A 55,630-nucleotide genomic window follows, 5' to 3' on the forward strand; every position below is an offset into this window, starting at 1 on the left:
GTCGAAACCCCGCAGGGCCGCGAGTCGCGCCTCAATGGCGTGCTGATTGACCGCTACGCGCCCGGCGAAAACGCCGGTTACCCGACGCTGTGCAAGGGCCGCTTTGACGTCGGCGACGAAAAAAATTACTACGCCATCGAAGAGCCCACCAGCCTGAACACGCTCTCGCTGCTGCCCGACCTGATGAAGATCGGCGTGCGCGCCATCAAGGTCGAAGGCCGTCAGCGCAGCCCGGCCTACGTGGCGCAAGTGACCAAGGTCTTGCGTGCCGCCATCGACAGCTGCCAGGCCAACCCGCTCCACTACAAGGCCAGGACCGACTGGTTCAGCGAGCTCGACAAGGTCGCCGAGGGCCAGCAGCATACGTTAGGCGCCTACCACCGGCCATGGAAATAAGCATGAAACTTTCTCTGGGACCCATCCAATATTACTGGCCGCGCGACGAGGTGCTGGCTTTTTATGCCGCCGTGGCGCAGTCGCCGGTGGACATTGTTTATCTGGGCGAAGCCGTGTGTTCACGCCGCCACGAGGTGCGCCTGAACGACTGGCTCGACATCGCGACGGTGCTGCGCGAAGCCGGCAAGGAAGTGCTGCTGTCGACCCAGGTGCTGATCGAATCGGGCGCCGATGTCACGGTGTTGCACAAGATCTGCGCCAATGGTCAGTTCATGGTCGAAGCCAATGATATGGGCGCCGTGCATTGCCTGGAGGGCAAAGTGCCCTTTGTGGCCGGGCCGCAGCTCAACATCTACAACCTGCCAACGCTGCAATGGATGGCGGCGTTGGGCCTGCACCGCTGGGTCATGCCGCTGGAAATGGGGCGTGACGACCTGGCCTTGCTGCTGGCCGACAGCCCGCCCGGTCTGGAAACCGAAGTCTTCGCCTATGGCCGCATGCCGCTGGCGTTTTCGGCGCGCTGCTTCACCGCGCGGCACTGCAATCTGCCCAAGGACGACTGCCAGTTCAAATGCATCGAGCACCCCGACGGCCTGCTGATGCGCACCCGTGAGAGCGAGGAGTTTCTGGTGCTCAACGGCATCCAGACCCAGTCGGCCCGGGTGCACAATCTGCTGCCCGAATTGGCCGGCCTGCGCGCCATGGGTGTCGATGTGGTGCGCATCAGCCCACAGTCGCAGCACACGCCACGCATCATCGAACTGTTCCAGGATGTGATGCAGGGACGCAGCGACGCGGCCACGGCCAACGCCGAGCTGCTGGGCCTGATGCCCGAGAAGCCGTGCAACGGATACTGGTACGGCAAACCCGGGCTTGAGCTGGTTCATGTGACGCCGATGGCGGCCTGAAGGAGTTTCCCTATGAGCGAAAACACATGGCTGATCCCCAAACCCGTCGGACAAGTGCTGGGGCGCCTGCCCGGTTTTCCGGGGTCGATGTTGTTTGTCACGGCCCTGAATGTGGCGCTGGCCAAGCAACTCAGCCCCGACGTGACCGAGATGCTGGTCGGCAAAAAACTGCGCCTGCGCGTGCTTGACGCGCAATGGACGTTTGATTTTGCATGGCGCAACCGCCGTTTTGTGGCCAGCCAGAACGCCGGGACGGCCGACCTCACCATCAGCGCCAGCGCCCACGATTTCGTCAGACTGGCCCGCCGTCAGGAAGATCCCGACACGCTGTTTTTCAACCGCCGGCTGACTATGGAAGGCGACACCGAACTGGGCCTGCTGGTGAAAAACACCATCGATGCCATCGAGCTGCCGGTCATGAACCTGGAGTCGTTCAAGCCGCAGCACGTCCTGCCGCAGGCGCGAGAACACTTCAAGTCGCTGTTCGCCAAGCTCAAGCCCCGCTAGTTCACCATGACCACGGCAAGCACACCCATTAAGCGCATCGTCATCGCCATCTCGGGCGCCAGCGGTGCGGTCTATGGCGTGCGGCTGTTGCAGGGCTTGCGCGCGCTCGGCCATGTGCAAACGCATCTGGTGGTGTCGGACGCCGGCTGGCTCAATGTACAGCAAGAGCTGGACATGACGCGTGCCGAGGTGGAAGCTCTGGCCGACGTGGTGTACCCAGTGCGCAACATTGGCAGCGCCATTGCCAGCGGCTCTTTCCGCTGCGACGGCATGGTGATTGCGCCCTGCTCCATGCGCACGCTGGCGGCCGTGGCGCTGGGGCTGTCCGACAACCTGATCACCCGCGCCGCCGACGTGATGCTCAAGGAGCGCCGCAAGCTGATTTTGATGGTGCGCGAAACACCGCTGAACCTGGCGCACCTGCGCAACATGACCAGCGTCACCGAAATGGGCGGCATCGTCTTCCCGCCGGTGCCGGGCTTCTACCAGCGGCCGCAAACCATCGAAGAGATGGTTGGACACAGCGTGAGCCGGGTGCTGGACTTGCTGGACTTGCCGCAGGCCGATGCGCAGCGCTGGGGCGGGCTCTGATTTTTGATGCCCTGTTCAAGCAAAATACCTGTGTTTTTATGAAACCCGCAAGGCAGGCAGTCTGGGCGGCTTCTTCATACTGGGGTACCAGAAATCATCAGCCGCCCAGACTGCCTGCCTTGCTGGATATCGTGCAAGATCACACATCTGACTCTTTCGGTATTCAAGACCTCAAAATAAATCTGTCATATCAGCGCGGCAGCCGGATGGGGTGGCCCCCGATTTCTGGTACCCCAGTATGAGGGGGACGCCCCATCCGGCTGCCGCGCAGCGCACGCCCGTAGCGCCACGCCCAATTTAATTGGAATCTGACCCCCATTAATTCATCACCATGGCCTACCGCGACCTTAGAGACTTCATCAGCCAACTCGAACAAATGGGCGAGCTCAAGCGCGTCAGCGCCGAGGTGTCACCGCACCTGGAAATGACCGCCCTGTGTGACCGCACCTTACGCGCCGGTGGCCCGGCACTGTTGTTCGAACGCCCCAGCGGTCACAGCATCCCGGTGCTGGGCAACCTGTTTGGCACCACGCGCCGCGTTGCCTTGGGCATGGGTGTCAACGACGTGTCGGAGCTGCGCCAGTTTGGTCACGTGCTGGCCACGCTCAAGGAGCCCGAAGCGCCCAAGGGCTTCAAGGAACTCATGGGCATGGGCAGCCTGGTCAAGACGCTCTGGAGCATGGCACCCAAAGAGCTGCGCAGCGCGCCGTGCCAGGAGGTCGTGTGGGAAGACGCCGACGTCGACCTGGCCAAATTACCCATCCAGCACTGCTGGCCCGGCGACGTGGCGCCGCTCATCACCTGGGGCCTGGTCATCACCAAAGGGCCGCACAAGGCAAGGCAAAACCTGGGTATCTACCGGCAACAGGTGCTGGCGCACAACAAAGTCATCATGCGCTGGTTGCCGCACCGCGGCGGTGCGCTCGATTTCCGCGACCACACCCGGCAAAACCCGGGCCAGCCCTACCCGGTGTGCGTTGCCTTGGGCGCCGACCCAGCCACCATTCTGGGCGCCGTGACCCCAGTGCCCGACAGCCTGAGCGAATACCAGTTTGCCGGGCTGTTGCGGGGCAGCCGCACCGAACTGGTCAAGGCGCTGGGCAGCGAACTGCGCGTGCCGGCCTTTGCCGAGATCGTGCTGGAAGGTCACATCAACCCGGATGCCACGCACCCAAGTGGCTTCGAGCATGCATTGGAGGGTCCGTTTGGCGACCACACCGGCTACTACAACGAGCAGGCCGAGTTTCCGGTCTTCACGGTGGACCGCATCACCCGGCGCGCGGACCCCATCTACCACTCGACCTACACCGGCAAGCCACCCGACGAGCCGGCCATGCTGGCGCTGGCGCTGAACGAGCTGTTTGTGCCGCTGCTGCAACGCCAGTACGCCGAGATCACCGACTTTTACCTGCCGCCCGAAGGCTGCAGTTACCGCATGGCGGTGGTCAGCATCAAGAAGGCCTACCCCGGCCACGCGCGCCGCGTGATGTTCGGCATCTGGAGCTTTTTGCGCCAGTTCATGTACACCAAGTTCATCGTGGTGGTTGACGACGACGTCAACCCGCGCGACTGGAAAGACGTGATTTGGGCCATCACCACGCGCGTTGACCCCACGCGCGACACGCTGCTGGCCGACAACACGCCGATTGACTACCTCGACTTTGCCTCACCGGTGAGTGGGCTGGGCAGCAAGATGGGCATCGACGCCACCAGCAAATGGCCCGGCGAGACCAGCCGCGAATGGGGTCGCCCCTTGAGCATGAGCGCCGATGTCACCGCCAGGGTGGACGCGCTCTGGCAGACGCTGGGCTTGTAGACCCGCGCCAGGCGGGCTCAAGGGGGCAAAGACCTCGACCCGGTTACGGCCGTTCTGCTTGGCTAGGTACAGGGCCTGGTCTGCGGCGCTGATCATGTCATCGCATTGCGGGTCTTTGAGCTGACTTTGTCCGGCCACCCCCAGACTGATGGTGATGGCAATCGCCTGTCCGGAGGCTGACTGAAATGGGTTGCCCTCGATACCTTGCCTGAGGATTTCGGCCAGTTGCATCGCGCCTTGCAGATGGGTGTTGGGCAAAATAACCAGGAATTCTTCGCCCCCCAAACGCCCGGGCAGGTCTTGCGCCCGGGTTCGACCGGCAATCGCCTGGGCCATGTGCTTGAGCACCTCGTCACCCGTCAGGTGCCCGTAGGTGTCGTTGACCTGCTTGAAATAGTCAATGTCAATCATCAACAGCGCCAGCGGTTGGCCCTGACGTTTGGCCATGGCCAGCTGTTGTTCCAGCGATTCCAGCAAGGACCGCCTGTTGATCAGGCCGGTCAACTCGTCACGCATGGCGAGCTTGCGGTTGCGTTCGTCGGCACGCTCCTTGGCCATCAGGATCAGCCCCAGGCTGACCACCATCGTGCACATGGCCGAGGCCAAAAAAACAACACTTGGCACCCAATGCGAGGTCAGTATCGACTTGATTTCATTCCGGTACAGCACCACACCCACGCCCTGAAGCAGCATAAGGGCAATCAGCACCAAAAATCCGGTTGCCAGAAAATACTGGCCGACACCCGCGGTCTCCTTGCGTCTTTGCAGCACGATCAGCACCAAAATCAGACTCTGGACGACATAAATGAAAACGCCTGCGGCCACGCGCGCCAGGTACCAGGGCAACAAGACCGGAAACAGGATCGCTACCAGGACCACCGGTGACCAAAGCAGCCAGCGTGGTGGCCGCCGACGCTGAAACTGGCACACACCTTCGGTAAAGAGTGCAAAGACACACGAGAGCAGCACATTGCCCAGCACGACGGAGAGCCAGTCGCTGACCTGCCCGCGCATCGTGAAGAGCAGATAGGTGACGGTGTGCGCAAGCAGGCCCAGCGCCCAGTAACCCATGCCCTCGCGCAACTGCCTGCGGGCGGCAATGCCCAACACCATGGCCAGCGTGGCGCTCAAGGCCATGATGACCATGAAGAGAGTAGGAACGTGGGCGACCACCATGACGCCTCATGTTAGCCTATCGACAGCCTACAGCCAGCGCACAGAACCCCGATAAGCGTGCCAGGTGGCGTGCCCGAGCAATGGCCCCACCAGCACCAGACCCAGCGCCCATGGCAGCAGCAAGGCGCCAGTCACCAGGACCACAATCAGCACGCCCCACAGCAGCATGACGCCGGGCTGCGTCACCACCACTTCGATGCTGCCGATGGCCGCCGTGATGGCATCGGTGTCGCGGTCCAGGATCATCGGGATCGACACCACGGTGATGGCAAACACCAGTGCGGCAAAGGCGCCACCCACCAATGTGTAGGCCAGCACAAAATCCCAGTTGTCAGGATTGAACACGGCCTGCACCACTCCCACCGACGACGACATACCGGTGTTGAAAAACACCGCAATTACCACCAGCGAGGCCCGGCCCCACAACAACTCCAGCACAATCAACACCCCCACCAGCAGTCCCATGCTGCGCAGGTGGGCTTTCCAGCACGTCATGGAACTGGCAAAACCGGGCACCAGACCCAATTCACGGCGACGGCTCACTTCATAGAGTCCCATGGCCAGGAACGGGCCGACCAGCAGGCAACCCGAGGCAATCGTCATGGTGTACTCGGGACTGGCGCGGAACACAGCGCCCAGAATGAGCGCCATGCACCAGAACGACAGGCCGTAAAACAGGCTGATACCCGGATGTGCGGCCAGATCACGCCAGCCCTGCAGCAGCCAGCCAGGCGGTGCAGACCATGACAGTGCAATGACCTCCCTGGGCGGCGTCTCGGGCGGCGGCGGCACGTAAAGCGGAGGCGGAACTTCTGGCGGAAAATTACTCATGAAGGAAGCATAACGGGCCAGTATCCTTCCAGCTATTCAGGAAAACACCAGTGCTGCCGTGTTATTCCCGGCCACCCCTGCAATGGCAGGGAATAGCGAGAACCTCTCTCAATTCTCAATATTAGCTAAAATTAATCAAAATTCAATAATTAATGTAGAACATTAAGCTCAACAGGGAGTCTTCCTTATGCCATCCGTCACCATTGAAAAATCGTTTTGCACCACCCGGGAAGCCGCCAAGTTGCTGGGCGTGTCGGTGGGCACCGTGCAACTTTGGGTTGAAAGCGGCCTGCTGCGGGCCTGGAAGACTGCGGGTGGCCACCGCCGTGTGATGCGCGACTCGGTGGACCAATTGCTGCGCAAGGAACCGGCTCCCCCCCTGACGCCAGCGCTTGCCGAGCCCTTGCCCAACCAGCAACGTCCGCTCAAGATCATGGTGGTGGAAGACGATGCCGACCTGTTGCGCCTGTACCAGGCCAAACTGGCGCGCTGGCCCGTGGCGACCAAGGTCATCGGCATGTACAGCGCCATTGCCGCGCTGCTGGCCATCGGCCGGGGCGGCCCCGATTTGCTGATCACCGACCTGAACACCCCGGAAATAGATGGTTTCAGCATGCTGCGCATCCTGCACCACGCACCCGAACTCGCCCACACCACCATCGTTGCAGTGACCGGGCTGGATGAGGCAACCATCGCCGCGCGCGGCGGCCTGCCGCCCGACATTCAGGTCCTGGCAAAACCCATTCCCTTCGAGCGACTGCAAGACATTGCCACCGGTATCGCCAAACAAGGGCGCTTTTTACTCAATGCCCATGCCCCCGCATAGTTTGCGTTGACGACCAAGAAAAACTTGGCGCATAAGCACTCGGTAGGCGAACACACAGACAGGAATAAATTCTAAGTCGGGGCAGCGCGGCTTTTCGGCTTGCAGGACAATCCGGCTTTTACCGCCATGGCCCAGCCCAAACATGACCACTACGCTCAACATCGATTTTGTCTCCGACATCTCCTGCCCCTGGTGCGCCATCGGTCTGGCCGCATTGGAGCAGGCCCTCACCCACCTGCAGGGCGAAGTGGACGTGCAGATGCACCTGCAGCCTTTTGAGCTCAACCCGCAGTTGCCCGCCGGCGGCCAGGACATCAGCGAGCACCTGACGCAAAAATACGGCTCGACCGCGCAGCAGCAGGCGCAGATCCGCGACACCATCCGCCAGCGCGGCGCCGAGGTGGGTTTTGCCTTCAACCCGTCCGGACGCGGCCGCATCTACAACACCTTTGCGGCGCACCGCTTGCTGCACTGGGCCGGGCTTGAAGCACCCGATCGGCAGCTGGCCCTGAAAAAAGCCTTGCTGGTGGCCTGCCACAGCAACAGCCAGGCCATGGACTCGCCCGAGGTGCTGCTGGCCGCCGTGACCCAAGCCGGACTGGACGTGACACGCGCAAAGAACATTCTGGCCAGTGATGAATTCACGCAGGAGGTGCGTGCAGCCCAGGCGTTCTACGCCCGGCAAGGCATTCACTCGGTGCCGGCCGTCATCATCAACGACCGTCATCTGATCTCGGGTGGCCAGCCGGTTGCCGTGTTCAAACAGGCGCTGCGCCAGATTGCGGCAACGCAGGTTTAGGCCTATGACCGGGTGACGTTCACCCGCGCCTTTTTTCTTATCTGCCCGCCACGGTCAGGGTCGGCTTTTCCGCGTTGCCGGCGCGCGGGCCGGGCGTGGCGCCAAACTGAATATCGCCAGACAGTTGGCCACCCTCTTCAATGACCACTTTGCCATAACGGATCTTGCCCGTCACCTTGCCAGTCGCATAGATCACCAGCTTCTGGCGGACCGTCAAATTGCCGTCAAACTGGCCGTGAATCTCGGCAATGTCGATCTCGGCTGAGCCCTTGAAAGAACCTTGCTCCGCAATTTCCATCAAGCGCGAATCCATGGTGGCCTCGACCAGCCCCTCGACCACCAACGTGTCGCAGTCCGTGATCTCCACGCCTTTGAGCTTGATGTTGGGCCCGACGATGAGCTTGCTGCCGCCAACCGGTGCCGTCGCAGACGCAGCTGCAACTGTGCTGGCAGCCACGTTGGCAGGACTCGTCCCCTGCTGGGTCGCCGTGCCGCTGGATGCGCCATAACCGGCGCCTTGCGCCGGCAGGGGAACCACATGCCTGGCCGCAGCAAGCTCGGTTTCGCGTTTATTGAAGAAGTTCGGTGACATTGCCATTGGTTTCCTTTAAAAAAACATCATGCTATGCGCCATGACGCTCAAAGTCGCCACTGAAAATGCAAGTTCTGTAACAGGATGCGCGCCCTTTTCGCCTGGCAACCGGCTTCTTCGCGCTGCTGGAATTTGCACCTGTCGTTCTTGTAATCGCGTGGTCATGTGAGTGACGCCTTATGGTTTCTACATTAACACCAGTGACGCAGCAGTTGTGTCACCAGACTCCCAGGGAAATACCCGTCGGAGCTGTTATCTACACCAAGGAGTTTTATCATGTCCATTCGCCAATCCCTGATCGCTTTGAGTCTCGTTGCCACCGCGCTGTCCGCAGTCGCCGCCGGAGACGCCGACAAAGTGCAATCCATCCAGTTGAAAGACGGCACCACCGTGCACCAATACAAAGACGGCAAGATGGCCATGGAAGGCAAATACGGCAATGCCGTCTATATGCAAGAAGGCGTGAAAATGGAAACCACTGACGGCAAAACCATCACCATGTCGGGCAACGAGGTTGCGCGCTTGTTCCTGGAAAAGTACCAAGCCAACAGGCCCTGACCCTCTCGATGGGTGGCCTACGTCAGCATGTAATCACAAGTCACTTGGCTGACAGCGTCAATCGCCCAAACTGACGCTGTCCATGTGATTCTGACTTTGCAGATTCCCTCAAAACCCAGAAGCCAAGATCATGAAAATCTCTTCACTTATCGCTGCCGTACTATTTGCTGGTGCCGCACTGAGCGGTGCCACTTATGCTGACGACAAGATGGCAGCCCCGAAGGCTGCCGAAGCGCAGGCTGACAAGGCCAAGTCGCACTTCCATGTGCAGGAGAAAACCGGTGTGCCGCAAAGCATGCCGGCGGAGGCGAAGACGGACAAGCCGAATGCAGCCAAGGATAAGAGCAAGCATTTCCATCCGAGAGATGGGAAATAAACTTTGGGAAATGGGGCCCTGGTAACGGGGCCTTGTCACTTCCACATGGATATCCGAAAACCGGCAGAGCATGGCGATCGCTGCGTTTGTCAAACGCTGGCGCTAGCAGTTGGCTGCGACCCGAAGCGGTTGAGCTATAGCTTTTGCCTGAATGTGCTCCAGAAGCGCTGGGTTGTCGAATGCAACCATGGTTGCCAAGCAGAGTTGTCTGTGACGGACAGCGAATTGAAATGGCATGAGATCGGCCAGATTGACCCTGTGAAGGCTATTCTGATCATGAACGAATAGTTGGAAGCCGTGGCCGGCGCCTCGTCAGTCCCGCCCGCAGTGAACAGTTCTCCGCCTCCGGTACAAGGGGGGCACGAAGGGCATGGCACGCCATCTGGCAATGCCAATAATGCGTCATTTTCGGATGCACTGAATCAGGCGATCGCACAGCAAGTCGGGAATGCCGGGGCCGGACATGGTGCTCACGGAGGTCCGGGTGCAAGAACTGCGGGGCAAGGCGGCGGATGGCAATACGTTGGAAATGGATGCCGAGCGCCAGAAATTTTCCGAGAATTCGTTGATGTACCAGTTTTCACTGGATCGCGTCAGCGGACACTTCAAGCACTTCTTGGAACTCCTGCAGAACCTCAAATGAATCACTTTGCACTGCCTGATACTCCTTGCCGGTTACGTCTTGCTTTGGCCCTTCGGCTCGGTGTTGGTGCCGTGGTAATCGGGATATTGGCCGGTGGTATTGCCTACTGGGCGGCATCCTACGAAGCCGAGATACGCGTCAAGGAACTGGCGATTGCCGGCGTGCGTCACTTCGAGTCGCCAGCGATGCGATTGGCGGGGGAGCAGGACCTGGCCGATCATCAGGAACTTGTCCGGATCCTGCGTGACGAACTGGCAGGTATGCGGGTTTTTGGGGCTGACAGGCGCCTGCTTTTCGAGACCTGGAGCGCGCTCCCCGAGGCTGCACTCGCCTCGCTCCGGAGCGTCGTGCCTCTCTGGCCCAAACAAGGGGAAAGCCACACGCAGAGTTTTCTAATCGGATCAGACGAGTTGATTCAGGTCTTGCTACCCATGACCATCGAAAATGGCCGCCTGATTGGTTATATTGAAGGAATTAGCCGAATATCGGAAAAGGAGATCGAGGCGAGACGACGATCAATACGGCATGTGGCACTGGCAGCAAGTTTGTCGGTGCCGGTAGCGGCATTATTGTTGTACCCGCTTATGCTGGCCATGCTGCGGCGTTCCAATTTCCTGTCGCGGCAGCTGCTTGATGCCAACTTGTCGCTGATTCGTTCGCTGGGGAATGCAATTGCCAAGCGTGATGCCGACACCGACGCGCACAATTATCGGGTCACCCTGTTTTCGGTGGCTGTTGCTGAGGCCTTGAACGTTCCGACGGAGACGATTTCCAACTTGGTGTTGGGCGCTTTTTTACATGATGTCGGCAAGATTGGGATTCCCGATCGAATCCTGCGCAAACCGGGTAAATTGGATCAGGATGAGTTCAAGGTCATGCAGACCCACGCTGTGCTTGGTGTGGAGATCGTTGCCGGCAATCCTTGGCTGATCGGTGCCGAACAAACGATCCGCCACCACCATGAGCATTTTGATGGCAGCGGCTACCCGGATGGACTATCCGGGACAAATATTCCGTTGACAGCCAGAATTTTTGCACTGGCCGACGTATTCGATGCGCTGACTTCGGTACGCCCTTACAAAAAAGCAATCTCACTGGAAGAAACACTGCTCATCATGGAGCGTGAAAGCGGTACTCATTTCGACCCAGCAATATTTGCAACATTCTTTGAGCTTGCGCCTGGCCTATATGCAATGAGCCGTACTTGGGAAAGCGATCAGTGGGCGGCCGAATTGAACTCAGTCGTCAAACGGTACTTCAAAACGGAAACGGCTCCCGAAGGAGCCGCCTGAACATTGGGTGCAATGATATCAACCGCGATGGCCTTGATGCAGAAGGTTATCGAGGCGCATCACTTCATCACCATGCATGATGATCTTCTGACCGTCCTTGGTTTCCATCACAGTGTCTTTTTCCATCCTTGAAGATGTAAACCGTCGAGTCATCCTTCAATTCGATGACCTGCTGACGGCGGTTGTCAAGGTAGTTGTCGCGTAAAGGTGATGGAGCAAATTTTTTGAGGTGTTCAAGGTCCTTGGTCCTTGGTTTGTCGGGATTGAGTTCCACGCGCTCGACATGGCGCCAATCGCGGGTCAGTCTGGACCAGCGGCGCGCCGTTTCCGCCTGGTAAATGGCTTCTTCGCGCTGCTGGAATTTGCACCTGTCATTCTTGTAATCGCGTGGTCATGTGAGTGACGCCTTGTGGTTTTTACATTAACACCAGTGACGCAGCATTTGTGTCACCGGCCCCCAGGGGAAATGCCCGTCGGAGCTGTTATCCACACATAGGAGTTTTATCATGTCTATTCGCAAATCGCTGATCGCCTTGGGTCTTGTTGCCACCGCGCTGTCCGCAGTCGCCGCTGGAGCCGGAGACGCCGACAGAGTGCAATCCATCCAGTTGAAGGACGGCACCACCATGCACCACTACAAAGACGGCAAGATGGCCATGGAAGACAAAAACGGCAAGATTGTCTACATGAAAGAGGGTGTGAAAATGGAAACCACTGACGGCAAAACCATCACCATGACGGGCAACGAGGTCGCGCGCTTGTACATGGAAAAGTACCAAGCCAACAGGCCCTGACCCTCTCGATGGGTGAACTACGTCAGCATGGGGGTAGCGGGCAGTTTGATGGTGAATGTTGTGACCGCACCAGCAGAAGTTGCCGCGATGGTGCCCCCATGCCCCAGGATGATGGACTTGGCAATGGCCAGGCCCAAGCCCGTGCCGTCACCGTGTTGGCGTGCCGGGTCAACCCGGAAGAAGCGGTCAAAAATGCGCTCCAGAAATTCGGGCGCAATGGTGTCGCCCACATTTTCCACCATCACCGTTAGCGCGTCGGAGGCCTGGCCCAACGTCACCCGGACACAGCTGTCCGGGTTGGCGTGGCGTATGGCATTGGACAGCAGGTTGCCCAGCGCCCGGCGCAGCATCAGACGATCGGCCAGCACCGACACAGCGCCCGTGGCGCTCAGACTGAGCTGCAAATTTTTCTCGTCGGCCACGGCTTCGTAATAATCAAACAAGGCACGCACTTCCTTGGCCAGGTCAACGGTCTCCCGGCTCGGCACCACCAGACCATTCTCGGCCTTGGCCAGCAGCAACATGTCAGAAATCATGCGCGCCATGCGATCCAGTTCTTCCGCATTTGATTCGAGCACACTGCAGTATTCGGCGACATCACGCGGGCGCGACAAGACCACCTGGGTTTGCGTCATCAGATTGCTCACCGGGGTGCGCAGCTCGTGCGCGATGTCGCTTGAAAAATCAGACAGGCGCGTGAAGGCTTCATCGAGTCGCGCCAGCATGTCATTGAGCGACTGCGCCAACTCAGCCAACTCCACCGGCATATGCTGCACTGGCAGACGATGACTGAGTTGCTGCGCCGTCACCACCTGGGCCTGCTCGCGCATCGTGCGCAAGGGCATCAGCCCCCGGCGCACCGCAGCCCAGCCCAGCACACCAGTCACCGCGACGGCCGCTGCCACAAACAACCACAGTGTTTTAAGGAACGCGCTCAAGTAAGCCGTGTGCTGCGCAATGTCAGTTGCCACCGCAACGTACACATTGACCGCAAGGCCGTTGCGGTCCAGCATGGCCGTCGGAATTTGCGCCGCCAACCCACGGTACGTCTGGCTGCCCTGCTCCCATAAGTCGGGCCGACCATGTGCCAGCCTGGCCAGGGAGACCACCACTTCGGGACTGAAGTTGGCGTTGCCAGTCGCAAAAACAACCGAATGATCCGCATCAATCACCATCACTTCCAGCCCTGGATGACCCACCAATGACTGTGCCAATTGGTGCGTGAACTGCGTTAAGCCCTCGTGTGAAGTCACGGTATGGAGGGCCTGCCGGGTCAACTCCATCTTGCCGGAGAGCACCTCCATGTCAAGGTCTTCAAAGTGTTGCTCAACCGAGGCGGCGATGACAAAACCAAGCACCAGCAGCACCGACGATGCCGCTGAGACAAACATCAGCGTCAAGCGCTGCGTCAAGGAGATCCGGTTCATGTTGCGCAAGTGGGATCCTCCAGCACGTAGCCCATGCCGCGCACAGTCCGAATCAGTTTGGGCTCGAACATGTCGTCTACCTTGGCGCGCAGCCGGCGCATGGCGACTTCAATAACGTTGGTGTCGGAATCAAAGTTCATGTCCCACACCTGCGAGGCAATCAGTGAACGCGGCAGCACCTCGCCCTGGCGCCGCAGCAGCAGCTCCAGCAGGGCAAATTCCTTGGCGGTCAGGTCGATGCGCTGGCCGGCGCGGCTGACACGCCGGCGCAGCAAGTCCAGCTCCAGATTGGCCGCGCGCAAAAAGGGGTCGGTCGGCGCTTTGCCACCCCGGCGCAACAGCGTGCGCACGCGTGCCAGCAGCTCGGAAAAGGCAAAGGGTTTGAGCAAATAGTCATCGGCACCCAGTTCCAGTCCCTTGACGCGGTCGTCCACCGCATCGCGGGCGGTCAAAAACATGACGGGTAGGTCTTTGCCGGAGCGGCGAATGCCGGCCAGCACCCCCCAGCCATCGATGCCGGGCAGCATCACATCCAGAATGGCCAGATCGTAGTTTTCAGTCAAGGCAAAATGGAGTCCGTCGACACCATCACGGGCCAGATCGACCATGAACCCGGCCTCGGTCAGACCTTGTTTCAGGTAGTCACCGGTTTTGAGTTCGTCCTCGACGATGAGGATTTTCATGACAGTTTTTCTTTCTGGATCAAGCTTTGCTTATTCTGCCCGGATGCAGGCCAAATAAGCAAAGAGGGAAAAAATAAGCGGCGGCAGGATCAGCATTTTCAGCACGGCCATTCAGCGCAGCCGCAGCGCGTTGCCAATCACCGAAGCTGAGCTGAAACTCATAGCCAGCGCCGCAATCAACGGGGACAGCAGCCAGCCCGTGAGCGGGTACAACACGCCGGCGGCAATCGGAATCCCCAGAGCGTTGTACAAAAAGGCAAAGACCAGGTTTTGCTTCATGTTCCTGACCGTCGCGTGCGACAGCAGGATCGCCGCGCTGATGCCACGCAAATCACCCTTGATCAGCGTCACCTGGGCGCTGTTCATGGCCACATCGGTGCCGGTACCCATGGCAATACCGACATTGGCTTTGGCCAGCGCCGGGGCATCGTTGATGCCATCGCCTGCCATGGCGACAACGCGACCCTCATTTTGCAGCCGCGTGACCAGCGCCAGTTTGTCGGCGGGTTTGACTTCACCGCGCACTTCGTTAATGCCCAATTGCTTCGCCACCGCTTTGGCGGTGGTCAGGCCATCGCCGGTTGCCATGATGATGCGCATGCCGGCTTTTTTGAGTGCCGCCAACGCCTCCGGCGTGCTCGCTTTGACCGGATCAGAAACGGTCACCAGTCCCAGCAGTTGCCCTGCGCTTGCCAGATACATCACGCTGGCACCTTCGGCGCGCAAGGCTTCTGCCCTGGCGACCAACGGGGCCAACACGACGCCTTCTTGTTGCATCAACGTGGTGTTGCCCAGTGCCAGCGGCATACCGCCAATGTGACCGCGCACGCCGATGCCTGAACCCGACTCGAAAGCTTCGGCTTTTTCCAGGGTCAGCCCGCGTTCCCGGGCGGCACGCACCAGAGCCTCGGCCAGCGGGTGTTCGCTGCCCTGGTCCAGGCTGGCAGCCAGGCGCAGCACCTCGTCGGCATCGCCGCCGGGCGCAGGAACGGCGCAGTTAAAGGCTGGTTTGCCTTCCGTCAGCGTGCCGGTCTTGTCCACAATCAGCGTGTCCACCTTGCGCAGATTCTCAATCGCGGCGGCATCGCGAAACAGCACCCCTTGCGCGGCGCCCTTGCCGGTGGCCACCATGATCGACATGGGTGTCGCCAGCCCAAGGGCGCAGGGGCAGGCAATGATCAGCACCGCCACGGCATTGATCAGGCCAAAAACCCAGGAGGGCTCCGGACCCCACCAACCCCAGGCGAAAAAGGTCAGCACCGCGATGGCCACCACGGTGACGACAAAGTAGCCTGCCACCACGTCGGCCATGCGCTGCATGGGCGCGCGGGAGCGCTGCGCCTGCGCCACCATTTGCACGATTTGCGACAACATGGTGGCCGCGCCCACGCGCTCCGAGCGCATCACCAGGGCGCCGCTGGTGTTCATGGTGGCCCCAATCACCTTGTCGCCGACGCGCTTGGTCACAGGCATCGGCTCACCCGTGAGCATGGACTCGTCCACGGCACTGCTGCCTTCGATGACCTCGCCGTCCACCGGCACCTTTTCACCCGGGCGCACGCGCAAACTGTCGCCCACATGCACACTGGACAAGGGCACATCCTCTTCGCCGCCGTCGGCGCGGATGCGCCGGGCGGTCTTGGGTGCTAGACCCAGCAAGGATTTGATCGCAGCCGAGGTTTGCGAGCGCGCCTTGAGTTCAAGCATCTGGCCCATCAGGGTCAGTGAAATGATCACGGCCGCCGCCTCGAAGTACACCGCGACGCGCCCCATCGAGATAAAAGAGTCCGGAAAGACCTGGGGTGCCAGCGCCGCCACCACGCTGTAGCCATAGGCGGCACCCGTGCCCAGCCCAATCAGGGTCCACATGTTGGGGCTGCGGTTCAGCACCGACTGCCAGCCACGCACAAAAAACGGCCACCCCGCCCATAACACGATGGGGCTTGCCAACACCAGTTCCAGCCAACTCTGTTGCGTCACGCTCAGCCATGACTGGCGGTGGCCAGCCATGGCCAGGACAAAAACCACCACGGTCAACGGAAGTGAGTACCAAAAACGGCGCTGGAAATCGCGCAATTCCGTGTTGTCGTCCTCATCCAGCGTCGGCAACACCGACTCCAGCGCCATGCCACATTTCGGACAATTCCCCGGGTGATTCTGCCGCACTTCGGGGTGCATCGGGCAGGTGTACACGGTGCCGGACGTACTGGCCAGCTGCGCTTCGGGCGCTACCGCAGGGGCTGCAGGAACCGCAGGCGCTGCAAGGGCCAGGTATTGCCCCGGATTGGCAGCAAATTTGTGCTGGCAGTTGGCACTGCAAAAATAATACGTTCGACCCTCATGCTGCAGCGTGTGTCCGGACGATTCGGTAACAGTCATGCCGCACACCGGATCAGTCAATGGCAGGGGCGTGGTGTGGTTCATGGCATGCCCTGGATCAATTCGGTGCCGCATCCGGACGCGACAAGCTGGGTATAAAACGGGGTGTCACGCTGGCATAACGCGCATACGTCTGGCCAAACAGGGCGCGCATGTCGGCTTCTTCAGTCCGTGCCAATCGGCCGTACATGACCAGCAGGACAGGGAACATGAGCAGCGTCAGCAGCGTAGGCCATTGCAGCAAGAAACCCAGCAGGATCATCACGAAAGCCACGTACTGCGGGTGGCGTATGCGCGCATACGGCCCGGTTGTGGCCAGCGTTTTGCTGCGTTGGGCGTGGTACAAAACCCGCCACGCGTTGGACAACAAAATGAACCCGAAGGCCAGAAAGATGTAGCTGGCGATGTGCAAAATACCAAAGTGCGGGTCACCTTTTTCACCGAGCAGGGTGGACCACAAGTGTCCCGAGTCATGGCTCAGGATATCGAGTCCGGGATAGTTGGTTTGCAGCCATCCCGACAGCAGGTAAATGGTGAGGGGGAAACCGTACATCTCCACAAAAAGCGCCACGATGAAGGCGGAAAACGCCCCGAACGTTCGCCAGTCCCGCGCGGTGGCCGGTTTGAAAAAACTGTAGGCGAACATGATGAAAATGGCCGAGTTCAACACCACCAGCACCCACAAGCCATAAGCAGACGGGTCCTGGTTCATGGCGGCTCTCCTGGCTTGGCTGGCGGTGTTGGCGCTGCGCCATCACCCGGCGGGTGCTTATGTCCATCATGACCGTGGTGCATGAACAAATGCATCAGGGGGCAAGCGGCCAGCAGCAGATAAGGCAACGCACCCAAGGTGTGCACCAGGTGCTCGGTCAACAAAAAGTAGCTGGCAACGGCACCCATGACGACCACGCCTATGGCGTAGCGCGAACGCCAAAAACCAGGCTCCCTGGTGGGCTCCACAGGGGTCGTATTGGTGGAAGGAAATCTCATTTTTCAATCGGGCCTGGCAGCCGGTCCATCATCATTTGCATTAAAGTGACGTGTTTGCATGATTAAATTCCTTTAAGAAATTTTGTAGGTCTGTCAGGCATATTTTTGATAGACGGAGGTGCTGCCATCGCGCCGGACCAGAAGCACTTGATAAGGATCTTTGCGGCCTTTGTAGATCGGCCCATCCATGCCCGGCGAGCCCACTTTCATGCCCGGCACGGTCAAGCCAATGGCATCCGGTTTCTCCCGCAGCAAACGGTGTATCTCGCGGGCCGGTACATGGCCTTCAACCACGTAACCGGCAACGCGGGCGGTGTGGCATGACCCGAGCTGGGTCGAGAGCCCCATTTGTGCCCGCATACCGTTATTGCCAGTTTCAAAAACCTGCACCGAAAACCCGGCCTTTTTCATCACGGCGATCCAGTCTTTGCAGCAGCCGCAACTGGGGTCTTTCCAGACCTCCATTTTTATGCCTTGCGGCGCGGCTGCCATGGCTGCGAGTGGCAGCATGAGGGCGCCCATGAGCCAAAAGCGGCGGGTTGTGGTGGTGACCGTATCCATTTTTGAATCCTAGCTAATTGCTGTGAAGGTGTATGAAGTGTCGAGCCAGGTCGTCGTCCATGACATGACGGCCACATTACTTTCTTGTCATTTGGTGCGAGAACGTGGACGCGGCCAGGCTTTGCGGTTCGCCACATGGGGCATTCCCAAGGGGCGCCAGGTGCCATATGTCGCGTTGACATGGTGGGGTGCATGTCGGGATGCAGTTCATTGCACATCACATCTTGCTTTCCGACCGGATAGGTGCCAGATCGGATGGCCTCGGCCAGTTCTGACGCAACCTGCGCGCGCGTCTTGGCGGCGCGGACTCCTGTTGCAGGGAATTGCGCAGGATAGAGATCGCGCATGTTGCGTCCCTGATCGCCCACAACAGGCGTCGTGCCTGTACGAGTGTCCAAAAAAAACCCTGCACCGGCGGACAGCCTGGCAGGGTCTAAAACGCTTAACCTTGGAGCCAGCGGAAAATCAGAACAGGTGAACAACACCCGCAATAAGCCTGTTTGCCACATCGGTGCTGATCGCGCCAACGACACCCTTTTCGATCGATGTCCGGTCATAGGATGTGTACAGGTAAGTACGTTTGGACAGGTCGTAAGTGGCGAGCAAGTTGTACCCACTGCCATTCAAATCGAAGCCTGCAGCGCTGGTGTTGGAATCAGCGTAGCCAAAATAGACTTTGACGGCAGAACCCACCGGCACAGTGACACCCAGGTTGTATTCCTTGTCATCGCGACCGGTATCGTTGGACACTTTTTGGTAACCGGCATTGACCCTGGCCATACCAAAGTCATAGGTGCCGCCAATCATGTTGTATTTGTTTTTGTCTTGAGGTGCGCCAACCGTATTTTGAGCCAGTTTTTCCTCATGGTAGCCATAGCCCAGCAAAACTGGACCCGCTTTGTAGATCACATTCAAGCTGTAGGTGTTGGTTGCACTGCCGCCAAGGTTACCGGGTGCTTGATCATTTTCACCCAGCCCAGCTAAAGCCGAAACGGAGACCCCGCTGAACTCGGGCGAGGTATACCGAATTGAATTGCTGATATAGGTAATGCCTTGTTTGATACCAAGCCCATATACTTTTTCAGAGGGCGAAGTGTTGCCGTTGTTGATGCTTTCAACTACCCCAAACAAATCGTAATAAGGCGTGTATTGACGACCCAAAATCACGTTTCCGAAGCCGCCCGACAGGCCAACGGATGCCGTGCGTGCAAATAGGCCGGCTGTGGCACCTGCACCGCTGTCAAGGTCAAAGGCGGACATGAGGTTGAAATTGGCCTTCAACCCGCCGCCCAGGTCTTCCGTGCCCTTCAAGCCCCAGTAAGTGGTTCTGAAAGTCGAAGAGTTCACCACGGTTTTTGATTGGGATGCCACAGGTGCGGCGCCAGTCGTCTCAGTGGTGGTGCGACCAAAGCCAGCGTCAAGACGACCATACAAGGTCACCGACGATTGAGCCATGGCAGTGCCAGACGCGGCCAGGACGGCCAAAGTAAGGAGAGATTTTTTCATTTCAATGTTTCTGTAGGTTATAGAGAAGGGGTTCATTCACCGAATTGACTTCTAATCAGCTTGGAGATCGGTGACGCAACTGGCAACAGCGACATCACTGAGGACAATGTAGAAATCAAAGCTTGACAAACGCATGACCGGAAAATTACAAGAAAGTCTGCATTTCGACAGCTTTAACAGGCTGCTGAAATACCTTCCAGAATGGGCTGACAGACGCCTGCTTTTCGAGACCTGGAGCGCGCTCCCCGAGGCTGCACTCGCCTCGCTCCGGAGCGTCGTGCCTCTCTGGCCCAAACAAGGGGAAAGCCACACGCAGAGTTTTCGGATCGGATCAGACGAGTTGATTCAGGTCTTGCTACCCATGACCATCGAAAATGGCCGCCTGATTGGTTATGTTGAAGGGATTAGCCGAATATCGGAAAAGGAGATCGAGGCGAGACGACGATCAATACGGCATGTGGCACTGGCAGCAAGTGAAGTGTGCGACCGGGGTGTCGACTGCGACATGATCGCTACATTACTTTTTGTCACTTGATTTCGACCGAACCAATGGACTCGATCTTTTCATAGCGCCGTCGCGGTGAGGACAGGTGTGGCTCGCGCTACTTTGAAACGTTCGACGGCTACGTTTACAGATCAATTTCGGCGTTTGCCGCACTTTTAAAAGATGACAGTTTTGTAATTTACGAGACATCCGGCTGATACCGATACACCGGCACAATAAAACTTGTTTGATCTAAATCAAAAGGAAGTTAAATAGTGCCTCTCAAACTTAAACCAAAACCCGTGTGGCCGGTCATTTTATTTGGCCTCGTGTCGATCCCATTGGCATGGTCTGCCCAAACCATCCCGCCCGGCGCAGAGGAAGACTGGCGAAAGGCAAACGAGGCAGTTGGACAGCTCAAACGAGGTCATGCGGACGCGCTCAAATGGGAGCAGGCAAACGTGTCGCCCCCAGTAATCCAAAGCCAGGTGCCAGTCGGACTGAAACTGCTGACGATTGAAGATGTGACTCGTCAGGCTTGGCGGGCTCACCGCGATATGGTTCATCCGTTGTCCCGCCTCGGCACGGCCAATGTGACATTGATGGCAACAGGTCGCTGGACGGAAATTGATCCCCGTCTGCAGCGCCGGGTGGATGGCATGGACGAGATGCTGGAAGTGGCCGCGCAAGCGCGCAAAGCATGGTTGCAAGCGGTTGCCTCACGCCAGGCGCTGACGCAGTACCGCGCAGCTTTGGACGCGGCCGAAGCTGCGAGCGAGTTGGGTCGGCGTATGGTGAACGTGGGCAATTGGAGCAAACTGAAGCAAACCCAGGTGCAACTGGTGCAATCAGCTGCCCAAATGAACTTGTTGCGCGCGCAGTACGCGGCAGACCAGGCGCAGGCCAGCTTAATCAAGACTCTTGGTTTAAGAGGTCAATATACCCACGTGACGCTACCCGATGCGCTGCCCGATGTACCCCGACAGCTTGTCCCCATCGGGGAATGGCAGCAACAAGCATTGGCCATACAGGCCCAACTGCCAGATGTTGAAAGTATGCGCTATCAAGCCAATTTCGACCTGGCGCTGGCGGCTTATCAAACCAGCCACGCGCTGGTCAAGGGCACGCGGGATGAGGTGCTCAAGGTGCGCGAATTCATCAGCGAAGAAACGGTCCTGCACTACAACGGGATGCTCAGCAGTGTTTGGGATCTGCTGGATGAGTCTCGCAATCAGTCACAGGCCGTGATTGATGCCATAGCTTCCCAGCGTGACTTCTGGATCGCCGAGACCGACTTGCAATGGGTGCTGCAAGGTGGCGAACCCGACAGTTTTGTATCTCTGGGCGGTGGCAGTGAAGCTGCCGCGGCGGCTGCGCACTAACAGGAACGCATGAACATGAATCTCAACTCACGCAGACAATTTTTTGCCGGAGCTGCCGCCTCAGTGGCTGGCCTGGTCGTGGCGCGCTCGGCGCTGGCCGGCCTGCCCGAGGCGGTCATCCAGACCTCGGTGGCAACGGCACCGCCGCTGGTCCCGACCACGGGCCGACTCTATAACCCGGTCGTCACGCTCAACGGCTGGACCTTGCCCTGGCGCATGAACAACGGCGTCAAGGAATTCCACCTGGTGGCCGAACCGGTGGTGCGCGAAGTGTCACCGGGCTTCAAGGTCAACATGTGGGGCTACAACGGGCAAAGCCCGGGACCCACGATCGAGGTCGTTGAAGGCGATCGCGTTCGCATCTTCGTCACCAACAAGCTGCCCGAGCACACCACCATTCATTGGCATGGCCAGCGCCTGCCCAACGGCATGGACGGTGTTGGCGGCCTGAACCAACCCGCCATTCCTGTGGGCAAGACCTTTGTCTATGAGTTCGAGGCGCGCCGCCCAGGCACCTTCATGTACCACCCGCATGCCGACGAAATGGTGCAAATGGCCATGGGCATGATGGGCATGTGGGTGACCCACCCCAAGGCCAGGCACCCCCACATCAGCGAGGTGGACCGGGATTTCTGCTTTTTGCTCAACGCGTTTGACGTGGAACCTGGCAGCAAAACGCCCAAGATCAACACCATGACCGACTTCAACATCTGGTGCTGGAACAGCCGCGTTTTCCCGGCCATCGACACCCTGAATGTGCGGCTGAACGACCGTGTGCGCATCCGGGTCGGCAACCTCACCATGACCAACCACCCGATCCACCTGCACGGGCACGAGTTTCTGGTCACCGGCACCGACGGTGGCCCGACACCGCCCAACACCCGCTGGTATGAGGTCACGACCGACGTGGCGGTGGGGCAGATGCGGCAAATTGAACTGGTTGCCGACGAAGAGGGTGACTGGGCCATGCATTGCCACAAGAGCCACCACACCATGAACGCCATGGGCCATGATGTACCGACCATGATCGGCGTGGATCACCGCGGCCTGGTCGGGAAAATCCAGAAGGTCGCGCCCGACTACATGCTGATGGGCGAACGCGGCATGGCCGACATGGGCGACATGCAGATGCCCATCCCTGACAACACGGCGCCCATGATGACCGGCACTGGCCAATTTGGCCCACTGGAAATGGGCGGCATGTTCACCGTGTTCAAGGTGCGCAAAGACCAGAAACCGGGGGATTACAGCGACCCCGGACCCTACAAGTTTCCAGCCGGCACCGTGGCTTATGAATGGCATGGCGCCCTACCCCAGACCACGCGTCCAACGGGCAGCACCGGGACTGCGCCTGTCGCAGCAAGCGCCATCAAGCCCAGTGGCAAAGGAGGCATGTCACACTGACTGAAAAACACTGTTGTAGCCTTCTTGAACCCCATCCCGTTAGCGTGATCCACGCTTCAATCGAAAAGTAAACATGAAATTTTCAAAACTCATTCCGTCCAATTCTCCAGCACTGATTTTTATCGCATTGCTTACCGCAGCTTCTGCCGCATCGGCCGCAGGCGTTCATGGTGGAGGACATGGTGGCTCGCCCATTGGCAAGCCCGGCGTTGCTGCCAAGGTCAGTCGCACGATCAACGTGGAGATGGCCAACGGCATGCGCTTCAAGCCCTCTGACATTCAGGTCAAAAAGGGGGAAACGATCCGCTTTGTCCTGAAAAACACCGATGGCGTCAAACATGAATTCAGCCTGGGGACACAACAGGAATTGCTGGAACACTATGAAGCCATGAAGAAGTTCCCCGACATGGAGCACGACGAGCCCAACAAGATCAGTCTGGCGCCGGGCAAGCGGGGAGAAGTGATCTGGCAATTCACAAAAGCAACCGCTGTCGACTTTGCCTGCCTGCACCCAGGTCACTTCGAGGCCGGTATGAAGGGCCGGGTCATCGTGGCCGCCAAGTAGGTTCGGCCCGCTACAGATTCCGTGGCTATCACTTTTTTCAAGGCATACATCATGAAACAACAAGCCAAACGCTTGCTGGCGGCAACAGCCATCACCCTGTCGTCTCTCTTTTCAGGGTCAGTGCTCGCGCAAACGCCCCCAAATCAAAACACCATGGAGATGCCTGCCAAGCCCAGCTTGACGGACGGCGAAGTTCGGAAAATCGACAAGGAAACGGGCAAACTCACCATCCGGCATGGCGAGATCAAGCACCTGGAAATGCCGCCAATGACCATGGTTTTTGTGGCCAGGGACAAAGCCATGCTCGACCAGGTCAAGGTTGGCGACAAGGTACGCTTCATGGTCGTTCACGAGAATGGCCAGATGGTCGTCACAGACATCCAACCCATCAAGTAATCGCTCGCCGGTTTTGACATGCGCCCGTGCTGCTTGCACTGGGCGCAAGAGCGTACACACTACCTCAACACGCCTCTTTGCAAGCCAACCGCAAATACAAACGCGGTGGCTGTGCTTGCACCACAGCCACCGCGTCAGCGGATTAATTAAACAATCAAACCTATACCGATGCGCTCCTTATGGGCGGTTGTCTAAATAGATGTATCCAGACAGCCTGGCAACCTCGTTTCCCTTCATTGTGATCGATTCACCACTTGCTGTTTCCATGACTGTACCTTCTTGCATGACCACGGCTATACCAAACTTGCTTTCCATCGCCATCTTGCCATCCTTGAACTGATAGACGGTGGAGCCGTCCTTGAGTTGGGTGGATTTCACGATATCTGTGTTGTCCAATGCAAATGCAGACAGGGCAGGAAAAACAAGACTCAGAACCAAAATGGATTTACGAATTGACATGATAAAACTCCTTAGGATGACTGCAGTTTTCCCCGAATAAGCTCGGGGTCTGGTGACGCAACTGCTGCATCACTGGTGTTAATGTAGTAACTCAATCCCCGCAAGGAAATGACAGTTCAATTACAAAAGTGACAGCATTAGACGGCTTTTGAACCAGCACATGTTTCGCTCAAAAGCTGCCAGAAAAAACTCAAACCGGGCAATTTCGAGGTGGTTTAAACGCCAAATCGTTTAGATAACAAAAAAGTAATCTGAACGTCAGCTGGCAGTGATGCCCCTTCGGCATACTGGCGCCATTCGTTTTTATCTACTTTTCGCTAAAGGAACTCCCGTGAAAATTTTGCTTGCCCCCACCTTCATGGCGCTTGGTTTGGCTTTTTCAGCCTCTGCCATGGCACAAATGGATCACAACATGCACACGGCCCAGGCCACCAAACCTGTCGCTGCATCCGTGGATGCCAACGCCCTGGGTGATGCCCTGGTGAAAAAAGTGGATAAAACCAAGAGCACGGTCACCCTGCAACACGGCGCTTTACCCAATGGCATGCCGCCCATGACCATGGCCTACAAGGTAAAAGACACCGCCTGGCTGGACCAATTGAAAACCGGCCAGAAGATTCGCTTCGCCACCGATCCCGCCGACGGCGGCATGACGGTGCTGCGTTATGAGCTGGTGGAGTAAAGCGCCTGGATTGCTGCGTTGCTGACGCTCCTCGCAATGACAAATAAAAACAACACCCCCTGGACGCTGGTTTTTGGCGCCTGGCTGATCGCCGCCATGGCCACACTGGGCGCCTTGTTCATGAGCGAGATCATGGGCTTTGCACCTTGTGTGCTGTGCTGGTACCAGCGCATCTTCATGTTCCCGCTGGTGTTCGTGCTGGCGGCCGGGCTGTTTCCGCTCGACCCAAAAGTGCTGCGCTACGCCTTGCCGCTGGCCGTCGTTGGCCTGCTGGTTGCCGGCTTTCATGTCTTGCTCACGATGGGCATCATTCCTGAAACCATGGCGCCCTGTCGCCAGGGCATTCCCTGCAAAACCATCCAGGTTGAATGGTTTGGTTTTGTGACGATTCCCCTGCTCTCATTTTTGGCTTTTCTAACCATCACCGGCTTGCTGCTGGCAAGCACTATCAGGTCTTCCAAATGAAACAAAAAAGTATTTTCATCGCCGTTGCCGCGTTGTTGATCCTGGCCTTTGCCGCTGGCACGTACTTCTACCAAAAGCAGCAAGCCGAGCAGGCAGCGCAGCTTGCTGCGCAAAACATGGCGTCGCTGGCACGCGCCGATGCACCGAGTTTTGGCGACGCCAATGCGCCGGTGCACATCGTCGAGTTTTTTGACCCGGCCTGTGGCACCTGCCGCGAGTTTTACCCCCTGGTCAAGGCCTTGATGGATACACACCCGGGCAAAATCCGGTTGACCCTGCGCTACGCACCGTTCCACCCCGGCTCTGACGCGGTGGTCAAGGTGCTGGAAGCTTCGCGCAAGCAAGGCAAGTTCGAGGCCACGCTCGAAGCCCTGTTCACCCGCCAGGACACTTGGGTGCAAAACCATACCGCCAACGTCCAGTTGATCGGCCCGTTGCTGGCGCCGCTGGGAATGGACCTGGTGCAACTGCAAAACGATGCCAATGCGCCTCAGGTCGCCACCATGATTGCACGTGATCTGGCGGACGCCAAAACCCTCAACGTGACCATGACACCTGAGTACTTTGTCAATGGCAAGCCGCTGCCCCAGTTCGGCTTTGCCGAGCTGAAGCAACTGGTGGACGACGCGCTCGTCAACGCCAAGTAGGCACACCATGAAATACGCTTTGCAAACCACAGCGCTGGCCACGCTGTTGATTTTGGCTGCGCCTGTGCGCGCTTTGGCTGATGACGCCTTGCCCGGCGCCAGTGTCGAGAGTCTGCTGTCACTGGCCAAGGAACACAACCCCGACTACGCCAGCATGCGCTTCGAAGCGCAGGCGGCCACCGAGCGGATCGCGCCGGCGGGAGCGCTGATGGACCCCAAATTCCGCATTGAGTGGATGGACATCACCAAGGCTGGCTCGCAAAGCGCCACCCTGTGGCCCAGCGAGGTGGGCAGCACCCAATACACGCTGATGCAAGACCTGCCCTGGTTTGGCAAACGTGACCTGAAGAAAAACATCGCTGCCCAGGAAGCACAGGCCAGCCAGGGCAAGGCGCAGGGGACCTGGGCTGAACTGGCAGCCAAAGTCAAAATCACGCATGCGCAACGCTACTACCTTTACCACACGCAAAAGCTCACGCTGGAATTGCTCGACCTGAGCACACAGCTGGCCAAGGTGGCGCAAGTACGTTATGCCGGCGGCCTGGCGATGCAGCAGGACGCCATTCGCGCGCAGCTGGAGCAGACCACCATGCAGACCGAGCTGGTGGCGTTGCAAGGCGAGTCGCGCCAGGCCGATGCCAGACTCAACGCCATACTGGCAAGGCCAGGCAACGCAGCGCTGGCGGTGCCCGAGCGCCTGCGCCCCGTGCCAGTGGCCGCCAGGCTTGACGCGGACGCACTGATGGCGCGTGTACAACAAGGCAACCCCCAGTTATTTGCCGAAGATTCCCGCATCAAGTCAGCCGAACTGGGGCGTGAGCTGAGCCTGAAGAACCGCTACCCGGACTTCACGCTGTCGATCACGCCGACCCAAATGCAGAGCCGCATCAGCGAATGGAGCCTGATGCTGGAGGTCAATATCCCGCTACAACAGGCGTCACGCCGCGCTGAAGAACGCGAGGCACAGGCCATGCTGTCGGCAGCCCAATCGCGCCGCGCCGCCACCGCCAATCAGGTGGCATCCGACCTGGCTGAAAACCTGGCCGGGCTCGACGCGGCGCAACGCACCGAACAACTCGCCACCAGCAGCCAGCTGCCGCAAGCCGAGCTGACGTTCCAGGCGGCGCTCGCGGGTTATGAAAACGGCAAGCTCGACTTTGCCACCTTGCTCGACGCCCAGCGCCAGGTGCGCCAGGCCAGGCAAGCCCAGCTCAAGGCGCAACTGGAAGCACAAATGAGACTGGCTGAAATTGAGAAATTAATTGGGGAAGAGTTATGAAATCAGGTACCGGATGGATGATTGGCGCGCTGCTTGCCGCGCTGGCTGGCGCAGGCGGATATTACGCGGGCACACGTGGCCATGCCGGCAGTAGCGCGGACGCGGCGGGTGCGCCAACGGCGGCACCCGCCAGCGCAGGCGATACAACGGCCAAGCCCGAGAAAAAGCTCCTTTACTACCGCAACCCGATGGGCTTGCCCGATACCTCGCCCACCCCCAAGAAAGATCCGATGGGCATGGACTACATCGCGGTTTATGCCGGTGGCGCGGATGAAGAAGAAGCCCCTGCCAACCAAGTGAAGATCAGTACCGAAAAGGTGCAGAAACTCGGGGTTCGTACCGAGGCGGCGCAACTGCGCACGCTCGACAAGCTGGTGCGCGCCTCGGGCCGCATTGAGCCCGACGAGCGCCGCCTGTACACCATCGCACCCAAGTTTGAAGGTTATGTGGAGCGCCTGCATGTCAACGTCACGGGCCAGGCCGTGGGCAGGGGCCAGGCGCTGTTTGAAGTCTACAGCCCGGAACTGGTCTCGGCCCAGCGTGAATACGCCATTGCGGCGCAGGGCGTGAACAGCCTCAAGGACGCCGGCAGCCAGGCGCAGTTGGGTATGCAGCAACTCGCCGGCGCCAGTTTGGCGCGGCTGCGCAACTGGGACATTTCCGAGGCGCAAATCAAGGCGCTGACCGATTCGGGCGCCACCACCCGCACACTCACCTTCCGTTCACCCGTGAGCGGCATCGTGATGGACAAGAAAGCGCTGCAAGGCATGCGCTTCATGCCCGGCGAGATGCTGTACCAGATCGCCGATTTATCCAGTGTGTGGGTCATTGCCGATGTCTTTGAGCAAGACATCGGGCTGGTCAAAAACGGCACTAAAGCCACGGTCCGCATCAACGCCTATCCGGACAAAACTTTCAGCGGTCGGGTGACTTATGTTTACCCCACCCTCAGCGCCGAAACCCGTACCGTGCCGGTGCGCGTCGAGCTAGCCAACCCCGGCGGACTGCTCAAACCCGGCATGTTTGCCCAGGTGGAGCTGCCGGTAGCGGCCAAGGGTCAGGTGGTCACCGTCCCGGTGTCTGCGGTGATTGACAGTGGCACCCGCCAGATTGTCCTGGTCGAACAAGGCGCTGGCCGATATGCGTCGCGTGAAGTCAAGTTGGGCGCACGCAGCGACACCCATGTGGAAGTGCTCGACGGCGTGGCCGAAGGCGAACCGGTGGTGGTGGCCGCCAACTTTTTGATCGACGCCGAAAGCAATCTGAAAGCGGCACTGGGCGGCCTGGGCAGCGCAGCACCGGCCATGACTCCGGCGGCATCGGCAGCCAAGATTGTGGGCCACCAGGCCAGCGGCACGGTGGAGGGCGTTGATCTGAAAGACGGCACCGTCAGCTTGAATCACGGCCCGGTGGCCAGCCTCAAATGGCCGGCCATGACGATGGAATTCAAAGCCGCCAACGCAACGTTGTTGCAATCGCTTAAACCCGGTTCAAAAGTCACCGTCGAGTTCATCGAGCGCCAGCCCGGTGAATGGGTCATCACCAACGTCAAGCCCTGATCATGCTTTCAAAAATCATCGACTGGTCAGGCCGCAACCGTTTTCTGGTGCTGCTGGCCACCCTGTTCATCGTGCTGGGCGGCATTTTTGCCGTGTTGCGCACGCCCATCGACGCGCTGCCCGACCTGTCGGACGTGCAGGTCATCGTTTACACCGAGGTCCCCGGCCAGGCACCGCAGGTGGTGGAAGACCAGGTCACCTACCCGCTCACTACCGCCATGCTGTCGGTACCCAAATCAAAAGTGGTACGCGGTTTCTCGTTCTTTGGCGCGTCCTTCGTTTACATCATTTTTGAAGACGGCACCGACATCTACTGGGCCCGCTCGCGCGTGCTGGAGTACCTGAACTTTGCCTCCGGGCGCATGCCCAAAGGCATCTCACCGCAGATCGGCCCCGATGCCACGGGCGTCGGCTGGGTCTACCAGTACGCACTGCTGGCCAAAGACAAAACGCTGGCCGAGCTGCGCAGCATCCAGGACTGGTATGTGCGCTACCAGTTGACCAAGGCCCACGGTGTGGCCGAAGTGGCTTCGGTGGGCGGTTTTGTGCAAACCTACCAAGTCACGGTGGACCCGGTGAAGCTGCGCGCCTACAACATCCCGCTGATGAAAGTGGCCCAGGTGATCCGCGACTCGAACCGTGACGTCGGCGGTCGCGCGGTGGAAATGGCCGAGACCGAGTACATGGTGCGCGGCAAGGGCTACCTGCGTGGCAAAAGCGACATCGAAATGCTGGTGGTCAAGGCCGACAAGGGCACGCCGGTGCTGATCCGCGACATCGCCCGGGTCGAACTGACCCCCGATGAACGCCGCGGCGTCACCGAACTCAACGGCGAAGGCGAAGTGGTCTCAGGCATCGCCATGGCCCGCTATGGGGAAAACGCGCTGGAAGTGATCTCCAACCTGAAAGAAAAAATCGCAGAAATCGGCCCCGGCCTGCCTGAAGGCGTGACCGTACAAACGGTGTACGACCGCTCCGAGCTCATCAAGCGCGCCATCGACACGCTCAAGCGCACGCTGATCGAAGAGTCGCTCATCGTCGCACTGGTCTGCGTTGTTTTCCTGATGCATGTGCGCAGCGCGCTGGTCGCCATCCTGATGCTGCCGGTCGGCATTTTGATGGCCTTCATTGCCATGCGTCTGCTCGGCATGAGCTCCAACATCATGAGCCTGGGCGGTATTGCCATTGCCATCGGCGCCATGATCGACGCGGCGATCGTGATGATCGAGAACGCCCATAAACACCTGGAGCGCCTGCCCGAAAAACACAGCACCAGCCAGCGTTTTGAGGCAATGCTGGAAGCCTGCAAAGAGGTCGGCCCGGCGCTGTTTTTCTCACTGCTGATCATCACGGTGTCGTTCCTGCCGGTGTTCGCGCTGGAAGGCCAGGAGGGCCGGCTGTTCTCGCCACTGGCCTACACCAAGACCTTTTCGATGGCCGGTGCGGCGCTGTTGTCGATCACGCTGGTGCCGGTGCTGATGCTGCTGTTCATCCGCGGCAAGATCATGCCGGAGGCCAAAAACCCGGTCAACCGGTTCCTGATCTGGGTCTACCGGCCCATCATCGCCGGGGTGATGCGCTGGAAAAAAGTGACGGTCTTGCTGGCGCTGCTGGCCTTGGGCGCATCCTACTACCCGGCCTCCAAACTGGGCTCCGAATTCATGCCCACGCTCAACGAAGGCTCGCTGCTCTACATGCCCGCCTCGCTGCCTGGCATGTCGATCACCAAGGCGGCCGAGCTGTTGCAGACGCAGGACAAGATCATCAAGAGCTTCCCCGAAGTGGCCTCGGTCTACGGCAAGGCGGGAAGAGCCAACACCGCCACCGACCCGGCACCGACCGAGATGTTCGAGACCGTCATCAACCTCAAGCCCGAATCCGAATGGCGCGCCGGCCTCACCACCGACAAGCTGATTGCCGAAATGGACAAGGCGCTGCAATTCCCCGGCGTGGCCAACTCCTGGACCATGCCGATCAAGGCCCGCATCGACATGCTGTCCACCGGCATCCGCACGCCGATCGGCATCAAGGTCTTTGGCAAGAATCTTGATGAAATGGAAAAGCTGGCCCGGCAAATCGAGTCGGTGGTGAAAACGGTGCCCGGCACCAGCAGCGCCTTTGCCGAGCGCCTCACCGGCGGTTTTTACCTCAACATCGAACCCGACCGCGCGCAACTGGCGCGCTACGGCCTGGCGGTGGGTGACCTACTCGACGTGGTGGGCACCGCCCTGGGCGGCGAAATGGTCACCACCACGGTGGAGGGCCGCGAGCGTTATGGCGTGACGGTGCGCTACCCGCGTGAACTGCGCAGCGACCCGCAGCAGATCGCCACCCAGGTGCTGGTGCCGACCATGGAAGGCGCCATGGTCCCGCTGGGCCAGTTGGCCAAGGTGGTGGTGGCCAAGGGTGCGCCCGGCATCCGCACCGAGAACGCGCTGCTGTCAGCCTACATTTATGTGGACATTCGCGACCGCGACATCGGCAGCTATGTGCGGGACGCGAAGAAAGCCGTGGCAGAGCAAGTCACTTTCCCGAGTGGTTATTACGTCACCTGGAGCGGCCAGTTTGAAAACATGGAGCGCGCCATCGAGAAAATGAAGGTGGTGATTCCGGTCACGCTGCTGTCGATCTTTTTGCTGCTGTACCTGAACTTCCGCCGCATCACCGAAACCCTGATCGTGATGCTGTCGGTTCCGTTTGCCCTGGTGGGCGGGGTCTGGCTGATGTGGTGGCTGGGCTACAACCTGTCGGTGGCCGTGGCGGTCGGTTTCATTGCCCTGGCCGGTGTGGCGGCGGAAACCGGCGTCATCATGCTGATCTACCTCGACCATGCCTGGCAGGAGATCAAGGACGAATGCCGGCTGGCCGGGCGTGCCCCCACCGTGGCCGACCTGTATGCGGCCGTGATGGAAGGCGCGGTGGAGCGTGTGCGGCCCAAGATGATGACCGTGGTGGCCATCATGGCCGGCCTGCTGCCCATCATGTGGGGCACCGGCACGGGCTCAGAGGTGATGAGTCGCATCGCCGCGCCGATGGTGGGCGGCATGATCTCCAGCACGGTGTTGACGCTGGCGGTGATTCCGGCGATCTATGCGCTGGTGAAGCAGTGGCGGCTGAAGCGGGGGCTGGAGGGGTAATTCAAGCTGCGAGACGCGAGATGTTGCGATACATCAACGCATAACGTCATGCAGGGATTGCATCATCGATACAATGGCAAATGCACTACTCAGGTGCATTTAACATAGCCGCGCTCATTAACCACGCCAAAAACGTGCGCAATTCGCTGAAATGCATCTAATTAATGCATTTCAACTCATCTTGATGCTCCTTTCTGGAGCATTTGGTTTTGCTGCGTTCATCGCGTGTGGCATGGCAAGCGACCCCCTATTGATCACCCCCCACCCTCTTAAAGGAATGTAAGTGAAGTACAAAAATCTGTCGGATTTCATGGACTATGTCAAAGCCCGCGACCCGCACCAGCCCGAGTTCCATCAGGCCGTGCAGGAAGTGATGGCGAGTTTGTGGGACTTCATCAAAGCCAACCCGCGTTATGCCGACTCGGCCATTCTGGATCGCCTGGTGGAATCCGAGCGCGTCATCCAGTTCCGCGTGTCCTGGGTTGATGACCACAACAAGATTCAAACCAACCGCGCCTTTCGCATTCAGCACAGCTCGGCGATTGGCCCTTTCAAGGGTGGCATGCGCTTTCACCCCTCCGTCAACCTGTCGATTCTGAAATTTCTGGCTTTCGAGCAAACCTTCAAAAATGCCCTGACCACCTTGCCCATGGGCGGCGGCAAGGGCGGTTCTGACTTTGATCCCAAAGGCAAGAGCCGCAACGAAGTGATGCGTTTCTGTCAGGCACTGATGGTGGAGCTGTACCGTCATCTGGGGCCCGATACCGACGTGCCAGCCGGTGACATCGGCGTGGGCGGTCGTGAAGTGGGCTTCATGACCGGCATGATGAAAAAACTGTCCAACAACGCAGCTTGTGTTTTCACCGGCAAAGGCATGTCATTTGGCGGCAGTCTGATTCGCCCGGAGGCCACCGGTTATGGGCTGGTTTATTTTGTGCAGGACATGCTGGCTCACAACAAGCTGAGCATGGAAGGCATGCGCGTGTCGGTGTCGGGCTCGGGCAATGTGTCGCAATACACCATCGAAAAGGCCATGGAACTGGGCGCCAAAGTGGTCACCGCCTCTGACTCCGGGGGCACCGTGATTGATGACGACGGCTTTACCGCCGAAAAGCTGGCCGCCCTGATGGAACTCAAGAACGTCCAGTATGGTCGCATCGAAGAATATGCCCATCAGTTTGGCCTGCGCTATGAAGCCGGCAAGAAGCCCTGGAGCGTGCCGGTGGACATCGCCCTGCCCTGCGCCACACAAAACGAGATTGATGGCGCCGATGCCCGCGAACTGGTCAAAAATGGCGTCAAGTGCGTGGCCGAAGGAGCCAACATGCCCTCCAACCTGGACGCGGTGGAAGTCTTCCTGGCTGGCAAGATCATGTACGGCCCCGGCAAGGCAGCCAATGCGGGCGGTGTGGCGACATCGGGCCTGGAAATGACCCAGAACGCCATGCGTCTGCCCTGGACGCGCGACGAAGTCGATGCCCGTTTGCGCATCATCATGACCGACATTCACAACAACTGCGTGCGTTACGGCACACGCGAAGATGGTTTTGTCAACTACGTCGATGGCGCCAACATTGCGGCCTTCGTCAAGGTGTCTGATGCCATGGCGGCGCAAGGCGTGTATTGAGACTGTGGTTCAAGTGCGAAGACAGGGTCAAACCAGCCCCGCCTTCGCCACCAGCTCCCGCCAGGCCGACAGCTTGCGCTCAAAAGACCAACTGGCATTGGCCGGACTGGTCGAAGGCAGGCGGTAAACCGGCAGGCCCAGCGCACGCGTCACGCGCGCGTGCCTGAAACTCTCGCCACCGTTGTGCGCAATCAGCCGCAGATCGGGGCAATGACGCAGCAGGCCAGCCAGATCATTGACTTGCGGCTGGCGGATGGCGGTGTCCAGACTGCCGTCGCGCTCACAGGACGCATACACATCCCACAGACCCAGACCCTTATCCAGCAGCCAGGCAACACGCTGTTGGTAATGATCAGCGCCAGGCATCGGGCTCGCCGGCCAAATGGCTTGCAACAGCCGCCAGAAGGCATTTTGCGGATGGGCGTAATACTGCTGGCGCGCCAGCGACGTGACGCTGGGGAAGCTGCCCAGCACCAGCATCCGGGTATGCGCTGTCACCAGCGGCGGCAAGCCATGGAGACGGGTGGATTCATTCACTGCAAACTCCGTTATTGAAGGCTGGGCATGTCAAGAAAACTGTTGCGCCAGATTTCTCCTGCCATCAAGGCACTATATTTCATGCTGTTGCACTTCCACTCAAGCATGACGCACCCGTGAACTGGCTCAAAAAACTCTTGCCCCGTCGCCAGGCCCTGACACCCGAGCAGCGCGCCAAAGCGCTGATCGCCGCCATCGACGCTGGCGGTCTTCCGCTGAACGCGGCTGTGGTCAACGACATTGCCCGCAAGCTGGGGCTGGAGGTGTCGGCCCAGGCGCGCATGGAAGACACCATTCTCCGCATTCGCATGGCGCTCAAGCGCCTGGAAAGCCATCGATGACCAGCTCGATCAAATTCAAGATGACACATCGGTTTCCGCTGCAGGTTCATACATGCCTGTGTTTTTTACTTCGGCAACTCTTACCGTTCAAAAACTGCCGTTGCTAAAAACCCTGGGAGCAACCCTCTCCCTGAAAAAGAACCGCCAGCATTTTCAGGATGTGGCAGTTGTGGCGGGAATCCCATGTCAGTTCGTCAGGCTGGCACGGCCCTGACTTTATGCGCCGGGTTGTACTCAACAGGCCTTCTTGAACGTCAAATGTGGCCTTCATGTAACAAATTGTAGGGAGTGATGCGAATTCTCAATTCCACGTTCTCACCAAGTCAGAAAAATGGCCCTGCGAGTTCGAAACAAGTGCAAATCCTGATGAGAGATTTTCAATAAGGGTGCAGCGGACTCTCAAAGTGATGGGTCGCTCATGGTGGGTGACCAATATTCAACTTAACAGGAGTGTCATCATGGAAAAATTTGTTCTTGCCACCCGCCGCTTCATGCGTGACGAGGAAGGCGTAACGGCGATTGAATATGGGCTGATTGCATCGCTGATTGCGGTGGCGATTATTATTGCTGCCGGGCTCGTGGGCACAAATTTAAGTAACCTCTTTAACGATATTGCTGGCTGCCTTACCACGCCTCCAACCGGCGCCATTTGCGCCGCCGCCGCTCCCGGTGGTTGATTTGACTCGCTTCCCCGTGGGGGGAGTAGTTCAACCACATGCGCCTCAGGCTACGGGGTTGCGAATCGCAGACCTGTCTGCAAGCACTTGGAACTGGCCCGCCATGTCTTCTCATCTCAAGAGTCGGCCATGAAATACCAACGCGGTGTCACGTCCATTGAATATGCCCTGATGGCCACCTTGATTGCAATAGCCATCATCGTGGGGGTCGGGGCCACAGGGGAGGCGAATGCACTGAGCTGGTCCATCTGGACAGGCAAGGTCATCCCTGCAATGAAAGGGGCGCTGGGTCCTTGAGTTGATTATTGAATGATGCCGGCTTGACCGGTGGCTAAACAACATAAGAAAACAGAAGGGCACCAAATGCAGTTCAATATCGTTCCAGAAGCATGGCAGGCCATCAGCCTGACCACTCTGGCGCTGCTGGTGCTCACCGCGCTGGTGTTTGACCTGCGGCAGCGGCGCATTCCTAACAAACTTGTGCTGGTGGCGCTGGTTACTGGCCTGTTCATCAACCTGATTGGCCCGCAGGTCTCGCAGAGCGGCGCCGGTTTGTTCACCGTCTATCCCGGCGCATTGGGTGCCAAGGGTGCGCTGCTGGGCGCGCTCACCGGGCTGACCATCTTTTTACCGCTCTACCTGCTGCGCGCCATGGGCGCGGGCGATGTCAAGCTGATGGCTGGCATCGGCAGTTTTGTCGGCCCGGCCACGGCCATCGATGTGGCGCTGTTCATTCTGGTGACCGGTGGCGTGCTGGCCGTGGTGCGCATGGTCTGGGTGCGCAAAACACAGCTGGTCCTGTTCAATGTGGTGACCGCGCTGGGCCAATGGGTTCCCGGCTCGGTGGCCCGTTTTGATCCGGCCACCCAATCTGCCGATCGCATGCCCTATGGCGTGGCCATGGCCGTTGGCCTGCTGGCCTATGGCGCGTGGATTTTCAGCGGTCACAACCCGATCGTCAATTTTTGAAGGCAAGCATCATGGAAGCGCTATCACACACCACTTCGCCGCTGCTGAAGGCCGAACCACCCGACCCGACCGAGGTGCCGGTGGCCGAAGCAGCCAGCCTGCCAGCCGCTTTTCTGACCGACTTGGCACTGCGCCACTTTGCACGGCTGGGCGAGCTCAAGCTGGTCCAGATCGCGCACCATCTTGGCATGGCCGTGCCCTTGGTTGATGGCTTATTGTCGAACATGCGCAAACTGGGTCTGCTGGAAGTGCCGCGCCGCGGCGATCTGGAGGGCGACGTGAGCTATGCCTTGACAGACACCGGCCAGCGGCTGGCACGGCTGGCGCATGAGAAATGCAATTATGTGGGGCCGGCGCCGGTCACCTTGCCCGAGTATGTGGCCCGCGTAGGCGAACAAAGCCAGCACATCGCACCGGTGCGCGTCGCGCGCCTGCAGCAGGCCATGGACGATCTGGTGATCGACCCCGCCATGCTGCCCACGCTGGGCAGTGCGCTCAATTCCGGCAAGACCATTTACCTTTACGGCGCCAGCGGCAGCGGCAAGACCTATCTGGCCGAGCACCTGGTCAAGACACTGGAGGGTCACATCCAGGTGCCGCATGCCGTGTATGTGGACGGCGAGGTGATTCTGGTCTATGACCCTGTCGTGCATCACCCGGTGCCACTGGCCGCAACCCCAGCACTTGGCCTGACGCGCGAGGTGCCGATGGACGGTCGCTGGGTGCTTATCGAGCGGCCCGTGGTCATTGCCGGCGGCGAGCTCACGCTGGACATGCTTGATCTGGCCTACGACCCGCACACCCGCCTGCATATCGCACCGCCGCAAATGAAGGCCAACAACGGCATCTTCGTGGTCGACGATTTTGGCCGCCAGCGGGTGAGCCCGCACGAGTTGATGAACCGCTGGATCGTGCCGCTGGACCGCCGCGTCGATTTCCTGGCGCTCAACACCGGCACCAAGTTCACCGTGCCGTTTGACGTGCGCGTGGTGTTTTCGTCCAACCTGGCGCCTGAAGAACTGGTGGACCCGGCCTTTGCCCGGCGCCTGGGCTACAAGATCCATCTTTTGCCGATGAACGCGGACAGCTACCGCACCGTGGTGGCGCAGGCTTGCGCGCGCAGCGGCGTACCGCCCGACCAGGCCGGCATCGACTACCTTGTCAACACGCTGCACATGCGCAATCTCATGCCCTTCCTGCCGAGCCTGCCGTTTGATGTGATCAGCAAGATTGCAGACCGCGCCCAATACCTGGAAGAACCCCCGCGCATGACGCCCGAATTGCTGGACTGGGCGTGGGCCAATTATTTTGGTGGCAATGACCCATTAGCGCAGGCCAAAGCCAGCCCGACCTTCAATCAAGGAGAGTGAAATGAAGAGCAAACGCGCAATCATCATGCTGACCCTGTCGGTGCTGCTTGGCATCGCCGCGGTCATGCTGGCGGCCCGCTGGATGGGCCAGCAGGCCGCAAGCGACAAAACCACGGTGCTGGTCGCGTCCAGCGACATGGAATTGGGCCAGGCCATCACCCCCACCATGGTGCAGTCCGTACCGTGGCCCGCCGGCGCGGTGCCAGCGGGGGCATTCGACGACCCCAAGAAGCTGGAGGGCCGCGTGGTGCGCATCAGCATTTTCAAGGGCGAACCGGTGCTGGCACCCAAGCTGGCACCCGAAGGCACCAAGGCCGGGCTTGATTCTGTGATCAAGGAAGGGCACCGCGCCATCACCGTCAAGGTCAACGAGGTGGTGGGTGTGGCCGGTTTCCTGGCGCCTGGCAGCTATGTGGACCTGCTGGTCAACTTCAGGGATGAGCGCGACAAACCGATGTCGCGCGTGGTGCTGGAGCGCATCATGGTGCTCGCCATTGCGCAGGAGGCCCAGCGGCCTGATGAGAGCAAACCCCGGGTAGTCAATGCCGTCACGCTGGAGGTGACGCCCGAGCAGGCCGAAAAGATCGACTTGGCGCGCAACATCGGCACGCTGTCGCTGATCCTGCGCAACCAGATTGACACCCAGGATGCCGCCACCGATGGCGTGCGTCAGCAAAACCTGTTTGCAGCAGAAACGCCGGCTCCGGTAGCCTCTGCGCCGGTCCCCGTCAAGAAGGTGGTGCGGCGCGCCAAACCCAAGCCTGTGGCCGCCAAACCAGTCGAAGACTCCAGTAGCCGCGTGGAGGTGATCCGTGGCCTGCAAAAAGCAACCGCTGATTTTTAAGGAAAAGACCATGAAAACCCTTTTACGCAATCCCTTGTCGGCTTCTCTTTGGGTGGCCATGGCTGCCTCGCTGGTCGCAACCACGGCGCTGGCGCAAGCCCCTGCTGTGATCAAGGGCACGACAGCGATCAAAAGCGCCACTGTTGCCGCTGCGCCCATGTCAGCCAACGTCGGCACCGACCTGTCCACGGTCGGGCCGGCGCTGAACCTGACCATTGGCAAGTCCACCATGATGCGGGTGCCCTCGGCCATCACGCGCATTTCGGTCGGCAACCCGACCATCGCCGACGTCACCCTGATCAGCACCACCGAGCTCTACCTGCTGGGCAAAACCTATGGATCGACCAACCTCATCGTCTGGCGCAAGGGCGCCGGCCCCACGGCCATTGACGTGAATGTGAACATTGACGTGGCACGCATGGAAGCCAAAATCGATGAACTGCTGCCCGGGGAAAAGGGCATTACCGTGCGCCCGGCTGCCGACTCGGTCATCCTGACCGGCGTGGTCTCCAGCGCCGTCAAGGCCAAGGCGGCCGAAGACATTGCCAATGCCTTTGTGCGTGATGTCAACAAAAGCCTGGTGCTGCCCGTCGTCGCCGGCGAGGACAAGGTGGCCTCCGGCACCAAACTGCAGGTGAGCAGTGTCGGCGTTGCCGGAGCCAAAGTGGTCAATTTGCTGCAAATTGCCGAGGGTCAGCAGGTCATGCTGGAGGTGACGGTGGCCGAAGTTTCGAAGACACTCATGGACAAGGTGGGCGCAAAATTCAATGCCACCCGGACCAATGGCGACTGGATGTATGGCATCGGCTCCAATCTGTTGAGCGGTGGCGCCGGGCTGCTCAGTGCCATCAAGAACGGCACGAACGGCTTTCAAATAGATCTTGAAAAGAACGACGGCCTGATCAAAATCCTGGCCGAGCCCAACCTGGTCGCCATCAGTGGCCAGGAGGCCAGCTTCCTGGCGGGCGGCAAGATCTTTATTCCGGTGGCACGCGCCAACGAAACCACCGGCGGTTCAACCATCACGCTGGAAGAAAAAGAGTACGGTGTGGGCATCAAATTCACCCCGACCGTGCTGGAGGGCGGGCGCATTCACCTGAAAGTGGCGCCCGAGGTGTCCGAGCTGTCGCAGACTGGTTCACCCTTCACCACGCTGGGAGGCGAAACGGCGATTTTGCCGAGCTTCACCACCCGGCGTGCGCAAACCTCGGTGCAGTTGATGGACGGGCAAAGCCTGGCCATTGCCGGCCTGATCAAAAACAACGTCAAGCAGGCGGTGGACCGGGTGCCCGGCCTGGGTGAAGTGCCGGTGCTGGGTGCGCTGTTTCGCAGCAACGAATTTCAGGGCGACCGCAGCGAGCTGATGTTCGTCATCACGCCACGCCTGATCAAGCCGCTCGACCCCAACTACATCCTGCCGACCGACAGCTACACGCCGCCGAACCGGGGCGAGTTCTATTTTGGCAACAAGCTCGAAGGCTCGGGTCATGAAGACATTCCGGCCGACCCACGCACCGCCCCGGCCACCACGGCCCCGACCAATGCCACCGGTGGCATGGAAGTCAAGTAAGGAGATTCATCATGACGACCACCCTTTATTCCGCCCGCTTGATCGGCAAACTCACCGCTGCTTCTTGTGCGGCGCTGCTGACGGCCTGCGCCAGCACCACCCCGGTGCTTGACGCCAACTTTGGCAACGCCGTGCGCCAGGCGCGCACCAGTCAAACGCTCAACCCCAACGCCTCGGCCAACCGCGACCCGGTGCTCGGCATCGACGGCCAGGCCGGCGCTGCCGCGCAGGAGCGCTACCAGGAGTCGTTCAAGGCACCGCCCAAGACGTTTGAAATCATCAATATTGGCGGCACGCTGACGGGCGATTGAACGCCGGGCGCAGCCGCAGGAGCCACACCATGAAAACTGTCCGCTTGAAAGCCATGCGCAGCCGGTGCCAACGCGGCGCGGTGGCCATCACATTTGCTTTTTCCCTGCTGGTGCTCTTTGGCTTTATGGCTCTGGTGTTCGACCTGGGGCGCACCTACGTGGTACGTACCGAGTTGCAAAATGCGGCGGATGCGGCGGCGTTGGCGGGCGCCAAGGATCTCAATCAAAAGTTGTCTGGCGTCACAACAGCAATTGCCACAGTGAAGGCTATAGGGCTGCAAAACAATACAAAGTTCTCGTTCAACGGGAATGTTGGCATCGTGATCACAGATGCCATGATCAGCGTCAGCAGTTGCCCGGATGATGGATGTACGTGGACGCAGGCCAGCGTCATTGCCTCTGATGCGCAGGCTGCCGATAAGACTTTTCTCAAGGTCTATATTCCATCAGGCAGTCTCGCTACGTTTTTTGCGCGCGTGCCAACCACCCAGGGTGGCACTGGCATCCAGGAGACAAACACTTTTGGGCGTGCAGTGGCGGGGTTTTATGTGAGAGAGATCACGCCCATTGGCATTTGTGCGATTGATCTAATAAAGGGCGGAACCCGCACCTCTGCGGCAGGAACGGAGTTAACCGAATTCGGATTTCGGCGAGGTGTGGCCTATAACATCATGGAGCTTGGGCCGTTGGGCGGGAGCGGTCAGCCCTATTTGCTCAACCCGGTCGACTCGTGGGGAAGTCCCGCGTGCGACCCGTCGCATTCATCTGCGACCTATACAGCTCCTTTTGTATGTACCGGAACCTCGGCTGCCATCGGTACAGTGCCGGGCAATGTTTTTGGTAATACCGGCATTTCGGCCGGGCCGATACAGGCAGCGCTCAATTCCCGATTTAAGGAGAACGCTTGCGCGCCACAGGATGTAAATGTTAAGGAATATACCGTCCCGAAGACGGCAGGGACCGGTCCGCTAGGGAATCCCCGCGATTGGACGCAAGAAGGCGCTGACGACTACCCCTCACAACAATCCATCACGATTGATTCGAGTACACGCAAACCCGTTCCCAATCCAACGATCGGCCAATATGGCGCACTCTGGTCCTACAACTGGGCGGTGAAGGCAGTTGGCACATCACCCAACGCTACCGCAGGCACCGCCTTCACACTGGATGACTGGCCAGATTTGTACGCTGGCAACACGGCAGACCAGACAGCTTCAGGTTATCCCGCAAGTTCGTCTTTCCCCGGTACTCTGGCAGCGCCATACAACACTTCGATTGGAAGTAAATATTTCGCTTTGCCACCTGTTACGCCAGGAAAGCGGGACCGGCGCGTGCTGAATCTCGCGATTGTGAATTGTCCGGCATCAACGGGAACCGGCTGCAACTCTACGATACCTATTGTCGGCATCGGAAGATTTTTTATGCAAGTCGAGGCCGATTTACCCAAAGCAATTGAAGCTGAGTTTGCCGGCTTGATCGATCCTCTTCCTCCACCTACTGAAATCAGGTTGTACAAGTGAACACCCAACCTACAAAAAAATATCCAAAGCGATCGATCATGCGAACGCAGCAAGTCGGCGTTGCCGCCGTCGAATTTGCGTTCGTGCTGGTGATCTTGCTGCTTATCATGGCCGGCGTGGTCGAGTTTGGCCGCACCTTCTGGTATGCCGATGCACTGACCAAGGCCACACGGGATGGAGCGCGAATGATGTCCATGTGGGAAGCCTCGGACATCAGCAACGGCGTAACCAAGGTGCAAGACAGGGTCATTGCCGTTGCGGCAGCGGCCAATGTATCGCCCGCTTTGGTTGGTGCCAATGTGACCGTTCAATGCGACAACTCCCCCCCTGCCAGCCCCACTTTCAGTTTTGGTGCCTGCTCTCCTGGCACCGCACCAGCCAACGTCAGGGTCAGCATTACCGGCTTTACCGTTAATCTGGGCGCATGGTTTCCCTTCATTGGACCAGATGGGCTGATTAGCCTCAGCAACATTAGCTTGTCGCCGCACACCACCATGCGCTACATGAATTGAGGTGTGCCATGAAAAACTCACCGCTTGCCAACGTCAAATCAAAAGTGCTGCAGCGCGGCGTCGCTGCCGTCGAATTTGCCCTGATCGCCATTCCGTTTCTTTTGTTGGTGCTGGGTGCGATGGAGTTTGGACGCTTGCTTTACCTCTGGAATACTGCGCAGGAAGTTACACGTAACGCTGCGCGGCAGGTGGTGGTGACAGATTTCACCGATAGCGCTGCCATTACGGCCATCAAGCGTTCTGCGGTATTTCGCGTCACAGATGGCACGCTGCCTGCCTCGTCTGAAATCTCTAACACGAATGTCGTCATCCGGTACCTGGCCGTAAAAGCCAATGGCGATGTGGCGTTTGTAACCAAAATGCCAAGCAGCCCCGGCGACAACATTGCGGCCTGCCTGGATTCCAATCGTGTCTACGACGAGTGCATCCGCTTTGTCGAAGTCTGTTTGAGTACGGGAACGACATGCAACCCCAATCAATCTATCCCGTTCAAGCCAATGATTGGTCTATTTTCAACCAGTGGGCCCAATTCCACTGATTTAACCGGCTTACGTATTCCTTTATCTACCGTCCGAATGCCAGCAGAAAGCCTCGGCTTCAACCCGATTCCTGAAAGTTGAATGCTATGAACCTCAAAGCCTCACTGATCTGCACCAGCGCCCAAGAGCGCGAAGCGCTGCTCACCGCACTGGCCACGCCAGCGGGTGTGGAGATCAATGTGCATGTGGGTGACGCCAGGCGGCTGTTGGCCGTGATGCAAAAGGACCGGCCCGATGTAGTGCTGCTCGATTTCCCGACGCCTGACAATGAGGCTTTTGAGCAGATCGAAGCGGCCACCCTGCGGGTGCCCGGCGTGATGGTGCTGCTGGTCAGCCCCGACCCTTCCATTGACCTGCTCAAGCGTGCCATGCAGGCCGGTGTGCGTCATATATTGCCAGCCCCATTGAACCAGTCCACGGTCCAGAGCGCCGTGGACTACCTGCACAAAACAGCGTCGTTGAGCTCGCGCCTGGTGGACAACGAGGGCGAGTTACTGGCTTTCCTGAACGCAAAAGGGGGCTCGGGCAGCACCTTTCTGGCCAGCAACCTGGGCTATACGCTGGCCGCAACCGGCAAAAAGGTGCTGCTGGTGGACTTGAACCTATTTTTTGGCGACCTGGCGGCGAACGTGACCGACCGCAAGCCAGGCTCCAGCATTCTGGACATTGCCCGCCAAAACGAACGCATTGACGCGGCCTTGCTGGAGTCCAGCGTGTTGGCCGCGCGTGAGCATCTGTATGTGCTGGCCGCGCCGCTGCTGCCCTACCGTATCGAAGTACTGACGCCGGCTATATTGGAAAAAATCATTGAACTGGCGCTCAGCCAGTATGACTTTGTCATCCTGGATGTGGGTCGCACCCTGGACCCGACCACCATCAAGGCGCTGGACCTGTCTGCCCGCATTTACCTGATTCTGCAACTGGCCTTGCCGGCGATCCAGAACGTCAAGCGCATCGAGACCGTGTTCGAGGGTTTGGGCTATCCACCGGGCAAGTTGAATGTGGTGGTGAACCGTTATGAAAAGAACGGTGCCATCGGGCTCGACGAGCTGGAGCGTGCCACACAAACCAAAGTAGCGCGAACGGTGCCAGCCAGTTATGAAGCAGTCATGGCCTCGATCAATGAGGGGGTCCCGCTGCCGATGCTGTCGCCGCGCGATGCTGTCACACACGTTTTGCAGGCGTGGGCCAATGATTTGTCGCCGGTCACGCTCAGGCCGAAGAAACACTGGTTTTCGGCACTGACAGGTGGCAATTGAACCTGAAGCTGCCGTCTGCAACCCAATGATTATCAAGCGAGAAGCATCATGGACCTTAAAACACAAGCACAGGAACTCCGGCTGAAGTCAGCCCCTAACGAATCGAACGAGTTGCATCCTGCCGCCACCTACACGCATTCGGAATATCACACGCTCAAGGACAGCTTGCACAGCCAGTTGTTGAGCCGGATTGATTTGAATGTGATGGGCTCCATGAAGCCGGAGCGGCTGCGCGAGGAGCTCGGCCTGCTGGTGGAAAGGCTGCTGCAGGAGACCGGGGTGGCACTGAATGCGCCAGGACGCAAACAACTGGTGCAGGACATCCTGGACGAAATCATGGGCCTGGGACCGCTCGAGCCGCTGCTGGCCGATGCTTCTATTTCCGACATTCTGGTCAATGGCCCGCATCAGGTGTACGTGGAGCGCAACGGCAGATTGGTCAAGACCGATGTCAACTTTTCTGACGATGATCACCTGATGAAGATCATTGACAAGATCGTGTCACGCGTGGGCCGGCGCATTGATGAATCAAGCCCGATGGTGGACGCGCGCCTGCCCGATGGCTCACGCGTCAACGCGATCATTCCACCCCTGGCGCTGGACGGCCCGCTGTTGTCGATCCGCCGCTTTGCCGTGGTGCCATTCACCATGCACGACCTGCTGGACAAGCGCACGCTGACGCCGGTGCTGAGCCAGCTGCTTTCAGCGATGGTCCGGGCCAAGATGAACCTCCTGATTTCGGGCGGCACGGGTACCGGTAAGACGACGCTTCTGAACGTGCTGTCGGCCTCGATACCGCACAACGAGCGCATCGTCACCATTGAAGATGCCGCCGAGCTGCAGCTTCAGCAACCGCATGTGGTACGGCTGGAAACCCGCCCCCCCAATATCGAGGGCAAAGGCGAAGTGAGCCAGCGGGCGCTGGTGCGTAACAGCCTGCGCATGCGCCCGGACCGCATCATCGTGGGCGAGGTCCGTGGCGCCGAGGTGCTGGACATGATGCAGGCCATGAACACCGGCCACGAAGGCTCGATGGCCACGGTACACGCCAACTCGCCGCGCGACGCGCTGTCACGGCTGGAAAACATGGCCGGTTATGGCGGGGTTGCCATGCCGCAGGAGGCCATGCGCCAGCAGATCAGCTCAGCCATCATGGCGGTGATCCAGATTGCCCGTCTGAACGACGGGCGCCGCAAGATCATCAGCCTGCAGGAGATCACCGGCATGGAAGGCGACATCATCACCATGCAGGAAATCTACGGATTCAAGCAGACGGGCATTGCCACAGACGGCTCGGTGCAGGGGCATTTCAGGGCCACCGGCGTGCGGCCCACGTTCATGGACCGCTTGAAGTCCTACGGTCTGGAAGTGCCGGAAGAAACCTTTGATCCAACCCTTATTTACGAGTGACATCATGGACTACAGTTTTTCACTGTTATTGATCCTCGGCTTTGTCGCGGTGGTGCTGCTGTTCGAAGGACTCTACGCTTACTGGAACGACACCCGCAGCCCGGAAGTGCGCCGGGTGGCACAACGGCTGCGCGCCATTTCCGCCGGTGGTCACGCCGAGAGCGAGGCAAAATTGTTCAAGGAACGGGTGCTGAGCCACACCCCGTCTGTGCAACGCCTGCTGTTGCTGCTGCCACGGGTGCACCAGTTGGACCGGCTGCTGCTGCAGGCAGGCAGTACCTTCACGGTGTCGCACCAGCTGACGGTGTCTGCCTTGCTGGCGCTGATCGGGCTGGTGGCGGGCTTGTTTTTGCGTTGGCCCATGTTTTTGATTCTGCTGTTGGTGGTGGTTCTGGCGCTGCTGCCCTTGTTACGGCTGGTGTGGATGCGCAATCATCGGCTGCACAAGATCGAGGCACAGTTGCCTGACGCGATGGACCTGATCGCGCGGGCGTTGCGCGCCGGTCACGCGTTTCCGTCGGCGCTGGCCATGGTCGGCGCAGAGGCACAGGAACCGATTGCGGGCGAGTTCAAGATCACCTCCGACGAAATCGGTTATGGCATCTCGGTGGACAACGCGCTCAACAATCTGGCCAGCCGCGTTCCGAGTCCGGATATGCGCTACTTCGTGATGGCGGTAATTATTCAGCGCGAAACGGGTGGCAATCTGGCCGAGTTGCTGGGCAAACTGGCAGAGTTGGTGCGCGAGCGCTTCAAGCTATTTGCCAAGGTGCGGGTGCTGGCGGCCGAAGGCAAACTGTCAGCCTGGATTCTGGTAGGACTGCCGTTTTGCGTGGCTGGCGCAGTTCAGATATTGAACCCGAAATACCTGTCAGTTTTGTTTACCGATGTGATGGGCCTCAAACTGGTGATTGGCGCGCTGGTGCTGATGGTCATCGGCATTTTTGCCATGTGGCGGATCATTGATATCCGGGTCTGAGGGGGCATCATGAACATGCAAATTCTTATTCTGATCCTGGTCTTTCTGGCCGTGACGGGGCTGGCTTGGGGCGCGACGCTTTGGTTCGGCCGCGACCCGGCCCTGCGGCAGCGATTAAGCCAGCTGGTCAATCCTGAAGGCAGCGGGGAAAAGAGCCTGATTGCTGGCAGTGAGTGGCAAGCCAAGGTGATCAAGGCAGTAGGCCCCATGGCCAAGCTGTCCATGCCCAAGGCGGGTTGGGACGAATCCAGCCTGCGCGTGCGTTTCATGCAGGCCGGCCTGCGCGAGGCGTCCTGGCCGGCCCTGTACTTTGCCACCAAGACCGTGCTGGCCCTGCTGTTGCCAGGCCTGTTTGTGCTGTACCAGGGTGTGAGTTCAATACAAATGACGGTCAACACCACGGTGCTGGTGCTGCTGCTGACGGCCGCGATGGGCTACTACCTGCCCAATGGGCTGCTCGCCAATGCCATCCAGCGTCGCAAGCAGGAACTTGAAGACGCCCTGCCTGATGCGCTGGACATGATGCTGGTCTGCGTGGAAGCAGGCCTGGGGCTGGATGCTGCCATGAACCGCGCCGCCAAAGAGATCGGGTTGCGCAGCAAGGCCCTGTCGGAAGAACTCAACCTGGTAGCGCTGGAACTGCGCATGGGTGTGAACCGCGATCAGGCCTTGCGCAACCTGGCCTTGCGCACGGGAGTGGACGACATTGCGTCGTTCGTGGCCATGCTGGTGCAGTCGGACCGCTTTGGCACCAACGTGGCCGATGCGCTGCGCATTGAGGCAGAAACCATGCGCACGCACCGCCGACTGAGAGCCGAGGAGCGGGCGGCCAAGATTCCGCTGAAGCTGTTGTTTCCGCTGATTTTCTTTATTTTTCCGTCATTGTTGCTGGTGCTCATGGGACCGGCCATGATCAGCATCTACCGCGTCCTGCTGCCCACCATGGCCGGTAATGGCTGATCACTGTCAACTTGTCAAGGAGCCTGTCATGACATTCAAACTCAACGCTGTTGCCTCCGTGACCCTGCTGGGTACGCTGCTGGGTTGTGCCCCGCTCATGCCAGGCGCGCCGCTGGCAGGCGCCACCATGGCGCCTTCACGCAGCCAGGCCAGCGTCGTGCCGGTCAAGGTGGCGCAGGCGAGCGCCGTCACGCCGGCAATGCCCTCAAGTGACGCCCTCTACGCCCAGGGGCTCACAGCGCATGGCGCCGGCCAACTCGCGCTGGCCAGCCAGCACTATGCGCAAGCTCTGCAACTGGCCCCGGATCATGTGGGTGCGCTGAATGCGCTGGCGGTCATTTATGCCCAGTCAAATCGTATCGATGAAGCTCTCAGGCTCTTTGCCCGAGCCAGCGAGCTGGCACCTGGTGGCGCGCATATCCGCAACAACGCCGGCTACGCCCTGCTGCGCGCAGGCCGGCTTGACGAGGCTGAAAGCGCATTAAACAAGGCGCGCGAACTGGACCCGTCCAATACACAGACGCAGCAGAACCTGGCACTGCTGGCCAATGCCAAGACCAATCACCAATCTACGGGTTTGGCGGTACCGTCAGACACCGCAGACCAGAACGGGCCGCGCCTTGTGGTGGTGGCACCCAATGTGTTTGAGTTGCAGGCGCCGACAAATACGGCAGCCGAAGCGGCCGGTCCTGTTCAGGGAACGACCGAACCTTCTGGCAAAGACCTGTCCAACGGTGCCGAACTGCGTGGTGTCCGTCTGGAAGTGTCCAACGGTGTGGGTATCAGAAGGCTGGCGCGCCGCACGGCAGATCGCCTGGCGTCAGAGGGCGTATTGACCGCCCGGTTGACCAATGCCCGACCCTATCGGCAGGCCAAAACCGAGATCCAGTATGTGCCAGGCCAATCACTGGCAGCGCAGGCGCTGCAGTCTCGTATGCCGGTTGCGACGCAAACAGTGCCCGCAAGCCGTTTGAATGCGGGTGTCCAATTGCGTCTGGTGCTCGGTCATGACATGGCAGGCAGGGCGATTACCGCATGGCTTGATGCCAAAGAGAAGCAGCAAGTAGCGACCAGCATACAGGGCGGCTGGCGCTGGAGCTGACGCTGCGTCAGGGCTCCTCGGTCCTGGCTTCTTCCAGCAGCCACTGGCGAAAGGCCTGCACCATCGGCCGCCCGGAAATGGACTCCTGGACCACCAGAAAGTAGGCATAGTTCTGGCCCACGGCAATGTCAAAAGGGGCCAGCAGCCGGCCTTGCGCAATGGCGTTGGCCACCAGCGGTCTGGAGGCCAGGGCCACACCCAGACCGTCCAGTGCAGCCACATAAGCCATGCCGGAGTCGCCAAAATGCGTTCCGGCCTTGGTGTCTACGCCACTCACACCGGCCAGGCGAAACCAGTCTTCCCAGCGCGGGCCCGAGCGCTCGTTGGCGGTGGCATCGTCATGCAACAACACCTGATGACGCATGTCAGATGGCACACGCAGGGGCGGGCCTGTCTCAAGCAGCTTCGGACTGCACACGGCAATATAGTCGGAACCAAACATGCGGTCCACGTGGTAGCCAGGATACGCACCGTTGCCAAAACGGATCGCCACCAGCGAGTCCTCCTGGCGCAGGTCCACCGGCTCAAGTGCGGCGGCGCCCACCACCTGGTTGCCGTCGATGGCGTTCAGCGAACGAATCACCTGCAGGCTCAGTGACGGCTGCGCCAGGGCAAAGCGGCGCAAGCGCGGCACCAGCCAGCGGGTAGCAAAAGACGGCGGCAACACCACGATCAGACGGCCATGGTCAACACGCTGATGGGCACTTTCCACCGCCGCGGCAAAACATTCGAGCCCCTCGCGCACCTTGGGCAACATGGCCTCGCCCTGGGGCGTGAGCGCCAGCGCGCGTGTCAAGCGGTCAAACAGGGGCCAGCCCAGCGACGTCTCCAGCAGCTTGATCTGATGGCTGACCGCGGTCGGCGTGACCGACAACTCCAGCGCTGCATTTTTAAAACTGAGGTGGCGCGCCGCGGCTTCAAAAGCACGCAGCGCATTCAAAGGGGGCAAACGGTAAGGCATGGATGAGTTTAAGTCATGTGTTGCATGAGAATTGATCGTTTGCTGCGTTGCAACACCGGAGCTATCGTAGCACCGTGTCCTCAAGAGGGACATTTATCTAGCCAAAGGATCCGTATCATGGAATACAGTTACATCGACATCGAAGCCAACATTCGTCTCGCAAGGGAATTGCGTGCTCAGGCTATGGCTGACTTTCTTGCTGCCATCTACAAAAAAAGTGCGCAATGGTTAAAGGGCCTGACCCAGCACCAACTGCACAAACACAGCGTTCCAGGCAGCGCTCACACCAAGGCCGTTTATTAAGTTCAGTTTCACTGTGGGGGCGCTTGCATGAAAACCTTTTTTAGCCTGGTGAACTTCGTGGTCGGCATCCTGTCACTGCTGATTGGGGTTGGCAACTTCCTGTTCCTGACCAACAACCCGTCGGGTATCGTGGCAGGCGGGGTGGCCGTGGTGGTTGGCACGAGCTTCCTCTGGTTGGCCACGACAGCCCTGTTCAGCAGTCCCCGAAAAAGCTGATCGCCCCGGGTTCACCGCATTGCGGCGTTCACGGTGTACTCGCGGCAGGGGCGGTACAGCCGGCCATGACAAGGGAACAGACCGAACCGAGAATGAAACGAATAGGTAAATACCTGCTGCAGTCTTTATGAAGTCGGCTTCAGTCCAGAAATTTGACGTCCCGAGGAGTTGATAACTCTCAATTCCGGGTACGGTTTGGGCCACGCGATCAACTCGCATTTGTGCTGGCACATGAAACACGGGCTGGACCCGCATGGCAGCGCGCCCAAAAAAAAAGCGCCCGGATGGGCGCTTTTCAGGAGTTCGAAGCCGCTTGGGCTTACTTGGCCACCACGCGCACCATTTCCAGGCACTTGTTGGAGTAACCCCACTCGTTGTCGTACCAGCTTACCAGCTTGACGAAGGTACCGTCCAGGGCAATGGAGGCATCGGCATCAAACACCGAGGTGCGGGTCTCGCCGCGGAAGTCGGTGGCCACCACTTTTTCGTCGGTGTAGCCCAGCACGCCTTTCATGGCACCTTCGGATTGCGCCTTGATCTCTGCGCAGATTTCAGCCAGGGTAGCGCTGGTGTTGAGTTCCACCGTCAGGTCGACCACCGACACGTCGCTGGTCGGCACGCGGAAGGACATGCCGGTGAGCTTCTTGTTGAGCGCAGGAATCACCACGCCCACGGCCTTGGCGGCACCAGTGCTGGAAGGAATGATGTTTTCCAGAATGCCACGGCCACCGCGCCAGTCTTTGTTGGACGGGCCGTCGACGGTTTTTTGCGTGGCGGTAGCGGCGTGCACGGTGGTCATCAAACCGCGTTTGATGCCGAACTTGTCATGAACCACCTTGGCCAATGGGGCCAGGCAGTTGGTGGTGCAACTGGCGTTGCTGATGATGGCCTGGCCGGCGTAGGTTTTGTCGTTCACGCCAAACACGAACATCGGGGTGTCGTCTTTGGAAGGTGCCGAGAAGATGACTTTCTTGGCACCAGCAGCCAGGTGTTTTTCACCCGAGGCCTTATCCAGGAACAGGCCGGTGGCCTCGATCACGATGTCAGCACCGACTTCGTTCCATTTCAGGTTGGCCGGGTCGCGCTCTTGCGTCAGGCGGATTTTTTTGCCGTTGACCACCAGGGTGTTGCCGTCCACCGACACGTCGCCCTTGAAGCGGCCATGCACGCTGTCGTACTGCAGCATGTAAGCCAGGTAGCTGGGTTCCAGCAGGTCGTTGATGCCAACCACTTCGATGTCGCTGAAATTTTGCAGGGCCGAGCGCAGCACATTGCGGCCGATACGGCCAAAGCCGTTGATACCAATCTTGATCGTCATAGGGTTCTCCAGAAGTTAAAAAATCGATGTCCGAAAAGCTTACTTGCGCAGCACTTTTTCCACCGTATCCGCCACATTTTCAGGCGTAAAGCCAAAGTGCTTGAACAGCATCGGGGCTGGCGCCGACTCACCAAAGCGGTCCAGGCCGACCACGGCCGCACAACCATATTGCCACCAGCCGCCGCTGACGCCCATTTCCACCGCGACACGCGGCAGCCCGGCCGGCAGCACGGCCGTTTTGTAAGCCACATCCTGCTGGTCGAAGGTGGTAGTGCTCGGCATGGACACCACGCGCACGGCAATTTTCCGGGCGGCCAGCAGTTCTTGCGCCTTCAGCGCCAAGGGCACCTCGGAGCCGGTGGCGATGATCACCACCTGGGCCTTTTTCTTCAGGCCCACTTCAGTGGGTTCAGCCAGCACGTAGGCACCCTTGCTGATGTGGCCCAGGCTCGCCTTGGGGGCGTAATGGATGTTCTGGCGCGACAGCAGCAAAGCGGTCGGCTTGGTCCTGTTTTGCAGGGCCACGGCCCAGGCCACCGCAGTTTCAGCGGTGTCACCGGGACGCCAGACGTCCAGGTTCGGGATCAGGCGCAAGCTGGCGGCGTGTTCGATCGACTGGTGCGTCGGGCCGTCTTCGCCCAGGCCGATGCTGTCGTGGGTAAACACATGGACCACGCGCAGTTTCATGAGCGCAGCCATGCGGATGGCGTTGCGGCTGTAGTCGCTGAAGGTGAGGAAGGTGCCACCGTAGGGAATAAAGCCACCGTGCAGCGCGACCCCGTTCATGATGGCGGCCATGCCGAATTCACGCACACCGTAGTTGATGTGACGGCCGCCATTGGCCGCGCCAGTGGCGGCGTCAAAGCGCAGGCTGGGGGTGCTCTTGGTGTTGGTCAGGTTGGAGCCGGTCAGGTCAGCCGAACCACCCAGCAGCTCGGGCAGGGCGGCGGTGAAGGCTTCGAGCGCGAGCTGACTGGCCTTGCGGCTGGCCACGGTCTCGGCCTTGGTGTGGGCAGCCACCGCAGTATCGACCGCCACCTGGGCAAAGTTTTTGGGCAGTTCGCCCTTCATGCGGCGCACCAGCTCTTTGGCCAGCGCCGGGTGGGCGGCCTTGTAGGCGGCGAACTTGTCGTTCCAGGCTTTCTCGGCAGCGCTGCCTGCGGCTTTGGCGTCCCAGGCGGCATAGATGTCCTTGGGGATCACAAAAGGCGCATGGGGCCAGCCAATGGCTTCACGGGTGAGCTTGATCTCTTCAGCGCCCAGGGGCTCGCCATGCGCCTTGGAGGTGTTGGCGCGGTTCGGGCTACCCTGGCCGATGGCGGTCTTGCAGATGATCAGCGTGGGCTTGTCGCTGGATTGTTTGGCTTCGGCGATGGTGTCGGCCACCAGCTCGGCGTCGTGCCCGCTGATGGGGCCGAGCACGTTCCAGCCATAGGCGGCAAAACGCTGCGCCGTGTTGTCAATGAACCAGGGCGCGACCTGACCGTCGATCGAGATGCCGTTGTCGTCGTAAAGCGCAATCAGCTTGTTGAGCTTCCAGGCACCGGCGAGCGCGCAGGCTTCGTGGCTGATGCCTTCCATCAGGCAACCGTCACCCATGAAAGCGTAGGTGTGGTGGTTGACCACCTCATGGCCGTCGCGGTTGAATTCCTGGGCCAGCAGCTTTTCAGCCAGCGCCATGCCGACCGCGTTGGTGATGCCCTGGCCCAGCGGGCCGGTGGTGGTTTCGACGCCGGGGGTCACGTCCACTTCGGGGTGGCCCGGAGTCTTGCTGTGCAATTGGCGGAAGTTTTTCAGTTCCTTGACAGCCAGCTTGTAGCCAGTCAGGTGCAGCACCGAGTACAACAGCATGGAGCCGTGGCCATTGGAGAGCACAAAACGGTCGCGGTCCAGCCAGTTGGGATTGGCCGGGTTGTGTTTGAGGTGGCTGCCCCACAAGGCCACCGCCATGTCGGCCATGCCCATGGGCGCACCGGGGTGACCGGAGTTGGCAGCCTGCACCGCGTCCATGCTCAGGGCGCGGATGGCATTGGCCATATCGACCAGGTTCACGGCAGCGGTGCTCTGGGTTGCTGGAGGGATTGGGATGGATTCAGCCATGGGGGGAAAAGCCTTGAACAATGGGTCGGAAAGAAGACGCCTGCAGGAGCCGGAATCGATTTGAATTCAATCACGGCCGATCTTCAGGTGCGCGCCAGGTAGGGATTGTAGACAACCTGGTCTGTCACCCCTGCATTTTGGACCGGGCTGGCAGGTCCCAGGACACCGTCAATCAACAGCAGGGGCTTCTGCACCAGATGCAAAGTACCACCACAGGGCAGGCGCAACATCACCGGTCGCGGCGCACTGCCCCAGGTTTGCAGCACGGTGACCAGCATGGCCGCTGATACTGAAGAAATTTCAGCAATGAACGAGATCCGTATGCCCGAAGCCCTTGGTGTAATCGAGGATGGAAATGACCAAGGGCGTGACGCGGAACAGGCGAACCTCGTCCGGTGTCGGCATTTTTATCGGCAGGGGCGGCGTGTCAGGATATTTCAGGGGCAGCATGCGCAAAACCTTCTCGGCTTCGACCCGATCTTCCACTGCGCACGCGCGTGCTGCCATCGACAGGCCGGTGATCGCCATCAGGTCTGCCGTGTCGTGATCAATCGTCAGCGAGAGCCGATCATCCCGCGCCAGGTTTCTTGCCTTCTGGCTGTCCAGTCCGCAAAGAAAATACAGCGTCAAACCCTCGTTCACGTAGCCGACCGTCGTGGCCTGCGGCCAGCCATCCGGCCGCAAGGTCGCAACCGTCATGATGCGATGCCGATCCAGCAACGCCAAGATTTTTCGTCTGATTTGATCGTCCATGAGACACCTCCACCATCGTCAACAGGTAAATTCCCGCGTTATTCTGGGCTTGTCTGGCCGCCAGGACTTGAGAGTTGTCAACGCTCGATGGCCTCGGGTCGAGACCGCGCCCATTCTTCCAGAGGCGGCAAACGAATATTTATTTTTTCTATTCTTGACGCACCTTAATTCCGCAACTGATCCCGAGCATCTTTACAAAATAGACACAATAGAATCTCTCGGACTTATTCAAATTATGGAGAAATCATGGAGCGAAGCCTTCGATTCGGAGTACACCTTTTGTGGGCATGGGTGTGCGCGATGTTGATGTTGACCAGCCCGGCCTTTGCCGCCAATCCGGTAGCCAAGAAAGTGGCTGCCGAGCGCACTTACAAAAAGTCGCCAGCCGATGCGGCCATCGGCAAGAAGTGCCTGACTTGCCACAACAAAGAAGACGACCCAGGTATTTACGGCGAGTGGAAACGAAGCACCCATGCGGCCAAAAATGTGGATTGCTATGACTGCCATAAAGCCAAAGAAGGTGACAAGGCAGCTTTCAAGCATGAGGGCGCCTTTATCCACGTGGTGGTGACGCCTAAAACCTGTGCCAATTGCCATGAGGCAGAAGTGGCGCAACAACAGCGATCGCACCATGCCAAGGCAGGCAATATTCTGGCTTCCATTGACAACTTGCTGGGTGAAGTAATTGGCGGGCCGGCTGCGGTCACCGTGGGCTGCGTGCAGTGCCACGGCAGCACAGTGGAAGTCGATGCCAACGGACGGCCCACACCGCAAACCTGGCCCAACACCGGTATTGGCCGGATCAATCCGGATGGTTCCCTGGGGTCATGCTCGTCATGCCACGCCCGCCACAATTTCTCGGCAGCGCAAGCACGCACACCAGACACCTGCGGCAAGTGCCATCTGGGCCCGGATCATCCGCAGCTCGAGATTTACAACGAATCCAAACACGGCATTCTTTACCGCGCCAACATCAAGGAAATGAACCTGAATGCCAAGAAATGGGTGGTCGGTGATGATTACACGGCTGCCCCAACCTGCGCGACCTGCCACATGAGCGCCACGCGGGAACAAAAGGTCACCCATGACGTGGGTGAGCGGATTTCCTGGACCTTGCGGCCAGCCATTTCCACCAAGCTCAACATGGTTCGCCTGAGCAATGGTGATGAGTTCGATCAGCCCGAAGGCAAGCCTCTGCCAGCGGTAGGTGATGACGTCAAAGGTGCAAAAGTCACCCAGATCCTGACCTGGAAACAGCGCCGCGACAAAATGAAAAATGTCTGCGTTACCTGTCACAGTGCCAATACCGTCGCGGGCCATTACAAACAATTCGACGACCTGG

General features: G+C 59.3%; 60 protein-coding genes and 2 pseudogenes (2 of these 62 only partly in view). 44 read left to right on the plus strand and 18 right to left on the minus strand.

Going from position 1 to position 55,630, the window contains the following annotated elements; genetic code table 11:
* The 5 genes from NDJ10_RS04085 to ubiD form a co-directional block, all read left to right on the plus strand.
* Positions 1-396, plus strand: the 3' end of a protein-coding gene (locus NDJ10_RS04085; RefSeq protein WP_296159884.1) for a peptidase U32 family protein. Its footprint begins 663 nt before the window's first position; only the last 396 of its 1,059 coding nucleotides appear in the window; the start codon falls outside the window, past its left edge; its stop codon occupies positions 394-396.
* A gap of 2 nt (positions 397-398) precedes the next feature.
* Positions 399-1,304 (plus strand): U32 family peptidase, encoded by a 906-nt coding sequence (locus tag NDJ10_RS04090; protein ID WP_296159885.1) that lies wholly within the window; start codon positions 399-401, stop codon positions 1,302-1,304.
* Between the two features lie 12 nt (positions 1,305-1,316).
* A complete protein-coding gene (locus NDJ10_RS04095) occupies positions 1,317-1,811 on the plus strand; it encodes an SCP2 sterol-binding domain-containing protein (protein ID WP_296159886.1) in 495 nt (164 codons plus the stop codon).
* A 6-nt stretch (positions 1,812-1,817) separates the two neighbouring features.
* Positions 1,818-2,402, plus strand: a complete 585-nt coding sequence (locus NDJ10_RS04100) for a UbiX family flavin prenyltransferase (protein WP_296159887.1) — start codon at positions 1,818-1,820, stop codon at positions 2,400-2,402.
* A 331-nt stretch (positions 2,403-2,733) separates the two neighbouring features.
* Complete coding sequence (ubiD, locus tag NDJ10_RS04105; protein WP_296159889.1) at positions 2,734-4,218, plus strand: 4-hydroxy-3-polyprenylbenzoate decarboxylase; 1,485 nt, start codon at positions 2,734-2,736, stop codon at positions 4,216-4,218.
* Between the two features lie 39 nt (positions 4,219-4,257).
* Here the strand turns inward: ubiD and NDJ10_RS15255 are convergent.
* Both NDJ10_RS15255 and NDJ10_RS04115 read right to left on the minus strand, forming a co-directional pair.
* Positions 4,258-5,394 (minus strand): annotated as a pseudogene (locus NDJ10_RS15255) (diguanylate cyclase); the annotation flags it as partial.
* 27 nt (positions 5,395-5,421) lie between these two features.
* Positions 5,422-6,225, minus strand: coding sequence for a DUF2189 domain-containing protein (locus NDJ10_RS04115; RefSeq protein WP_296159890.1), 804 nt, complete (start codon positions 6,223-6,225; stop codon positions 5,422-5,424).
* 187 nt (positions 6,226-6,412) lie between these two features.
* Between NDJ10_RS04115 and NDJ10_RS04120 the strand changes: the two genes are divergently transcribed.
* Positions 6,413-7,051, plus strand: a complete 639-nt coding sequence (locus tag NDJ10_RS04120; protein WP_296159891.1) for an excisionase family DNA-binding protein — start codon at positions 6,413-6,415, stop codon at positions 7,049-7,051.
* A 142-nt stretch (positions 7,052-7,193) separates the two neighbouring features.
* Positions 7,194-7,850 (plus strand): DsbA family oxidoreductase, encoded by a 657-nt coding sequence (locus NDJ10_RS04125; protein WP_296159892.1) that lies wholly within the window; start codon positions 7,194-7,196, stop codon positions 7,848-7,850.
* A gap of 37 nt (positions 7,851-7,887) precedes the next feature.
* On the opposite strand, the gene NDJ10_RS04130 is transcribed toward NDJ10_RS04125, so the two are convergent.
* On the minus strand, positions 7,888-8,448 hold the full coding sequence (locus NDJ10_RS04130) for a polymer-forming cytoskeletal protein (protein WP_296159893.1): 561 nt from the start codon (positions 8,446-8,448) through the stop codon (positions 7,888-7,890).
* Between the two features lie 270 nt (positions 8,449-8,718).
* Here NDJ10_RS04130 and NDJ10_RS04135 point away from each other — a divergent pair, with 270 nt between their 5' ends.
* The 5 genes from NDJ10_RS04135 to NDJ10_RS04155 all read left to right on the plus strand — a co-directional run bounded on the left by NDJ10_RS04135 (position 8,719) and on the right by NDJ10_RS04155 (position 11,311).
* The gene (locus tag NDJ10_RS04135; protein ID WP_296159894.1) at positions 8,719-9,000 is read left to right on the plus strand and encodes a CopK family periplasmic copper-binding protein; all 282 of its coding nucleotides are present in this window, start codon (positions 8,719-8,721) and stop codon (positions 8,998-9,000) included.
* A gap of 130 nt (positions 9,001-9,130) precedes the next feature.
* On the plus strand, positions 9,131-9,376 hold the full coding sequence (locus tag NDJ10_RS04140) for a hypothetical protein (protein ID WP_296159895.1): 246 nt from the start codon (positions 9,131-9,133) through the stop codon (positions 9,374-9,376).
* Positions 9,377-9,421: 45 nt separating this feature from the next.
* Positions 9,422-9,664, plus strand: a complete 243-nt coding sequence (locus NDJ10_RS04145; RefSeq protein WP_296159896.1) for a hypothetical protein — start codon at positions 9,422-9,424, stop codon at positions 9,662-9,664.
* 160 nt (positions 9,665-9,824) lie between these two features.
* On the plus strand, positions 9,825-10,019 hold the full coding sequence (locus NDJ10_RS04150) for a hypothetical protein (RefSeq protein WP_296159898.1): 195 nt from the start codon (positions 9,825-9,827) through the stop codon (positions 10,017-10,019).
* Positions 10,016-11,311: an HD-GYP domain-containing protein gene (locus NDJ10_RS04155; RefSeq protein WP_296159899.1), complete on the plus strand. Its 1,296-nt coding sequence runs from the start codon at positions 10,016-10,018 to the stop codon at positions 11,309-11,311. Before NDJ10_RS04150 ends, NDJ10_RS04155 begins: the two co-directional genes overlap by 4 nt.
* A gap of 87 nt (positions 11,312-11,398) precedes the next feature.
* Here NDJ10_RS04155 and NDJ10_RS15260 read toward each other — a convergent pair.
* A pseudogene (locus NDJ10_RS15260) lies at positions 11,399-11,585 on the minus strand (CopK family periplasmic copper-binding protein); the annotation flags it as partial.
* A 232-nt stretch (positions 11,586-11,817) separates the two neighbouring features.
* On the opposite strand from NDJ10_RS15260, the gene NDJ10_RS04165 reads away from it, so the two are divergent.
* On the plus strand, positions 11,818-12,105 hold the full coding sequence (locus NDJ10_RS04165; RefSeq protein WP_296159901.1) for a CopK family periplasmic copper-binding protein: 288 nt from the start codon (positions 11,818-11,820) through the stop codon (positions 12,103-12,105).
* 17 nt (positions 12,106-12,122) lie between these two features.
* Here NDJ10_RS04165 and NDJ10_RS04170 read toward each other — a convergent pair whose 3' ends face one another.
* The 7 genes from NDJ10_RS04170 to NDJ10_RS04200 all read right to left on the minus strand — a co-directional run bounded on the left by NDJ10_RS04170 (position 12,123) and on the right by NDJ10_RS04200 (position 19,651).
* Positions 12,123-13,532 (minus strand): heavy metal sensor histidine kinase, encoded by a 1,410-nt coding sequence (locus NDJ10_RS04170; RefSeq protein WP_296159902.1) that lies wholly within the window; start codon positions 13,530-13,532, stop codon positions 12,123-12,125.
* Positions 13,529-14,215, minus strand: a complete 687-nt coding sequence (locus NDJ10_RS04175) for a heavy metal response regulator transcription factor (RefSeq protein WP_296159903.1) — start codon at positions 14,213-14,215, stop codon at positions 13,529-13,531. The genes NDJ10_RS04170 and NDJ10_RS04175 overlap by 4 nt, the downstream gene beginning before the upstream one ends.
* A 111-nt stretch (positions 14,216-14,326) precedes the next feature.
* Positions 14,327-16,639: a heavy metal translocating P-type ATPase gene (locus NDJ10_RS04180; RefSeq protein WP_363318685.1), complete on the minus strand. Its 2,313-nt coding sequence runs from the start codon at positions 16,637-16,639 to the stop codon at positions 14,327-14,329.
* Between the two features lie 13 nt (positions 16,640-16,652).
* Positions 16,653-17,306: an isoprenylcysteine carboxylmethyltransferase family protein gene (locus tag NDJ10_RS04185; protein WP_296159905.1), complete on the minus strand. Its 654-nt coding sequence runs from the start codon at positions 17,304-17,306 to the stop codon at positions 16,653-16,655.
* Entirely contained in the window at positions 17,303-17,584 is a 282-nt protein-coding gene (locus NDJ10_RS04190; RefSeq protein ID WP_296159906.1) for a DUF2933 domain-containing protein, read from the minus strand. Before NDJ10_RS04190 ends, NDJ10_RS04185 begins: the two co-directional genes overlap by 4 nt.
* 93 nt (positions 17,585-17,677) lie before the next feature.
* Complete coding sequence (locus NDJ10_RS04195) at positions 17,678-18,145, minus strand: DUF411 domain-containing protein (protein WP_296159907.1); 468 nt, start codon at positions 18,143-18,145, stop codon at positions 17,678-17,680.
* A gap of 465 nt (positions 18,146-18,610) precedes the next feature.
* Positions 18,611-19,651, minus strand: coding sequence for a porin (locus NDJ10_RS04200; protein ID WP_296159908.1), 1,041 nt, complete (start codon positions 19,649-19,651; stop codon positions 18,611-18,613).
* Between the two features lie 133 nt (positions 19,652-19,784).
* On the opposite strand from NDJ10_RS04200, the gene NDJ10_RS04205 reads away from it, so the two are divergent.
* From NDJ10_RS04205 to NDJ10_RS04225, 5 genes are all read left to right on the plus strand, one after another.
* Complete coding sequence (locus tag NDJ10_RS04205) at positions 19,785-20,186, plus strand: hypothetical protein (protein ID WP_296159909.1); 402 nt, start codon at positions 19,785-19,787, stop codon at positions 20,184-20,186.
* Between the two features lie 224 nt (positions 20,187-20,410).
* Positions 20,411-21,517: a TolC family protein gene (locus NDJ10_RS04210; RefSeq protein ID WP_296159910.1), complete on the plus strand. Its 1,107-nt coding sequence runs from the start codon at positions 20,411-20,413 to the stop codon at positions 21,515-21,517.
* 15 nt (positions 21,518-21,532) lie between these two features.
* Positions 21,533-22,921 (plus strand): copper oxidase, encoded by a 1,389-nt coding sequence (locus tag NDJ10_RS04215; protein ID WP_296159911.1) that lies wholly within the window; start codon positions 21,533-21,535, stop codon positions 22,919-22,921.
* A 73-nt stretch (positions 22,922-22,994) separates the two neighbouring features.
* Positions 22,995-23,486: a cupredoxin family protein gene (locus NDJ10_RS04220; protein WP_296159912.1), complete on the plus strand. Its 492-nt coding sequence runs from the start codon at positions 22,995-22,997 to the stop codon at positions 23,484-23,486.
* A gap of 51 nt (positions 23,487-23,537) precedes the next feature.
* A complete protein-coding gene (locus NDJ10_RS04225; RefSeq protein ID WP_296159913.1) occupies positions 23,538-23,882 on the plus strand; it encodes a copper-binding protein in 345 nt (114 codons plus the stop codon).
* Positions 23,883-24,059: 177 nt separating this feature from the next.
* On the opposite strand, the gene NDJ10_RS04230 is transcribed toward NDJ10_RS04225, so the two are convergent.
* Complete coding sequence (locus NDJ10_RS04230) at positions 24,060-24,341, minus strand: CopK family periplasmic copper-binding protein (RefSeq protein ID WP_296159914.1); 282 nt, start codon at positions 24,339-24,341, stop codon at positions 24,060-24,062.
* A 331-nt stretch (positions 24,342-24,672) separates the two neighbouring features.
* On the opposite strand from NDJ10_RS04230, the gene NDJ10_RS04235 reads away from it, so the two are divergent.
* The 7 genes from NDJ10_RS04235 to gdhA all read left to right on the plus strand — a co-directional run bounded on the left by NDJ10_RS04235 (position 24,673) and on the right by gdhA (position 33,737).
* Positions 24,673-25,023, plus strand: a complete 351-nt coding sequence (locus NDJ10_RS04235) for a copper-binding protein (RefSeq protein ID WP_296159915.1) — start codon at positions 24,673-24,675, stop codon at positions 25,021-25,023.
* Positions 25,024-25,059: 36 nt separating this feature from the next.
* Positions 25,060-25,488: a disulfide bond formation protein B gene (locus tag NDJ10_RS04240; protein ID WP_296159916.1), complete on the plus strand. Its 429-nt coding sequence runs from the start codon at positions 25,060-25,062 to the stop codon at positions 25,486-25,488.
* Positions 25,485-26,135, plus strand: a complete 651-nt coding sequence (locus NDJ10_RS04245) for a thioredoxin domain-containing protein (protein WP_296159918.1) — start codon at positions 25,485-25,487, stop codon at positions 26,133-26,135. The genes NDJ10_RS04240 and NDJ10_RS04245 overlap by 4 nt, the downstream gene beginning before the upstream one ends.
* 7 nt (positions 26,136-26,142) lie before the next feature.
* Positions 26,143-27,414: a TolC family protein gene (locus tag NDJ10_RS04250; protein WP_296159919.1), complete on the plus strand. Its 1,272-nt coding sequence runs from the start codon at positions 26,143-26,145 to the stop codon at positions 27,412-27,414.
* Positions 27,411-28,973 carry an efflux RND transporter periplasmic adaptor subunit gene (locus tag NDJ10_RS04255; RefSeq protein ID WP_296159920.1) on the plus strand — a complete coding sequence of 521 codons (1,563 nt, stop codon included), beginning with the start codon at positions 27,411-27,413 and terminating at the stop codon, positions 28,971-28,973. Before NDJ10_RS04250 ends, NDJ10_RS04255 begins: the two co-directional genes overlap by 4 nt.
* Positions 28,974-28,975: 2 nt before the next feature.
* Entirely contained in the window at positions 28,976-32,110 is a 3,135-nt protein-coding gene (locus tag NDJ10_RS04260) for an efflux RND transporter permease subunit (RefSeq protein ID WP_296159921.1), read from the plus strand.
* A gap of 283 nt (positions 32,111-32,393) precedes the next feature.
* The gene (gdhA, locus tag NDJ10_RS04265; protein WP_296159922.1) at positions 32,394-33,737 is read left to right on the plus strand and encodes an NADP-specific glutamate dehydrogenase; all 1,344 of its coding nucleotides are present in this window, start codon (positions 32,394-32,396) and stop codon (positions 33,735-33,737) included.
* 27 nt (positions 33,738-33,764) lie between these two features.
* Here gdhA and NDJ10_RS04270 read toward each other — a convergent pair whose 3' ends face one another.
* Complete coding sequence (locus NDJ10_RS04270) at positions 33,765-34,217, minus strand: DNA-deoxyinosine glycosylase (RefSeq protein WP_296160116.1); 453 nt, start codon at positions 34,215-34,217, stop codon at positions 33,765-33,767.
* A 173-nt stretch (positions 34,218-34,390) separates the two neighbouring features.
* On the opposite strand from NDJ10_RS04270, the gene NDJ10_RS04275 reads away from it, so the two are divergent.
* The 16 genes from NDJ10_RS04275 (at position 34,391) to NDJ10_RS04350 (ending at position 48,637) form a co-directional block, all read left to right on the plus strand.
* Positions 34,391-34,615 carry a hypothetical protein gene (locus NDJ10_RS04275; protein ID WP_296159923.1) on the plus strand — a complete coding sequence of 75 codons (225 nt, stop codon included), beginning with the start codon at positions 34,391-34,393 and terminating at the stop codon, positions 34,613-34,615.
* A 458-nt stretch (positions 34,616-35,073) separates the two neighbouring features.
* The gene (locus NDJ10_RS04280; RefSeq protein WP_296159924.1) at positions 35,074-35,292 is read left to right on the plus strand and encodes a Flp family type IVb pilin; all 219 of its coding nucleotides are present in this window, start codon (positions 35,074-35,076) and stop codon (positions 35,290-35,292) included.
* A 129-nt stretch (positions 35,293-35,421) separates the two neighbouring features.
* Positions 35,422-35,589: a Flp family type IVb pilin gene (locus tag NDJ10_RS04285; RefSeq protein WP_296159926.1), complete on the plus strand. Its 168-nt coding sequence runs from the start codon at positions 35,422-35,424 to the stop codon at positions 35,587-35,589.
* A 66-nt stretch (positions 35,590-35,655) separates the two neighbouring features.
* Positions 35,656-36,261, plus strand: coding sequence for a prepilin peptidase (locus tag NDJ10_RS04290; RefSeq protein WP_296159927.1), 606 nt, complete (start codon positions 35,656-35,658; stop codon positions 36,259-36,261).
* A gap of 11 nt (positions 36,262-36,272) precedes the next feature.
* Positions 36,273-37,631 (plus strand): ATP-binding protein, encoded by a 1,359-nt coding sequence (locus NDJ10_RS04295; RefSeq protein ID WP_296159928.1) that lies wholly within the window; start codon positions 36,273-36,275, stop codon positions 37,629-37,631.
* 1 nt (position 37,632) lies between these two features.
* On the plus strand, positions 37,633-38,475 hold the full coding sequence (cpaB, locus tag NDJ10_RS04300; RefSeq protein WP_296159929.1) for a Flp pilus assembly protein CpaB: 843 nt from the start codon (positions 37,633-37,635) through the stop codon (positions 38,473-38,475).
* Between the two features lie 10 nt (positions 38,476-38,485).
* On the plus strand, positions 38,486-40,045 hold the full coding sequence (locus NDJ10_RS04305) for a type II and III secretion system protein family protein (RefSeq protein WP_296159930.1): 1,560 nt from the start codon (positions 38,486-38,488) through the stop codon (positions 40,043-40,045).
* Positions 40,046-40,056: 11 nt separating this feature from the next.
* Complete coding sequence (locus NDJ10_RS04310; RefSeq protein WP_296159931.1) at positions 40,057-40,356, plus strand: hypothetical protein; 300 nt, start codon at positions 40,057-40,059, stop codon at positions 40,354-40,356.
* 29 nt (positions 40,357-40,385) lie between these two features.
* Positions 40,386-41,876, plus strand: a complete 1,491-nt coding sequence (locus NDJ10_RS04315) for a pilus assembly protein TadG-related protein (RefSeq protein ID WP_296159932.1) — start codon at positions 40,386-40,388, stop codon at positions 41,874-41,876.
* Complete coding sequence (locus tag NDJ10_RS04320) at positions 41,873-42,388, plus strand: TadE family protein (RefSeq protein ID WP_296159933.1); 516 nt, start codon at positions 41,873-41,875, stop codon at positions 42,386-42,388. The genes NDJ10_RS04315 and NDJ10_RS04320 overlap by 4 nt, the downstream gene beginning before the upstream one ends.
* Positions 42,389-42,396: 8 nt before the next feature.
* Positions 42,397-43,008 carry a TadE family protein gene (locus NDJ10_RS04325; protein ID WP_296159934.1) on the plus strand — a complete coding sequence of 204 codons (612 nt, stop codon included), beginning with the start codon at positions 42,397-42,399 and terminating at the stop codon, positions 43,006-43,008.
* A 5-nt stretch (positions 43,009-43,013) separates the two neighbouring features.
* On the plus strand, positions 43,014-44,186 hold the full coding sequence (locus tag NDJ10_RS04330; RefSeq protein ID WP_296159936.1) for an AAA family ATPase: 1,173 nt from the start codon (positions 43,014-43,016) through the stop codon (positions 44,184-44,186).
* Positions 44,187-44,234: 48 nt separating this feature from the next.
* Positions 44,235-45,596: a CpaF family protein gene (locus tag NDJ10_RS04335; RefSeq protein WP_296159937.1), complete on the plus strand. Its 1,362-nt coding sequence runs from the start codon at positions 44,235-44,237 to the stop codon at positions 45,594-45,596.
* A 4-nt stretch (positions 45,597-45,600) separates the two neighbouring features.
* Positions 45,601-46,575: a type II secretion system F family protein gene (locus NDJ10_RS04340; protein ID WP_296159938.1), complete on the plus strand. Its 975-nt coding sequence runs from the start codon at positions 45,601-45,603 to the stop codon at positions 46,573-46,575.
* A gap of 9 nt (positions 46,576-46,584) precedes the next feature.
* Positions 46,585-47,535, plus strand: a complete 951-nt coding sequence (locus NDJ10_RS04345; RefSeq protein ID WP_296159939.1) for a type II secretion system F family protein — start codon at positions 46,585-46,587, stop codon at positions 47,533-47,535.
* Between the two features lie 28 nt (positions 47,536-47,563).
* Positions 47,564-48,637: a LytR C-terminal domain-containing protein gene (locus NDJ10_RS04350; protein WP_296159940.1), complete on the plus strand. Its 1,074-nt coding sequence runs from the start codon at positions 47,564-47,566 to the stop codon at positions 48,635-48,637.
* A 7-nt stretch (positions 48,638-48,644) separates the two neighbouring features.
* Here NDJ10_RS04350 and gcvA read toward each other — a convergent pair whose 3' ends face one another.
* On the minus strand, positions 48,645-49,598 hold the full coding sequence (gene gcvA / locus NDJ10_RS04355) for a transcriptional regulator GcvA (RefSeq protein WP_296159942.1): 954 nt from the start codon (positions 49,596-49,598) through the stop codon (positions 48,645-48,647).
* A 117-nt stretch (positions 49,599-49,715) separates the two neighbouring features.
* On the opposite strand from gcvA, the gene NDJ10_RS04360 reads away from it, so the two are divergent.
* Together NDJ10_RS04360 and NDJ10_RS04365 are read left to right on the plus strand one after the other, a co-directional pair.
* Positions 49,716-49,901 carry a hypothetical protein gene (locus NDJ10_RS04360; RefSeq protein ID WP_296159943.1) on the plus strand — a complete coding sequence of 62 codons (186 nt, stop codon included), beginning with the start codon at positions 49,716-49,718 and terminating at the stop codon, positions 49,899-49,901.
* A 27-nt stretch (positions 49,902-49,928) separates the two neighbouring features.
* Positions 49,929-50,117, plus strand: coding sequence for a hypothetical protein (locus NDJ10_RS04365; protein ID WP_296159944.1), 189 nt, complete (start codon positions 49,929-49,931; stop codon positions 50,115-50,117).
* 319 nt (positions 50,118-50,436) lie between these two features.
* On the opposite strand, the gene gap is transcribed toward NDJ10_RS04365, so the two are convergent.
* The 4 genes from gap to NDJ10_RS04385 form a co-directional block, all read right to left on the minus strand.
* Positions 50,437-51,435 carry a type I glyceraldehyde-3-phosphate dehydrogenase gene (gene gap / locus NDJ10_RS04370; protein WP_296159945.1) on the minus strand — a complete coding sequence of 333 codons (999 nt, stop codon included), beginning with the start codon at positions 51,433-51,435 and terminating at the stop codon, positions 50,437-50,439.
* A 39-nt stretch (positions 51,436-51,474) separates the two neighbouring features.
* Positions 51,475-53,535, minus strand: a complete 2,061-nt coding sequence (tkt, locus tag NDJ10_RS04375) for a transketolase (RefSeq protein WP_296159946.1) — start codon at positions 53,533-53,535, stop codon at positions 51,475-51,477.
* 83 nt (positions 53,536-53,618) lie between these two features.
* Positions 53,619-53,813, minus strand: a complete 195-nt coding sequence (locus tag NDJ10_RS04380) for a hypothetical protein (RefSeq protein ID WP_296159947.1) — start codon at positions 53,811-53,813, stop codon at positions 53,619-53,621.
* 22 nt (positions 53,814-53,835) lie between these two features.
* Positions 53,836-54,288, minus strand: a complete 453-nt coding sequence (locus tag NDJ10_RS04385; protein ID WP_296159949.1) for a pyridoxamine 5'-phosphate oxidase family protein — start codon at positions 54,286-54,288, stop codon at positions 53,836-53,838.
* Positions 54,289-54,588: 300 nt separating this feature from the next.
* Between NDJ10_RS04385 and NDJ10_RS04390 the strand changes: the two genes are divergently transcribed.
* On the plus strand, positions 54,589-55,630 hold the 5' portion of the coding sequence (locus NDJ10_RS04390) for a multiheme c-type cytochrome (RefSeq protein ID WP_296159950.1). The gene runs 416 nt beyond the window's last position; 1,042 of the gene's 1,458 nt are visible here — the first part of the coding sequence; the start codon lies at positions 54,589-54,591; the stop codon falls past the right edge of the window.

The organism is Rhodoferax sp. (assembly GCF_023700745.1).
Lineage (GTDB): Bacteria > Pseudomonadota > Gammaproteobacteria > Burkholderiales > Burkholderiaceae_C > Rhodoferax.

Coding starts and splice junctions, on each gene's coding strand:
- NDJ10_RS04090 (WP_296159885.1), top strand. CDS start 399: ATGAAACTTTCTCTGGGACCCATCCAATATTACTGGCCGCGCGACGAG.
- NDJ10_RS04095 (WP_296159886.1), top strand. CDS start 1,317: ATGAGCGAAAACACATGGCTGATCCCCAAACCCGTCGGACAAGTGCTG.
- NDJ10_RS04100 (WP_296159887.1), top strand. CDS start 1,818: ATGACCACGGCAAGCACACCCATTAAGCGCATCGTCATCGCCATCTCG.
- ubiD (WP_296159889.1), top strand. CDS start 2,734: ATGGCCTACCGCGACCTTAGAGACTTCATCAGCCAACTCGAACAAATG.
- NDJ10_RS04115 (WP_296159890.1), bottom strand. CDS start 6,225: ATGAGTAATTTTCCGCCAGAAGTTCCGCCTCCGCTTTACGTGCCGCCG.
- NDJ10_RS04120 (WP_296159891.1), top strand. CDS start 6,413: ATGCCATCCGTCACCATTGAAAAATCGTTTTGCACCACCCGGGAAGCC.
- NDJ10_RS04125 (WP_296159892.1), top strand. CDS start 7,194: ATGACCACTACGCTCAACATCGATTTTGTCTCCGACATCTCCTGCCCC.
- NDJ10_RS04130 (WP_296159893.1), bottom strand. CDS start 8,448: ATGGCAATGTCACCGAACTTCTTCAATAAACGCGAAACCGAGCTTGCT.
- NDJ10_RS04135 (WP_296159894.1), top strand. CDS start 8,719: ATGTCCATTCGCCAATCCCTGATCGCTTTGAGTCTCGTTGCCACCGCG.
- NDJ10_RS04140 (WP_296159895.1), top strand. CDS start 9,131: ATGAAAATCTCTTCACTTATCGCTGCCGTACTATTTGCTGGTGCCGCA.
- NDJ10_RS04145 (WP_296159896.1), top strand. CDS start 9,422: ATGGATATCCGAAAACCGGCAGAGCATGGCGATCGCTGCGTTTGTCAA.
- NDJ10_RS04150 (WP_296159898.1), top strand. CDS start 9,825: ATGCCGGGGCCGGACATGGTGCTCACGGAGGTCCGGGTGCAAGAACTG.
- NDJ10_RS04155 (WP_296159899.1), top strand. CDS start 10,016: ATGAATCACTTTGCACTGCCTGATACTCCTTGCCGGTTACGTCTTGCT.
- NDJ10_RS04165 (WP_296159901.1), top strand. CDS start 11,818: ATGTCTATTCGCAAATCGCTGATCGCCTTGGGTCTTGTTGCCACCGCG.
- NDJ10_RS04170 (WP_296159902.1), bottom strand. CDS start 13,532: ATGAACCGGATCTCCTTGACGCAGCGCTTGACGCTGATGTTTGTCTCA.
- NDJ10_RS04175 (WP_296159903.1), bottom strand. CDS start 14,215: ATGAAAATCCTCATCGTCGAGGACGAACTCAAAACCGGTGACTACCTG.
- NDJ10_RS04180 (WP_363318685.1), bottom strand. CDS start 16,639: ATGAACCACACCACGCCCCTGCCATTGACTGATCCGGTGTGCGGCATG.
- NDJ10_RS04185 (WP_296159905.1), bottom strand. CDS start 17,306: ATGAACCAGGACCCGTCTGCTTATGGCTTGTGGGTGCTGGTGGTGTTG.
- NDJ10_RS04190 (WP_296159906.1), bottom strand. CDS start 17,584: ATGAGATTTCCTTCCACCAATACGACCCCTGTGGAGCCCACCAGGGAG.
- NDJ10_RS04195 (WP_296159907.1), bottom strand. CDS start 18,145: ATGGATACGGTCACCACCACAACCCGCCGCTTTTGGCTCATGGGCGCC.
- NDJ10_RS04200 (WP_296159908.1), bottom strand. CDS start 19,651: ATGAAAAAATCTCTCCTTACTTTGGCCGTCCTGGCCGCGTCTGGCACT.
- NDJ10_RS04205 (WP_296159909.1), top strand. CDS start 19,785: ATGACCGGAAAATTACAAGAAAGTCTGCATTTCGACAGCTTTAACAGG.
- NDJ10_RS04215 (WP_296159911.1), top strand. CDS start 21,533: ATGAATCTCAACTCACGCAGACAATTTTTTGCCGGAGCTGCCGCCTCA.
- NDJ10_RS04220 (WP_296159912.1), top strand. CDS start 22,995: ATGAAATTTTCAAAACTCATTCCGTCCAATTCTCCAGCACTGATTTTT.
- NDJ10_RS04225 (WP_296159913.1), top strand. CDS start 23,538: ATGAAACAACAAGCCAAACGCTTGCTGGCGGCAACAGCCATCACCCTG.
- NDJ10_RS04230 (WP_296159914.1), bottom strand. CDS start 24,341: ATGTCAATTCGTAAATCCATTTTGGTTCTGAGTCTTGTTTTTCCTGCC.
- NDJ10_RS04240 (WP_296159916.1), top strand. CDS start 25,060: ATGACAAATAAAAACAACACCCCCTGGACGCTGGTTTTTGGCGCCTGG.
- NDJ10_RS04245 (WP_296159918.1), top strand. CDS start 25,485: ATGAAACAAAAAAGTATTTTCATCGCCGTTGCCGCGTTGTTGATCCTG.
- NDJ10_RS04250 (WP_296159919.1), top strand. CDS start 26,143: ATGAAATACGCTTTGCAAACCACAGCGCTGGCCACGCTGTTGATTTTG.
- NDJ10_RS04255 (WP_296159920.1), top strand. CDS start 27,411: ATGAAATCAGGTACCGGATGGATGATTGGCGCGCTGCTTGCCGCGCTG.
- NDJ10_RS04260 (WP_296159921.1), top strand. CDS start 28,976: ATGCTTTCAAAAATCATCGACTGGTCAGGCCGCAACCGTTTTCTGGTG.
- NDJ10_RS04270 (WP_296160116.1), bottom strand. CDS start 34,217: ATGCTGGTGCTGGGCAGCTTCCCCAGCGTCACGTCGCTGGCGCGCCAG.
- NDJ10_RS04280 (WP_296159924.1), top strand. CDS start 35,074: ATGGAAAAATTTGTTCTTGCCACCCGCCGCTTCATGCGTGACGAGGAA.
- NDJ10_RS04285 (WP_296159926.1), top strand. CDS start 35,422: ATGAAATACCAACGCGGTGTCACGTCCATTGAATATGCCCTGATGGCC.
- NDJ10_RS04290 (WP_296159927.1), top strand. CDS start 35,656: ATGCAGTTCAATATCGTTCCAGAAGCATGGCAGGCCATCAGCCTGACC.
- NDJ10_RS04295 (WP_296159928.1), top strand. CDS start 36,273: ATGGAAGCGCTATCACACACCACTTCGCCGCTGCTGAAGGCCGAACCA.
- cpaB (WP_296159929.1), top strand. CDS start 37,633: ATGAAGAGCAAACGCGCAATCATCATGCTGACCCTGTCGGTGCTGCTT.
- NDJ10_RS04305 (WP_296159930.1), top strand. CDS start 38,486: ATGAAAACCCTTTTACGCAATCCCTTGTCGGCTTCTCTTTGGGTGGCC.
- NDJ10_RS04310 (WP_296159931.1), top strand. CDS start 40,057: ATGACGACCACCCTTTATTCCGCCCGCTTGATCGGCAAACTCACCGCT.
- NDJ10_RS04315 (WP_296159932.1), top strand. CDS start 40,386: ATGAAAACTGTCCGCTTGAAAGCCATGCGCAGCCGGTGCCAACGCGGC.
- NDJ10_RS04325 (WP_296159934.1), top strand. CDS start 42,397: ATGAAAAACTCACCGCTTGCCAACGTCAAATCAAAAGTGCTGCAGCGC.
- NDJ10_RS04330 (WP_296159936.1), top strand. CDS start 43,014: ATGAACCTCAAAGCCTCACTGATCTGCACCAGCGCCCAAGAGCGCGAA.
- NDJ10_RS04335 (WP_296159937.1), top strand. CDS start 44,235: ATGGACCTTAAAACACAAGCACAGGAACTCCGGCTGAAGTCAGCCCCT.
- NDJ10_RS04340 (WP_296159938.1), top strand. CDS start 45,601: ATGGACTACAGTTTTTCACTGTTATTGATCCTCGGCTTTGTCGCGGTG.
- NDJ10_RS04345 (WP_296159939.1), top strand. CDS start 46,585: ATGAACATGCAAATTCTTATTCTGATCCTGGTCTTTCTGGCCGTGACG.
- NDJ10_RS04350 (WP_296159940.1), top strand. CDS start 47,564: ATGACATTCAAACTCAACGCTGTTGCCTCCGTGACCCTGCTGGGTACG.
- gcvA (WP_296159942.1), bottom strand. CDS start 49,598: ATGCCTTACCGTTTGCCCCCTTTGAATGCGCTGCGTGCTTTTGAAGCC.
- NDJ10_RS04360 (WP_296159943.1), top strand. CDS start 49,716: ATGGAATACAGTTACATCGACATCGAAGCCAACATTCGTCTCGCAAGG.
- NDJ10_RS04365 (WP_296159944.1), top strand. CDS start 49,929: ATGAAAACCTTTTTTAGCCTGGTGAACTTCGTGGTCGGCATCCTGTCA.
- gap (WP_296159945.1), bottom strand. CDS start 51,435: ATGACGATCAAGATTGGTATCAACGGCTTTGGCCGTATCGGCCGCAAT.
- tkt (WP_296159946.1), bottom strand. CDS start 53,535: ATGGCTGAATCCATCCCAATCCCTCCAGCAACCCAGAGCACCGCTGCC.
- NDJ10_RS04380 (WP_296159947.1), bottom strand. CDS start 53,813: ATGCTGGTCACCGTGCTGCAAACCTGGGGCAGTGCGCCGCGACCGGTG.
- NDJ10_RS04385 (WP_296159949.1), bottom strand. CDS start 54,288: ATGGACGATCAAATCAGACGAAAAATCTTGGCGTTGCTGGATCGGCAT.